General features: G+C 36.4%; 52 protein-coding genes (2 of these 52 cut by a window edge). 12 read left to right on the top strand and 40 right to left on the bottom strand.

What is annotated here, in order from left to right; genetic code table 11:
• Window positions 1-353, top strand: the 3' end of a protein-coding gene (locus HOY35_RS09385) for a sensor histidine kinase KdpD (protein ID WP_172212634.1). 1,864 nt of this gene lie to the left of the window's left edge; 353 of the gene's 2,217 nt are visible here — the last part of the coding sequence; its start codon lies beyond the left edge, outside the window; it ends in the stop codon at window positions 351-353.
• A gap of 773 nt (window positions 354-1,126) precedes the next feature.
• Here HOY35_RS09385 and groL read toward each other — a convergent pair.
• The 3 genes from groL to HOY35_RS09370 all read right to left on the bottom strand — a co-directional run bounded on the left by groL (window position 1,127) and on the right by HOY35_RS09370 (window position 3,991).
• Window positions 1,127-2,764, bottom strand: coding sequence for a chaperonin GroEL (gene groL / locus HOY35_RS09380; protein WP_172212636.1), 1,638 nt, complete (start codon window positions 2,762-2,764; stop codon window positions 1,127-1,129).
• A gap of 51 nt (window positions 2,765-2,815) precedes the next feature.
• The gene (locus HOY35_RS09375) at window positions 2,816-3,097 is read right to left on the bottom strand and encodes a co-chaperone GroES (RefSeq protein ID WP_172212638.1); all 282 of its coding nucleotides are present in this window, start codon (window positions 3,095-3,097) and stop codon (window positions 2,816-2,818) included.
• A 246-nt stretch (window positions 3,098-3,343) separates the two neighbouring features.
• Window positions 3,344-3,991 carry a redox-sensing transcriptional repressor Rex gene (locus HOY35_RS09370; protein ID WP_172212640.1) on the bottom strand — a complete coding sequence of 216 codons (648 nt, stop codon included), beginning with the start codon at window positions 3,989-3,991 and terminating at the stop codon, window positions 3,344-3,346.
• A gap of 377 nt (window positions 3,992-4,368) precedes the next feature.
• Here HOY35_RS09370 and abc-f point away from each other — a divergent pair, with 377 nt between their 5' ends.
• Entirely contained in the window at window positions 4,369-6,276 is a 1,908-nt protein-coding gene (gene abc-f, locus HOY35_RS09365) for a ribosomal protection-like ABC-F family protein (RefSeq protein WP_172212642.1), read from the top strand.
• A 105-nt stretch (window positions 6,277-6,381) separates the two neighbouring features.
• Here the strand turns inward: abc-f and lgt are convergent, their stop codons facing one another.
• The 6 genes from lgt to HOY35_RS09335 are packed head-to-tail and all read right to left on the bottom strand — an operon-like array spanning window position 6,382 to window position 11,688.
• On the bottom strand, window positions 6,382-7,176 hold the full coding sequence (gene lgt, locus HOY35_RS09360; protein WP_172212644.1) for a prolipoprotein diacylglyceryl transferase: 795 nt from the start codon (window positions 7,174-7,176) through the stop codon (window positions 6,382-6,384).
• Complete coding sequence (gene hprK, locus HOY35_RS09355; protein ID WP_172212646.1) at window positions 7,176-8,120, bottom strand: HPr(Ser) kinase/phosphatase; 945 nt, start codon at window positions 8,118-8,120, stop codon at window positions 7,176-7,178. Before hprK ends, lgt begins: the two co-directional genes overlap by 1 nt.
• A 21-nt stretch (window positions 8,121-8,141) precedes the next feature.
• Window positions 8,142-9,254: a ribosome biogenesis GTPase YqeH gene (yqeH, locus tag HOY35_RS09350; protein WP_172212648.1), complete on the bottom strand. Its 1,113-nt coding sequence runs from the start codon at window positions 9,252-9,254 to the stop codon at window positions 8,142-8,144.
• A 49-nt stretch (window positions 9,255-9,303) separates the two neighbouring features.
• Window positions 9,304-9,831 carry a YqeG family HAD IIIA-type phosphatase gene (locus HOY35_RS09345; RefSeq protein WP_172212813.1) on the bottom strand — a complete coding sequence of 176 codons (528 nt, stop codon included), beginning with the start codon at window positions 9,829-9,831 and terminating at the stop codon, window positions 9,304-9,306.
• Window positions 9,821-10,510, bottom strand: a complete 690-nt coding sequence (gene aroD, locus HOY35_RS09340; protein ID WP_172212650.1) for a type I 3-dehydroquinate dehydratase — start codon at window positions 10,508-10,510, stop codon at window positions 9,821-9,823. The genes HOY35_RS09345 and aroD overlap by 11 nt, the downstream gene beginning before the upstream one ends.
• Complete coding sequence (locus HOY35_RS09335; protein WP_172212652.1) at window positions 10,507-11,688, bottom strand: class I SAM-dependent rRNA methyltransferase; 1,182 nt, start codon at window positions 11,686-11,688, stop codon at window positions 10,507-10,509. Before HOY35_RS09335 ends, aroD begins: the two co-directional genes overlap by 4 nt.
• Window positions 11,689-11,895: 207 nt before the next feature.
• Here HOY35_RS09335 and HOY35_RS09330 point away from each other — a divergent pair, with 207 nt between their 5' ends.
• The 4 genes from HOY35_RS09330 to HOY35_RS09315 all read left to right on the top strand — a co-directional run bounded on the left by HOY35_RS09330 (window position 11,896) and on the right by HOY35_RS09315 (window position 16,917).
• Window positions 11,896-14,043 carry an LTA synthase family protein gene (locus tag HOY35_RS09330; protein ID WP_172212654.1) on the top strand — a complete coding sequence of 716 codons (2,148 nt, stop codon included), beginning with the start codon at window positions 11,896-11,898 and terminating at the stop codon, window positions 14,041-14,043.
• Between the two features lie 250 nt (window positions 14,044-14,293).
• Complete coding sequence (locus tag HOY35_RS09325; protein ID WP_172212656.1) at window positions 14,294-15,073, top strand: Cof-type HAD-IIB family hydrolase; 780 nt, start codon at window positions 14,294-14,296, stop codon at window positions 15,071-15,073.
• A gap of 32 nt (window positions 15,074-15,105) precedes the next feature.
• Complete coding sequence (locus tag HOY35_RS09320) at window positions 15,106-15,879, top strand: Cof-type HAD-IIB family hydrolase (protein WP_172212658.1); 774 nt, start codon at window positions 15,106-15,108, stop codon at window positions 15,877-15,879.
• A gap of 93 nt (window positions 15,880-15,972) precedes the next feature.
• Window positions 15,973-16,917: a dihydroorotate oxidase gene (locus HOY35_RS09315; RefSeq protein ID WP_172212660.1), complete on the top strand. Its 945-nt coding sequence runs from the start codon at window positions 15,973-15,975 to the stop codon at window positions 16,915-16,917.
• 87 nt (window positions 16,918-17,004) lie between these two features.
• Here HOY35_RS09315 and dinB read toward each other — a convergent pair whose 3' ends face one another.
• Window positions 17,005-18,105 (bottom strand): DNA polymerase IV, encoded by a 1,101-nt coding sequence (gene dinB / locus HOY35_RS09310; RefSeq protein ID WP_172212670.1) that lies wholly within the window; start codon window positions 18,103-18,105, stop codon window positions 17,005-17,007.
• Between the two features lie 385 nt (window positions 18,106-18,490).
• Between dinB and pflB the strand changes: the two genes are divergently transcribed.
• Window positions 18,491-20,794 (top strand): formate C-acetyltransferase, encoded by a 2,304-nt coding sequence (gene pflB / locus HOY35_RS09305; RefSeq protein ID WP_172212672.1) that lies wholly within the window; start codon window positions 18,491-18,493, stop codon window positions 20,792-20,794.
• A 67-nt stretch (window positions 20,795-20,861) separates the two neighbouring features.
• Here the strand turns inward: pflB and HOY35_RS09300 are convergent, their stop codons facing one another.
• From HOY35_RS09300 to HOY35_RS09255, 10 genes are all read right to left on the bottom strand, one after another.
• Window positions 20,862-21,737 (bottom strand): helix-turn-helix domain-containing protein, encoded by an 876-nt coding sequence (locus HOY35_RS09300; protein WP_172212674.1) that lies wholly within the window; start codon window positions 21,735-21,737, stop codon window positions 20,862-20,864.
• 415 nt (window positions 21,738-22,152) lie between these two features.
• On the bottom strand, window positions 22,153-24,261 hold the full coding sequence (locus HOY35_RS09295) for a glutamine synthetase III (RefSeq protein ID WP_172212676.1): 2,109 nt from the start codon (window positions 24,259-24,261) through the stop codon (window positions 22,153-22,155).
• A gap of 235 nt (window positions 24,262-24,496) precedes the next feature.
• Window positions 24,497-25,840, bottom strand: a complete 1,344-nt coding sequence (gene glnA / locus HOY35_RS09290; protein WP_172212678.1) for a type I glutamate--ammonia ligase — start codon at window positions 25,838-25,840, stop codon at window positions 24,497-24,499.
• A gap of 34 nt (window positions 25,841-25,874) precedes the next feature.
• A complete protein-coding gene (locus tag HOY35_RS09285) occupies window positions 25,875-26,255 on the bottom strand; it encodes a MerR family transcriptional regulator (RefSeq protein WP_172212680.1) in 381 nt (126 codons plus the stop codon).
• A 161-nt stretch (window positions 26,256-26,416) separates the two neighbouring features.
• A complete protein-coding gene (locus tag HOY35_RS09280) occupies window positions 26,417-27,094 on the bottom strand; it encodes a Bax inhibitor-1/YccA family protein (RefSeq protein ID WP_172212682.1) in 678 nt (225 codons plus the stop codon).
• 109 nt (window positions 27,095-27,203) lie between these two features.
• Window positions 27,204-28,448: a chloride channel protein gene (locus HOY35_RS09275; RefSeq protein ID WP_172212684.1), complete on the bottom strand. Its 1,245-nt coding sequence runs from the start codon at window positions 28,446-28,448 to the stop codon at window positions 27,204-27,206.
• A 114-nt stretch (window positions 28,449-28,562) separates the two neighbouring features.
• Window positions 28,563-28,967: a transcriptional regulator Spx gene (spx, locus tag HOY35_RS09270; protein ID WP_172212686.1), complete on the bottom strand. Its 405-nt coding sequence runs from the start codon at window positions 28,965-28,967 to the stop codon at window positions 28,563-28,565.
• 98 nt (window positions 28,968-29,065) lie between these two features.
• Window positions 29,066-30,328, bottom strand: a complete 1,263-nt coding sequence (hflX, locus tag HOY35_RS09265) for a GTPase HflX (protein WP_172212688.1) — start codon at window positions 30,326-30,328, stop codon at window positions 29,066-29,068.
• Complete coding sequence (miaA, locus tag HOY35_RS09260; protein ID WP_172212815.1) at window positions 30,319-31,221, bottom strand: tRNA (adenosine(37)-N6)-dimethylallyltransferase MiaA; 903 nt, start codon at window positions 31,219-31,221, stop codon at window positions 30,319-30,321. Before miaA ends, hflX begins: the two co-directional genes overlap by 10 nt.
• Window positions 31,211-31,957, bottom strand: a complete 747-nt coding sequence (locus HOY35_RS09255) for a glycerophosphodiester phosphodiesterase (RefSeq protein WP_172212690.1) — start codon at window positions 31,955-31,957, stop codon at window positions 31,211-31,213. The genes miaA and HOY35_RS09255 overlap by 11 nt, the downstream gene beginning before the upstream one ends.
• Window positions 31,958-32,189: 232 nt before the next feature.
• Here HOY35_RS09255 and HOY35_RS09250 point away from each other — a divergent pair, with 232 nt between their 5' ends.
• A complete protein-coding gene (locus tag HOY35_RS09250) occupies window positions 32,190-32,357 on the top strand; it encodes a DUF3042 family protein (RefSeq protein WP_172212692.1) in 168 nt (55 codons plus the stop codon).
• Window positions 32,358-33,025: 668 nt separating this feature from the next.
• Here HOY35_RS09250 and HOY35_RS09245 read toward each other — a convergent pair.
• From HOY35_RS09245 to HOY35_RS09195, 11 genes are all read right to left on the bottom strand, one after another.
• The gene (locus HOY35_RS09245; protein ID WP_172212694.1) at window positions 33,026-34,765 is read right to left on the bottom strand and encodes an ABC transporter ATP-binding protein; all 1,740 of its coding nucleotides are present in this window, start codon (window positions 34,763-34,765) and stop codon (window positions 33,026-33,028) included.
• Window positions 34,762-36,501, bottom strand: coding sequence for an ABC transporter ATP-binding protein (locus HOY35_RS09240; protein WP_213173269.1), 1,740 nt, complete (start codon window positions 36,499-36,501; stop codon window positions 34,762-34,764). Before HOY35_RS09240 ends, HOY35_RS09245 begins: the two co-directional genes overlap by 4 nt.
• The gene (locus HOY35_RS09235) at window positions 36,485-37,981 is read right to left on the bottom strand and encodes an ABC transporter ATP-binding protein (RefSeq protein WP_172212698.1); all 1,497 of its coding nucleotides are present in this window, start codon (window positions 37,979-37,981) and stop codon (window positions 36,485-36,487) included. The genes HOY35_RS09240 and HOY35_RS09235 overlap by 17 nt, the downstream gene beginning before the upstream one ends.
• Before the next feature lie 13 nt (window positions 37,982-37,994).
• The gene (locus HOY35_RS09230) at window positions 37,995-38,714 is read right to left on the bottom strand and encodes an energy-coupling factor transporter transmembrane component T (protein WP_172212700.1); all 720 of its coding nucleotides are present in this window, start codon (window positions 38,712-38,714) and stop codon (window positions 37,995-37,997) included.
• The gene (locus HOY35_RS09225) at window positions 38,711-39,298 is read right to left on the bottom strand and encodes an MptD family putative ECF transporter S component (protein ID WP_172212702.1); all 588 of its coding nucleotides are present in this window, start codon (window positions 39,296-39,298) and stop codon (window positions 38,711-38,713) included. Before HOY35_RS09225 ends, HOY35_RS09230 begins: the two co-directional genes overlap by 4 nt.
• Window positions 39,299-39,649: 351 nt before the next feature.
• Window positions 39,650-40,033 carry a hypothetical protein gene (locus tag HOY35_RS09220; RefSeq protein ID WP_172212704.1) on the bottom strand — a complete coding sequence of 128 codons (384 nt, stop codon included), beginning with the start codon at window positions 40,031-40,033 and terminating at the stop codon, window positions 39,650-39,652.
• 40 nt (window positions 40,034-40,073) lie between these two features.
• Window positions 40,074-40,490, bottom strand: coding sequence for a DUF948 domain-containing protein (locus HOY35_RS09215; protein ID WP_172212706.1), 417 nt, complete (start codon window positions 40,488-40,490; stop codon window positions 40,074-40,076).
• Window positions 40,491-40,806: 316 nt separating this feature from the next.
• The gene (locus HOY35_RS09210; protein WP_172212708.1) at window positions 40,807-41,328 is read right to left on the bottom strand and encodes a thioredoxin domain-containing protein; all 522 of its coding nucleotides are present in this window, start codon (window positions 41,326-41,328) and stop codon (window positions 40,807-40,809) included.
• A gap of 23 nt (window positions 41,329-41,351) precedes the next feature.
• The gene (locus HOY35_RS09205) at window positions 41,352-41,507 is read right to left on the bottom strand and encodes a FeoB-associated Cys-rich membrane protein (protein ID WP_172212709.1); all 156 of its coding nucleotides are present in this window, start codon (window positions 41,505-41,507) and stop codon (window positions 41,352-41,354) included.
• Window positions 41,508-41,608: 101 nt separating this feature from the next.
• On the bottom strand, window positions 41,609-43,759 hold the full coding sequence (gene feoB / locus HOY35_RS09200) for a ferrous iron transport protein B (protein WP_172212710.1): 2,151 nt from the start codon (window positions 43,757-43,759) through the stop codon (window positions 41,609-41,611).
• A 72-nt stretch (window positions 43,760-43,831) separates the two neighbouring features.
• A complete protein-coding gene (locus HOY35_RS09195; RefSeq protein ID WP_172212711.1) occupies window positions 43,832-44,308 on the bottom strand; it encodes a ferrous iron transport protein A in 477 nt (158 codons plus the stop codon).
• A 374-nt stretch (window positions 44,309-44,682) separates the two neighbouring features.
• Here HOY35_RS09195 and nrdH point away from each other — a divergent pair, with 374 nt between their 5' ends.
• Genes nrdH through nrdF form a run of 4 tightly spaced genes read left to right on the top strand, consistent with a single transcriptional unit; the run spans window position 44,683 to window position 48,455 of the window.
• Window positions 44,683-44,910: a glutaredoxin-like protein NrdH gene (gene nrdH / locus HOY35_RS09190; RefSeq protein WP_172212712.1), complete on the top strand. Its 228-nt coding sequence runs from the start codon at window positions 44,683-44,685 to the stop codon at window positions 44,908-44,910.
• Window positions 44,910-45,284: a class Ib ribonucleoside-diphosphate reductase assembly flavoprotein NrdI gene (gene nrdI, locus HOY35_RS09185; protein ID WP_172212713.1), complete on the top strand. Its 375-nt coding sequence runs from the start codon at window positions 44,910-44,912 to the stop codon at window positions 45,282-45,284. Before nrdH ends, nrdI begins: the two co-directional genes overlap by 1 nt.
• Entirely contained in the window at window positions 45,281-47,440 is a 2,160-nt protein-coding gene (nrdE, locus tag HOY35_RS09180) for a class 1b ribonucleoside-diphosphate reductase subunit alpha (protein ID WP_172212714.1), read from the top strand. The genes nrdI and nrdE overlap by 4 nt, the downstream gene beginning before the upstream one ends.
• Before the next feature lie 31 nt (window positions 47,441-47,471).
• On the top strand, window positions 47,472-48,455 hold the full coding sequence (nrdF, locus tag HOY35_RS09175; RefSeq protein WP_172212715.1) for a class 1b ribonucleoside-diphosphate reductase subunit beta: 984 nt from the start codon (window positions 47,472-47,474) through the stop codon (window positions 48,453-48,455).
• Between the two features lie 84 nt (window positions 48,456-48,539).
• Here nrdF and ytpR read toward each other — a convergent pair whose 3' ends face one another.
• The 9 genes from ytpR to HOY35_RS09130 form a co-directional block, all read right to left on the bottom strand.
• On the bottom strand, window positions 48,540-49,169 hold the full coding sequence (ytpR, locus tag HOY35_RS09170; protein ID WP_172212716.1) for a YtpR family tRNA-binding protein: 630 nt from the start codon (window positions 49,167-49,169) through the stop codon (window positions 48,540-48,542).
• A gap of 3 nt (window positions 49,170-49,172) precedes the next feature.
• On the bottom strand, window positions 49,173-49,493 hold the full coding sequence (locus tag HOY35_RS09165; protein WP_172212717.1) for a thioredoxin family protein: 321 nt from the start codon (window positions 49,491-49,493) through the stop codon (window positions 49,173-49,175).
• The gene (locus HOY35_RS09160; RefSeq protein ID WP_172212718.1) at window positions 49,486-49,797 is read right to left on the bottom strand and encodes a hypothetical protein; all 312 of its coding nucleotides are present in this window, start codon (window positions 49,795-49,797) and stop codon (window positions 49,486-49,488) included. The genes HOY35_RS09165 and HOY35_RS09160 overlap by 8 nt, the downstream gene beginning before the upstream one ends.
• Window positions 49,798-49,958: 161 nt before the next feature.
• Window positions 49,959-51,092, bottom strand: a complete 1,134-nt coding sequence (locus HOY35_RS09155; protein ID WP_172212719.1) for a sugar MFS transporter — start codon at window positions 51,090-51,092, stop codon at window positions 49,959-49,961.
• Window positions 51,093-51,234: 142 nt separating this feature from the next.
• Window positions 51,235-52,422 carry an elongation factor Tu gene (gene tuf / locus HOY35_RS09150; protein ID WP_172212720.1) on the bottom strand — a complete coding sequence of 396 codons (1,188 nt, stop codon included), beginning with the start codon at window positions 52,420-52,422 and terminating at the stop codon, window positions 51,235-51,237.
• Window positions 52,423-52,633: 211 nt separating this feature from the next.
• Window positions 52,634-53,212, bottom strand: coding sequence for a DUF3267 domain-containing protein (locus HOY35_RS09145; RefSeq protein ID WP_172212721.1), 579 nt, complete (start codon window positions 53,210-53,212; stop codon window positions 52,634-52,636).
• Complete coding sequence (locus HOY35_RS09140; protein WP_172212722.1) at window positions 53,199-53,732, bottom strand: hypothetical protein; 534 nt, start codon at window positions 53,730-53,732, stop codon at window positions 53,199-53,201. The genes HOY35_RS09145 and HOY35_RS09140 overlap by 14 nt, the downstream gene beginning before the upstream one ends.
• 5 nt (window positions 53,733-53,737) lie before the next feature.
• Window positions 53,738-53,938: a helix-turn-helix transcriptional regulator gene (locus HOY35_RS09135; RefSeq protein WP_172212817.1), complete on the bottom strand. Its 201-nt coding sequence runs from the start codon at window positions 53,936-53,938 to the stop codon at window positions 53,738-53,740.
• 435 nt (window positions 53,939-54,373) lie between these two features.
• A protein-coding gene (locus tag HOY35_RS09130) for a pyruvate carboxylase (RefSeq protein ID WP_172212723.1) crosses the window boundary here: on the bottom strand, window positions 54,374-57,671 show its 3' portion. Its footprint extends 128 nt past the window's final position; 3,298 of the gene's 3,426 nt are visible here — the last part of the coding sequence; the start codon falls outside the window, past its right edge; the stop codon is at window positions 54,374-54,376.

The following is a 57,671-nucleotide window of genomic DNA, read 5'->3' as shown; positions in this document are numbered from 1 at the left end:
AACAATCAATACTAATTACGATTGACGGCAATCAAATCTGGCGCGTTATTGAGAATCTATTAATTAATGCAGGAAAATATTCATTAGAGAGTAGCCGAATTCATATTCGCTTAGATGATATGCCGAAAGAAATCAAGCTAACTATAAAAAACACTTCAAAATTCTTGCTTGATGAGGATGCAGAAAAATTAATTGAACGCTTTGGTCGTGGCGATCAAAGTCGAAATTCGGATGGCAACGGACTTGGTTTGGCAATTGTCGATTCTATCATTAAGCTGCATCAAGGAAGCTTCCAAGTCGTTATCGACGGTGATATGTTTAAAACAGTGGTCGTTTTACCAAAAAATACTTAAAAAAAGGGTTAGGACAAAAGTCCTAACCCTTTTCATATTATTCGTAATTTATCTAGCACGTGTGATTTACCGAAACTCTCCCGAAACAATAAAATTTTTTCAACAATTCAACTATAACGCTAAAGCGTTAAGTTTCATTTGTCTTAAATTTATTGTTTACCGTTTGAGTTTGGTAAGCAATCACACTTAGCTTTTATGTTTACAAGGAACAATGCGACAATTTCAATGCCATAGGGAAATAGATAAATTTCCGAATATTGTTTAAAAAGCTGAAATGACCGTTTAGCGTTGTAGAAATTTAGGAAAAAGGCGTAAACAAGCTTCAGCTTGTGCGTACTTTTTCTCTAATTTCCTAAACGCTGGTCATTGAAGCTAGATTATCTAAAAAGCTGAAGCGGCTTGCTTTGAAAGTTGAGCATAAGACTGAAAAATAGTAAAAGGCGCTCTTTGCCATGTCGACTTACTCTCCGAGAATTTCAGAATGAAATTTGAGGCAGTTAGTCGGCAAGGTATGCAATTGAACTTACTTTTATAAGCGACCAAGGAGAGCTTTAAAAGTTTAGTTCAGTTGTTGCCACAAATTATTTTTTCAGCATATGCCGATACTTTCAAGCCGTTGAAGCTAGATTATCTAAAAAGCTGAAGCGGCTTGCTTTGACGGGCTTTCTCTTTCAAAATCATCTGATAAGTGATCAGAGCTTATAGTACTTGGATGTATTTTAAGCCAGCTTATTCTAGATTAATAAACACTACATCTACACACTATCTTTCTATTACATCATGCCCATCATAGATGGATCCATACCACCAGGCATACCTGCCGGTGCTGCTGGAGCTGCTGGTTCAGGCTTATCAGCAACCACTGCTTCAGTTGTTAAGATTAATGAAGCAACAGAAGCGGCGTTTTGTAAGGCCGAACGAGAAACCTTTGCTGGATCAACAATCCCTTCAGCTACCATGTCGCCCCATTCACCAGTTGCAGCGTTGAAACCAATACCTACTTTTTCCTTCTTCAAACGATCAACTATCACTGAGCCTTCGTAACCGGCATTTTCAGCAATTTGACGAATTGGTTCTTCTAAGGCACGTAAAACAATGTTAATACCAGTCGCTTCGTCACCTTCAGCTTCAATTTCAGAAACCTTATGAGCCGCATTGACTAAAGCCGTACCACCACCTGCAACAATACCTTCTTCAACAGCAGCACGGGTTGCATTTAAAGCATCCTCAATTCGCAATTTCAATTGCTTTAATTCTGTTTCAGTTGCAGCACCAACTTTAATCACTGCAACGCCGCCAGAAAGCTTAGCTAAACGCTCTTGTAATTTTTCACGATCGAAATCGGAGGTTGTTTCAGCAATTTGTGCTTTAATCACTGCAACACGATTTGCAATCGCATCCTTGTCACCAGTACCCTCAACAATTGTCGTGTTTTCTTTATCAACAACAATTTTGCCAGCAGTACCAAGCGCTTCGATTGTCGTTTCTTTAAGGTCTAAGCCTAAATCTTCAGTAATCACAGTCGCACCTGTCAAGATTGCGATATCCTCTAACATTGCCTTACGACGATCACCAAAGCCTGGTGCTTTAACCGCTACTACATTAAAGGTACCACGAATTTTGTTTAATACTAAGGTTGGTAATGCATCACCATCCACATCATCAGCAATAATTAATAACGCACGACCTTGCTGTAAAACTTGTTCTAATACTGGCATAATATCTTGGATATTTGAAATTTTCTTATCTGTAACTAAAACATATGGATTTTCAAGCTCGGCAACCATTTTTTCAGAATCAGTTACCATATATTGTGAAAGATAACCACGGTCAAACTGCATACCCTCAACAACATCAAGCTCAGTCGCCATCCCTTTTGACTCTTCAATTGTGATGACACCATCATTACCGACTTTTTCCATAGCTTCTGAAATGTATTGACCAACTTTTTCAGAACGAGAAGAAACAGCTGCAACTTGGGCGATTGCTTCTTTACCAGAAACAGGTGTTGCGATTTCTTTCAATGCGTCAACCGCAGTTTCAGTTGCAATTTCAATACCACGACGAATGCCAATTGGATTAGCACCTGCTGTTACGTTCTTTAAGCCTTCACGAACAATCGCTTGAGTTAAAACAGTTGCCGTTGTTGTACCGTCACCAGCAATATCATTTGTTTTTGAAGCTACTTCTGAAACTAATTTAGCCCCCATATTTTCAAAATGATCTTCAAGCTCAATTTCCTTAGCAATTGTTACACCATCATTAGTGATTAACGGCGAGCCAAAGCTCTTCTCAAGAACAACATTTCGACCTCGTGGTCCTAAAGTTACCTTGACTGTATCTGCTAAAATATCAACACCACGAACCATTTTACTACGTGCATCTTCTGCAAATTTAATTTCTTTTGCCACAATAAATTCCTCCTAATAATAGTTTTTACTAAATTTATCAGCTCAATAAAACTACTCAACTGTTGCGATTAAATCGCCAGCTTTAACTACTAAATAAGTTTCTCCGTTATCTTTTACTTCAACACCAGCATATTTTTCAAAAACAACCCAGTCCCCAACTTTAACATCCGGCTCAAATATTTTACCATGCTGTCTAGCACCAGGTCCAACTGCAATTACTTCGGCTACCTGTGGCTTTTCTTGAGCAGAGGAAGCTAAAACTAAGCCACCAACTGTTTTTTCTTCTTCCTCTTTAACCTTTAAAACTACACGATCTGATAATGGTTTTAACACATTAATCCCTCCGTTTTACTAATTAATTAATTTTAGCACTCTAACATATTGAGTGCTAATCTAATACTTATTTTATGCTATAGTCAGAAAAAGTCAAGATAATTGTTTAAAAAATAAATAATTTATATCTTTTTTTAAACAAATGAAAAACTTCCTGCAACAAAGCTATAAAATAAAAAAAGAATACGGATTAATCCGTATTCGCTCCCTGTTTAGAAATGCTTAACTCAAGAAATATCCAAAAGACTAGTCAAGCTCATTTTTTCTCAAAAAATAAATCAGTGTTTGTAGCTCATTCGTTAAATCAACAGACTGAATAATAATCCCCTCAGGTGCAGTTAAGCGCTCTGTTGTAAAATTTAAAATCCCTTTAACGCCAGCATCAATCAGCTGTGATAAAATCCCTTCAGCAGCCTGGGCGGGTACCGATAAAATGGCAACCTCAATTCGTTGTGCCTGAATATGCTCTTTCAATTCGTCAATGTCATAAACTGGCACACCATCTAAAATTTTACCAACATAAGGATTGTCTTTTAAATCAAAGGCGGCAGAAATTCTCAAGTTATTCTTACGGTGAAACTTATATCTGATTAGGGCCGTGCCTAAATTACCAACGCCAATCAAGGCAACATTAGTTTGCTCATCTTCTTTCAATATTTTCGCAAAATAACGGGTCAAGTCATCAACGTTATAGCCATAACCACGTTTACCTAACTCACCAAAATAAGAAAAATCACGACGGATTGTTGCACTATCAATTGCGAGCGCATCTGCTAATTCTTTGGAATTTGTGCGACAAATATCTTGCTCTTTTAGGCGCTGTAAATGTCTATAATAAAGTGGTAATCTTTTAGCAGTCGCCTTTGGGATTACCTGCTCACTCTTTTCTCTCACTAACTTTTCTCCCTTCGTTTAGTATTTCACAAATTAGTTTATCAATCATTTCACAAATTTTCAAGTTTTCTACTTAATTTATCAAAAATAAATTTATTATCACTAAATTAGTTAGCCATAATTTTTAATATAATCTATCAAATCTGTTAAAACCAACCTGAATCTTTGTTATACTTGTTTTTAAATGAAAGGTGGTAATTTAGCTTATACGTAATCTTCTAGTTGAATTAACCTGTAAGAAAAGGTGGTAATTTGACTTGCTAGAAATGTACGTATAAGCTAGATTGTCATTTATTGACTTGGGCAAAGTCCAAGTGGCAATCTTACTTGTATCGCTACTTTTCTAAACAAATTAACCTGGAAGAAAGGTGGTAGAAATGTTATTACTTCAAGCACAGGATATCAGTAAATTATTCGGTTCAGACACCTTGTTTGAACACCTTGATATGCAAATTGAATCAAATGCCAAGATTGGATTAGTTGGTAAGAACGGGGTCGGTAAAAGTACCTTCCTAAAGATTATTGCTGGCGTTGAAGCAGCTTCCTCTGGTGAAATTATTACAAAAAAAAATCTTACTATGAGCTACCTGGATCAAAATAGTGGCTTAAAATCTTCCTTGACCGTTTTTGAAGAATTATTATCTGTTTTTCAAGACTTAATTGCAGAAGCGGCTATTCTAAAAAAGCTAGAAAAAAAAATGGGAGAGGCAGCTGATTCGACACTAGATGAAATTATGATTGAATACGACAATCGAAGTGCCGCTTTTGCCAGCAATGGCGGCTATAGCTATGAAACAGAGGTTAAGGCTGTTTTAAATGGCTTTAATTTTCCAGAATCAAGCTACAACAAAAAAATAAGTGAATTATCTGGCGGTCAAAGAACCCGTCTTGCACTAGCAAAAACGTTATTATCAAAGCCTGAATTGTTAATTCTTGATGAACCAACTAACCATTTGGATATTCAAACACTCAGCTGGCTCGAAAATTATTTAAAAAACTACAAGCAGGCGCTACTAATTGTCAGCCACGATCGCTATTTTTTAGATAAAACTACTAATCTAACCTATGAAATTGCTAAGCGAACAATGAAGCGTTATGTTGGCAATTACTCTAGCTTTTTAACACAGAAGGCACAAAATTATCAAAGCGAAATCAAAAGCTTTAATAAACAGCAAAAGGAAATTGCTAAGCTAGAACAATTTGTTGAGAAAAATATCACTCGTGCTTCGACCACTAAACGAGCGCAGAGCAAGCGCAAGCAGCTCGAAAAAATAACTGTCTTAGACACGCCAATGCTAGACAATAAAAGCATTCATTTTTCATTTCAAATTGACAAGCCATCTGGCAATGTCGTGCTGACAACAGAGCAGCTAGCAATTGGCTATGACCATCAAAATATTGCACAAAATATCACTTTTGAAGAGCGTCGAAAAGAACGATTTGTGATTGTCGGGCCAAACGGGATTGGCAAATCAACTCTGCTCAAAACAATTATTGGTGCAATTCCAGCTAAAGCTGGCAGCTATAAGCTCGGTGCAAATGTCTCAATTGGGTATTATGATCAAATCCAAGAACGCTTGACTAAAAACAAAACAGTCCTCAATGAGCTTTGGGATGATTTTTCAACAACGCCAGAAAAGGAGATTAGATCACGTTTGGGCGCATTTCTTTTTAGTGGTGACGATGTTAAAAAAACGGTAGGTGATTTAAGTGGTGGTGAACGAGCAAGATTATTATTAGCAAAGCTATCAATGGAAAATCATAATTTTTTAGTACTGGATGAGCCTACCAATCATTTAGATATTGATAGTAAGGAAGTATTAGAGCAAAGTTTGACTAACTTTGAAGGCACAATTTTATTTGTTTCACATGATCGCTATTTTATCAATCAGATTGCCACACAAGTCATTGAGCTAAATCCAAATGGTGCGAAACAGTATTTAGGAAACTATGATTATTACCTTGAAAAAAAAGCTGAAGCAGATAATACTGCCACAGCTGCTAAATCAACCAGCAAGCAAGCAGACGCTCCTCCAAATTCAATTAATAAAGAAAAACAGCGTGAGCAACGTCGGCTTAAGCGTTTAATCGAAGCCTTAGAGCTTGAAATGGAGGAGCTGGACTTACAAATATCAGCCATTCACCAAGAGCTTCTCAAGCCTGAATTTGCACAAAATTTTGAAAAACTGCATCAGCTTAATATGACACTAGAAGAAAAGGAAAACGCACAGACAAAAGTAATGTCTGACTGGGAAAAGCTTTCATTAGAGCTTGAAGCATTTTAAGCATAGACTCTATATTTACCGAAAAACAGCTCTGATAAATAAAAAAAGAATTCTTGTCATCTCAGACGAGAACTCTTTTTTATTTATAATCATGCTGCTTCAATTCTACTTAACGATTGGTTTCTTTTTTATCAGATAAGCAAAAATACCAATACCGACAGATACGAGCACAAGCGATAATACTTGTGATACTCGAATAGTATCACCAATCATTAGGCTGTCTGTTCGCAGGCCCTCGATAAAAAATCGACCAACGCCGTACCAAATCAGATAAAAGGCAAATAGCTGACCAGACTTCACCCATTTTTGATGGCGAAGCAAAATCAAAATAACAAAGCCAATCAGATTCCAAATTGATTCATATAAAAAGGTGGGCTGATGGTACACACCGTCCACCCTCATTTGATTCACAATAAAATCGGGCAGGTGCAATGTTTCCTTCAAAAAATGATAGGTTGTTGGTTCACCGTAAGCCTCCTGATTAACAAAGTTCCCCCATCTGCCAACTGCTTGACCTAAAATCACACTTGGCGTCGCAATATCCAAAAACTTCATTCTTGGTATCACACGGTAATAAGTAAAAACAAGCAGACAAATAAAGCCAGCAATTAAGCCACCATAAATGGCAAGCCCTCCTTGCCAAATTGCAAAAACGGCCAAGGGATTTTCTCGATACGCCTGTAAATCAAATATCACATAATAAATTCGTGCCCCAATAATAGCAATTGGAAAAGTAATAAGTACGAAATCTAAAATATCATCTGACTTTAAGCCTTGTCTAACTGCTTCCTTTTGGGCAAGATAAACCCCTGCGATTGCTCCAGCTAAAATAATTATCGCATACCAGTGAATTTCTAATCCAAAAAAACGAAGCGCAATAGGATCAATACTAAATAACATTAAGCCTCACCTTCCGATGAATTTTGATTAATCAATCGATCTAAGCGCTTGCCAAATTCCGCAGTTGCATCAAAGCCCATTGTTTTTGCTCTAAAATTCATCGCTGCAGCCTCAATAATAATTGAAAGATTTCGCCCAGTTTTAACAGGAATTTTTAGCTGTGGGATGTCAACACCCGCAATCGAAATGTTTTGCGTGCCATTACCCAAGCGGTCATACGCCTTATCCGTTGAAAAGTTTTCAAGATAGATAGCAAGCTGAACCTGCATTGAATTACGAACGGCAGAGGCACCAAAGAGATTCATGACATCGATAATCCCAACACCTCTAATTTCAAGCATATGCTCTAAAATTTTAGGCGGTTCACCGACAGCAGTCAGCTCGTCCTTTTGATAAACATCAACGCGGTCATCAGCCACTAGGCGATGCCCACGCTTTAATAATTCCAAGCCGGTTTCACTCTTACCGATGCCACTGTCACCTTGGATCAAAACTCCCAAGCCATAAATATCCATTAGCACGCCATGAATGCTTGTTCGACTTGCTAGACGGTCATCTAAAAAGCTCGAAACCTCTCCAACCAAGCGACTGGTTGCAACGGTTGAACGTAAAATAGGTACATTTTTCTCTTCGGCGGCAATCTTCATCTCTTCTGCAACCTCTAGGCCTCTCGCCACAATGATTGCTGGTGTATCTTGACAAGTCAGTTTCCGCATAATCATTAAACGCTCACTCGGTACCATTTGCTCAGAAAATGAAACTTCCTTTTTACCAAACATCTGAATACGCTCGTGTGTATAGTAGCTAAAATAGCCGGTTAATTCCAAACCAGGACGTGAAATATCTGCCGTTGTAATTTTTCGTTCCAATGACTGTTGATTACCAGAGACGACCTCTAGATTAATTTTGTTAACCAATTGATTAACCTTTACAAACTCGCTCATCTATCTACTCTCCCCTTATCACTAAATAATTGACTTTCTGATGATAACACTGACACCCTGTGGCACCCATGCAGCAACTACTGCTTTTTCACGTACTTTTAGCCAGCCTAAGCCTGAAAAAACGATATCTGTCGGTTCTTTAATACTAAATTCATGACGAACGAGCTTAGGAAATCCAGATACTTCCTCTGGACGAGGCGGTTGAATTAGCTCTCCAAGGTGTTTTTGATAAAAATCAGCTGCTTTTTCTAATTTTGTGCGATGAATCGCCAAGTCATTTGAAAAATAACCAGTAAAGCTTTGTCGTTCTCCCTGAATGAAATCAAATCTAGCTAATCCTGCCAAAAATAAGGTTTGTTCTTGATTTAATTGATACGTTTTTGGCTTGATTTCTTTTTGAGGCGAAACAATTTTTAAATCTTGAGCACCAATGTAATGTGCCATCTGATGTCGATGAATAATTCCGGGTGTATCAAACAATACCTGACCGTCAGAAAGTGGTATTTCAATTTTATCTAATGTTGTTCCCGGAAACCGGCTAGTCGTGATAATGTTGTTTGTCCCAGTTGAAAAATTAATAATTTGATTAATTAAGGTTGATTTTCCGACATTTGTCACACCAACTACATAGACATCCTTGCCAGCACGATATTTTTCAATTGCTGACACAACGGGCTCAATCGCTTGCTTTTTATGCGCCGAGGTTAAAATAACATCAACAGGCTTTATACCTGCTTGGTGTGCTTGTTCAAGCAGCCATTGTCTGATTCGACTATCCTTAATTGATTTTGGCAATATATCTCGTTTATTAGCGACCATTAATATCGGATTTTTGCCTACAAAACGCGTTAAACTAGGAATTAATGAGCCATTAAAATCAAAAATATCAATTACATTAACAATTAAACTATCCGATTGACCAACCTCATTCAATAATTTCAGAAATTCATCATCCGCTATATTAACATCTTGAATTTCATTGTAGTTCCGCAATCTAAAGCATCGTTTACAATAAAGTTGACCTGTTTCAAGCCCTTTTTTTAAGACCGAATTGGGTGTATAGCCAGATTTGCTTTCTTCCTCTGTTTGAATCTGAGCACCACAACCGATACAAAATAAAATTTCCTCTACCATCTACCATTCCTATTCTCTCATTATTAAGCCCAAATTATTTCTAGTCTTATCATATCAATTTATCCTGAAAGCGCATATCATAACTACTTGCTAATTTTCGCCAAACTCGCTTTTCACGAGCTCGATTAATCTTAGTGCTCCAAGCATCACTTTCAACTAAGGGGCGCACTAAAATACTCTTAATGCCAACACGGTTAGCAGCTCGAATATCAGTCATTAATTGATCCCCAATAAAAACGACTTCATTTTTATTAAGGCATAATTGCTTTAATGCACGCTTTATTCCTAAGCTAAAGGGCTTCATCGCACGACTAATAAATAAAATACCAAAAGGCTCGACTGCCTTTTTTACCCTTTTAGCATTATTATTTGAAACGACAAGAACAGGCATTTCAGCCTCTGCCATCTCCTTTAACCAATCACGTAATTCCTTAGTGCCATTTGGATTATCCCAAGCGATTAATGTATTATCCAAATCCACTAAAACAGCCTTAAAGCCTCTGCTCTGAAAATCAGCAGGTTTAATATGGTAGATTCGCTCAATCAACCACGTCGGTTTATAATCTTCAATCATTATATTTTCCTTTAAATGTATTCAATAATTGTTTCGTTTCGGCAATCGATAGCTGACCTGGCGCAGAACTTGCTGCCACACTTGCAAAGGTCCATGCAGAACCAGTTAAATGACCAGAAACGCGAGTAAACTTACCTAGCTCCCCCATCGACATGGTTACTAGCTTAGTCTTGTTAATTGCAGCGTAGCGCGCTGTCAACGATAAAACTAAGGTCACATCTAAAAAATTAATGGGCATCACAGCAATTTTCACAATTGCTGGCTTTAAAACTAACATCTTTGATAATCTATATTCCAAATCTGTTGGCGTTTCATCAAAATTATGATAGCTAGCTACCACCTTAACACCATTTTCTTGGCAGCATTGATTAAATTCCGCATAGACCTCCGAATATGAAAAAAATTCAAAATCTAAATATGCAGGCTGAATGGCAATCAACTGCTTTTGCAATTCAAGATAGGCATCAATTGTTAAGTCTAAATTACCCCCCTCTGATTTGGTTCTAATAGTGAACAGTAAGGGTTGACGGAATTGAGCCTTTAAAGCCTTTGCAACCTCAACAATTGCCTCGAAATCCGTATAATCAACACGCCATTCGATAATATCAGCATCTTGATATTGCTCAGTATTGATTGATTGCTCAAGATTTTTTATTAGAATTGGTGCTACAATTTTAGTCATTTTTTCACCTCAATTACAAAAACTTTTAAATAATTTGAATCATTTTGCTTAGGATTACTCCGATAATCACTTGGTAATCTGAACACTTCTTTAAATTCATAGTGATACCTTTTCAAACTATTTTGCAGCATTTTTTTGAAATCAGCAATCGGATAATTCTGAGCATTAGTAGAAGCAACAATTAAACCATTCGGATTAAGCAGTGAAAGCGCCCCATCAATTAGCTCCTGATAATTCTTTTGAACCGAGAAAACCTTGCGCTTATTTCGGGCGAAGCTTGGCGGATCAATAATAATCAAATCATATTTTAATGCCTTACGCTTGGCATATTTAAAATATTCAAAGGTATCCATCACTACAAGACGATGTGCGCTTAAATCAATCTGATTTAATTCAAAATGAGCCTTGCTCAGCTCAATACTTCGTTTGGCTAAATCAACACTAGTCGTTTCAAGTGCACCACCCATTGCAGCAGCTACACTAAATGCCGCGGTGTAGCTAAAAAGATTGAGAACACTCCTACCCTGCGCATAATGATCTAATAATCGTCCTCTAACCTCACGCTGATCCAAAAAGATACCTGTCATTAAGCCATCATCGAGATGTGTCGCGTATTGAATGCCATTTTCAAAAATAATATTCACTTCTGAATGTGATTCACCAAAAAGATGGCTTGATTCCTGCTTTGCTCCCTTAAACCTATTTTTAGCATAACCACCCCTTACCTCTGGAAAAACAGTCTGAAATGCTGAAATAATTAGAGCCTGATTTTGGGCAATGAAAGCGTTATACCAAGAAAAAACAGCAAAATCATGATATAATTCTACTCTAAGACCACCCAAATAATCGCCTTCATCATTAAAAAGACAAAATGCATTTGTTAATGAATTCCCAAAATACTGAGAACGAAGCCTTTTGGCATTTTGAAAACGTTCAACTAATAATTGGTGAGTAAACGCTTCATTTTTAAGACTATAAACCCAGCCGATACCTTTGTTTTGAGTTGATAAATAAGCACTCGCGACGCATTCATTATGAGCATCAACCAGCTCTACCACTTGATTATTTGGTAAAGGCTTTAATTGCTGCGGTGCATTTGAAAAATCTTGCATTAAAAGCAATTGCTTGCCTGCTATAATTTGTTTTTTTAGTTTTTCTGTAATTCTAATTTTAGTCATAATCACAGTATATCAAAATTATTTAGAGATGTTTAAATTTTCCCTAAGATTTTTAATTCTAATTGACTTGTATTTTATTTGAGAGTAAAATTTTGAGAGATTGATTTTCATATCTGTATATTGACAATTACTTACTAATTATAATTTAGACATTTTTATTATCTAATCTAACTAATAATTAATTGTCTTTCGGAAAGGACATAACTCGTGCTGATTACTAAACTTAAAAATTTTTTCAAGACACGTCTCGGTCTAATTATTATTTTACTAATAATCTATTGGTTTAAGACGATATTTGCCTATTTCGTTGATTTCCATCTTGAAATTGACAGTATCTTCCAATATATTATTTTATTTCTTAATCCGTTGGCTACTGGGCTATTTTTCTTAAGTATAGCGCTTTATTTCAAGAATACTAAGGTCTTTTATAGTGTACTATTTATACTATATTTCCTATTAAATATCGTTTTATTTGCCAATTCGGTTTATTATCGTGAATTCTCAGACTTTATTACAATCAACACAGTATTAGGCTCTAGTAAGGTGGCCTCTGGTTTAGGTGAAAGCGCCATCCAGCTATTTAGATTCTGGGATTTAATCTATATTATAGATTTCTTTGTTTTAATCGGGCTAAAAATAACTAAACGTTTTAAAGTAGACCACAAGCCATTCAATAAAAGAGCTGCCTTTGCTGTATCATGGATTGCAATTCTGACCTTCTCAGCCAATTTATTTTTAGCTGAAACTGATCGTTCAGAATTACTAACCAGAACCTTTTCAAGAGACTATCTCGTTAAATATCTGGGCTTAAATGCCTTCACAATTTATGATGGCATTCAGACCTATAATACGAATCAAATCCGTGCCAAGGCAACACCTCAGGATTTATCAAGTGTTACTGAGTATGTGAGCGAGCATTATGCCGCACCTAATCCACAGTATTATGGCAAAGCAAAGGGTAAAAATGTTATCTATATCCATTTGGAAAGCTTTCAGCAGTTTTTGATTGACTATAAGCTAACTGATGAGAACGGTGTTCAACATGAAGTTACACCATTTTTAAATTCACTATTTCATAGCCAAGAAACCTATGCCTTTGATAACTTTTTCAACCAAGTTAAGGCGGGTAAAACAAGTGATGCTGAAACAATGTTTGAAAACAGCTTATTTGGTCTTAATCAAGGCTCCCTCTTTACTCAGCTTGGTGGTAAAAATACGTTTGAAGCAGCGCCAAATATTCTAGCTCAAAATGGCGGCTACACTTCTGCGGTTTTTCACGGTAACGCCGGGACCTTTTGGAATCGCAATGAAACCTATAAGCAATTTGGCTACAATTATTTCTTTGACTCAAGCTATTACGATGTTACAGCAGACAATTCATTCCAATATGGTTTGCATGATAAGCCATTTTTTGAACAGTCAATTCGTTATCTGGAGCATTTGCAGCAACCATTTTATACCAAATTTATCACTGTAAGTAATCACTATCCATATGAGCAGTTTACCAATGCTGAGTCTGGCTTCCCATTAGCCACTACTGATGACGATACAATCAATGGCTACTTTGCTACTGCAAATTATCTTGATACAGCAGTTAAGGAATTTTTTGATTATTTGAAAGCTTCTGGCTTATACGATAATTCAATTATTGTTCTATATGGTGACCATTACGGTATTTCCAATTCGAGAAATACATCATTAGCACCACTACTTGGTATGGATGCTGAAACTTGGAATGACTATAATAATGCTATGATGCAGCGTGTGCCATATATGATTGTAAACCCTGGCGATACAGAGGGACATATTAATCACACCTACGGTGGCGAGATTGATGCTCTGCCAACACTCCTTCATTTCTTAGGCGTGGATACATCAAAATATTTACAATTAGGTCAGGATTTATTATCAGCAGACCACGATCAAATTGTCGCATTTAGAAATAACAACTTCGTCTCAAAAGAAATTACAGTGGTCGGTGATCGTGTTTACAATACCGAAACTGGAGTTGAAATTACAAATCCAGATGAAAATACAACCACATTAATTAAAAATGATAAAGAAGCAGTCCAAAAGCAATTGGCAATTTCTGATCAAATCAATAATGGTGATTTACTGCGCTTTTATAAGGACAGTGGGTTAGAAAATGTTGATCCGAGTAAAATCAACTATAAAGATCAGCTTGGACAGCTTAAGACAATTGAAAAGGAAAAGGGTGATGACTCAACTAGCATCTATTCAGAAAACGGTGATAAGACGACTCAATCCCTATTCAAGACTGAATCCTATCAAGAGCTAAATCCAACTCAAGCATCAAGTGCGGAAAATAGCTCAAGTACAAGTGAAGCAAAATAATTTTAAGAGGTTGGGACAAAATGTCCTAACCTCTTTATTTAATATTCGAAACTTACTGGCTTCACATACTAGCAGATGAAGCCTGAGCGAAAAGCAGTTAAGACAGCTTGTCACCATGCTATACGTTGCTATAGCGTTCTTTGTGCGACCTTCTTTTAAATTTTAAACCCAAATCGTTTTTTATTTTTTGTTTTATGCCTAAAACAGCTTATGCTATAATTAATTTAATCTGATATCTAAAGGAGTTCAAATGAATAACTACCAAGGCGTTGTCTTCTTTGATTTAGACGGTACATTACTCAATCAAAATGCTGAGATAACACCCGACATTCAAAAAACAATTGGGCAATTAAAAAAGAATCATATCCTACCTGTTATCGCAACCGGAAGAACGAAGCGTGAAGTCAAAGGGATTATGGCGGATTCTAACATAACTACCCTAATTGCAATGAACGGTATGTATATTGAAATTGACGATAAGGAAGTCTATAGAGAAGCAATACCAGCTAAAACCATCTACTCATTAATTCATTTTTCAAGAAAAATGAACGATGAAATTGCTTACTATACACCTGAACAAATTTTTTGCTCAGGCAAAAATCAAAATCTCATCAAACACTATCAGCATTTTAAGGTGCCATCACCTGAGATTAATACTGAAATAATTAGTCAAAAAAAATTTTCAATGCTCTTAGTCGGCAACCAGCAACCACAGGCAAGTACAATTTACCAAAAGGCCTATCCAAGCCTAGCATTCTTTCGTAACTCACCTTATTCAATTGATGTTACTAATCAAGGCACCAATAAGGGAACCGGCGTTAAAAAATTACAAGAGCTACTAAAAATTCAGGATAAACCGAGTTTTGCCTTTGGAGATGGCAATAATGATTTTGCCTTATTAGAAGCCTGCAATCATAAAATTGCAATGGGTAATGCAGTCAAGCCACTAAAAAATATTGCCAATTATATTACTGCTAGCAATAACGAACGGGGTATTGAAAAGGCATTACGTCATTTTAAACTGATTTAAATAAAGAGATAATAAAAAATAAGGAGATTATAATGAAACCCAAGGCAATTTGTTTTTTTGACTTAGATGGTACTTTACTTAACGAGCATTCTAAAGTTGACCAAAATGTTGCTCAAACTATTCTTCAGCTAAAAAAAAATAATGTTTTACCAGTGATTGCGTCTGGTCGTTCAACTTTTGAGGTACGTGATATCATGGCAGAATCAGGCATTAATTCTATGATTGCCATGAACGGTCAATTAATTGAAATTGAAGGCCAGGTTTTATTTGATGCGGTCATTCCAGCCTCGATTGCTAAAGGCTTCATTTCAATTGCTGAAAAAAAACAGCAGGAAATTGTATTTTACAATGAAGCTGAATTTTGGACCAAGCAGCACAGTGAAACAATGGCTAAGGCATATCAATCCATCAACCAGCATTTACCAGCCATTGAAGATCAGATTGATAAACTTAATCATATTAATTTATTATTAATCATTCTAAAAGATGATGATTCATACCTTGCTTATCAAGAAGCTTTCCCAGAATTAACTTTTTTCAGAAATAATCCAAATATTGTAGATGTTGTATTAGGCGAAAATAATAAAGGAACTGGTGTTAAACAAACCCTGAAACTAATGAAGCTACAGGTGCCAACCTTTGCTTTTGGAGATGGACCAAATGATTTTGACCTATTTGAAGCTTGCGACCATAAAATTGCTATGGGTAATGCTGTTGAGGGTCTAAAAAATATTGCAGATTTTGTTACCAAAACCAACCTCGATGGTGGTATTCAATATGCTTTAAAGCATTATCAGCTGTTATAAATAAAGTGTAACAACTCAATCAGAAAATTTTCTTTCGCTTAAACAATTCTTTCTATTACTCAAGACTTCAGCTTTTACTAATAAGGAGAAAAAATGCCAACATTAACAACTAAATTTCACAGCCATACCTTTGAAAATCCATTTATGAATGCTTCAGGTGTGCATTGTATGTCAATTCAAGATATTGATGGTCTTGCACACTCTGCTGCTGGCAGTTTTGTCACTAAGTCCGCAACAAAAGCAGCACGTGCAGGTAATCCTGAGCCTCGCTACCTCAATCTTGATTTTGGCTCTATTAATTCGATGGGGCTACCAAATAATGGACTTGATTATTATCTGGATGATGCCATTCGTCGTCAACAAGCAGCACCCGATAAAGCCTTTGTTTTATCTGTTGCGAGCTATGAAGGCTTTCATGAATATGTCGAAAATATGCGTACCATTCAAAATTCTGACTACAATGGACTTGTTGAGCTAAATCTTTCCTGTCCAAATGTACCCGGTAAACCACAAATGGCCTATGATTTCGAAGATACACACCGCTTATTAAGCGAAATTACAGCCTTTTATACCAAGCCGTTTGGCGTTAAACTGCCGCCCTATTTTGATTTACTACATTTTGATCAAATGGCAAAAATTCTAAATCAATTTCCGATTAAATTTATCAACTCAATTAATTCAATTGGTAATGGTCTCTATATTGATGCCAAAACGGATACAGTCGTCATTAAACCTAAGGCTGGCTTTGGCGGTATTGGTGGTGAATATGTCAAACCAACTGCGTTAGCCAATGTTCGCGCCTTTTATACACGCTTAAGAGATGATATTCAAATCATTGGTACTGGCGGTATTTTGAATGGTCAAGATGCTTATGAACACCTGCTCTGTGGTGCAACAATGCTTCAAATCGGCACTCAGCTTGAAAAAGAGGGGCTAGCTGTTTTTGACCGTATCCAAAAAGAATTACTTGAAATCATGACTGAAAAAGGCTACCAATCAATTGATGAATTTAGAGGTAAATTAAAAGCCATCGACTAAGCATTACTGCTCAGTTGAGCATAATCACTAAGCGACAGCTGCATGTTCAATGCAGCTGTCGCTTTTAAAATTCACGCTAAGCAAAAATTACCATAAATCCAGCTCTAATTGTTCAATTTCCAGAGAAAACAAACCGGTCACCGTTACTCCAAGTAAACGAATCCCTTCATCTAAACCGCCAACCTCTTGGAAAAGACTTTCAGCAAAATATAAAATATCTCTTGCCTGAAAAATTTTTAAATCCGTACTTATTCGCTTCGTTTTTGTTGCAAAACTCTTTGTTCTAACTTTGATGACAACCGTTTGACCATATTGTCTTTTCTCTGATAAAATATTTGAAATTTTATCAGAAAACTTCTGTAATTCTGAATTCACCTGTTCTTCAGTGACTAGGGGCGTACCATAGGTATTTTCCTTACCAATTGACTTACGCACCCTAACAACCTCAACCGGCGCATTATGTACACCTCTAACCTTACGGTATAGAGAATAGCCCATCTTGCCAAAATCATTAATTAAGTCCATTTCAGAGACTTTAAGCAGTTCCTCTCCCCTATAGATACCCAAACGATGAAAATGCTCAACACTCTTTTTACCAATCCCATAAAACTTCTCAATAGGCAGTTGGCACAAAAAGGCTTGGGCTGTTTCTGGTGTAATAACTGTCAAGCCACGCGGCTTTTCGTAATCTGAGCCAAGCTTCGCCAAAAACTTATTATAAGAAACACCTGCTGAGCAGGTCAGATGTACCTCATTCCAAATATCATGCTGAATCATTTTAGCAATTTTAATCGCAGAATTAGAATCAATTTTATTTTTCGTTACATCTAAATACGCCTCATCAATTGATAAGGGCTCAATAATGTCAGTATATCGTTGGAAAATTTGACGAACCTGCTGAGAAACGTGCCTATATTTTTGGTAATCGCCAGCAATAAAAACGGCATTCGGACAGAGCTCATATGCCTCAGAAGCACTCATAGCCGAATGGATGCCATACTCTCTCGCTTTATAATTAGCTGTTGAAACAACCCCACGACCACCAGTTTCTTTAGGGTGACGTGCAATCACAACCGCTTTATGCTTTAAATCTGGATTATCTCTCATTTCAACTGAAGCAAAAAAGGCATCCATATCAATATGAAGTATTTTTCTTGAAACATCATTATTTAAAGGAAAAATTAGCATAAACTACTCCTTAATCACATATTAGCTATTTATATTATAATCCTATTTCAATTTTTTTGAAATAAGATTATCGCTAGTTTTATTAATTTAATGTTTAAGAAATAATAAGCTTTATTTTTCGAATGACTGTTTCAATATTCTATTAAATAATTCTTTGTGATTGCTCAATAATTTTCGCATAATGTAAACCTTTTCTAACATTTTTCACATCACAAAGATTGTTATCGTCCCATTAATGTAACAGTTTTTGATTTTAAACGTTCTGTTATATAAGAGAAAAGCTGATGAAACGCTGTTATAGCTTGTGGAAGCGATTTCTATATGGTATAGTTATCTTGTAAATGAAACAGTAAACCTTTTTTTAAAACGTGAAGGAGACTAATCAATGAAAACTGAAGTATTAAAAGATGTTTATGAAAAAGCTTGGCATGGTTTTAAAGGTGAAGATTGGAAAGCATCTGCATCAATTAGTAATTTTGTGCAAGATAATTACAATCCATATGATGGTGATGAAAGCTTCCTTGCTGGACCAACAGAACGTTCATTAAAAATTAAAAAAATTATCGAAGAAACGAAAGCACATTATGAAGACACTCGTTTTCCAATGGATAACGATCGTGCAGCTTCTATTGATAAAATTCCAGCGGGCTACATCGATCAAGACAACGAATTAATCTTCGGAATTCAAAACTCTGAGCTATTCCGTTTAAGCTTCATGCCAAAGGGTGGCGTTCGTGTTGCCGAAACAATTCTTAAAGAAAATGGCTATGAAGTTGATCCTTTGATGCACGATATTTACACAAATCATGTAACAACAGTAAATGATGGTATTTTCCGTGCTTATACTAGTAATATTCGTCGCGCTCGTCATGCACATACAGTTACCGGCTTACCTGACGCCTATTCTCGTGGCCGTATCATTGGTGTTTATGCACGTTTAGCATTATATGGTGCAGATTACCTAATCAAAGAAAAAATTGCTGATGGCGAAAAATATCTTTCTTCATCAATTGACGAAGAAACAATTCGCTTGCGTGAAGAAGTTTCAATGCAAATCCAAGCCCTACAACAAGTTATTAATTTAGGAGACGCTTACGGTGTTGATGTACGTCGTCCAGCCTTCGATACTAAAGAAGCAGTTCAATGGACAAACATCGCTTTTATGGCAGTCTGCCGTGTTATCAACGGTGCTGCAACTTCTCTTGGTCGTGTACCTATCGTGTTGGACATCTTTGCTGAACGCGACTTAGCTGAAGGGGTTTATACTGAATCAGAAATTCAAGAATTTATTGATGATTTCGTTTTGAAATTACGTACCGTAAAATTTGCACGCGCTAAAGCTTATGATGCATTATACTCAGGTGATCCAACCTTTATCACAACCTCTATGGGTGGTTTAGGTAACGACGGTCGCCACCGTGTTACTAAGATGGACTACCGTTTCTTAAATACATTAGATAATATTGGTAATGCGCCAGAACCAAACCTAACTGTTTTATGGGATGAAAAATTACCATATTCATTCAAACGCTACTGTATGGATATGAGTCATAAGCATTCATCTATCCAATACGAAGGTGTAGAAACAATGGCAAAAGATGGTTATGGCGAAATGAGCTGTATCTCTTGTTGCGTATCACCACTTGATCCTGAAAACAAAAACCAACGTCATAACATTCAATACTTCGGCGCTCGTGTTAACGTATTGAAAGCATTATTAACAGGTCTTAACGGCGGATTTGATGATGTTCATCGTGATTATAAGGTTTTCGACATCGAAGCAGTTAAAGATGACGTTTTATCTTATGAAAATGTTTTAGCAAACTTCGATAAATCATTGACTTGGTTAACTGATACTTATGTAGATGCCTTGAATATCATTCACTACATGACTGATAAATATAACTACGAAGCAGTTCAAATGGCCTTCCTACCAACATTACAACGTGCTAATATGGGCTTTGGTATCTGTGGCTTTGCCAATACGGTTGATTCATTATCAGCTATCAAATATGCAAAAGTGACACCAATTCGTGATGAAAATGGCTATATCTACGATTATAAGACTGAAGGCGAATATCCTCGCTTTGGTGAAGATGATGACCGTGTAGATGCAATCGCTCAAATGGTTATGGAAATGTTCCACAATAAACTTTCTAGCCATAAGCTTTATAAGAATGCAGAAGCAACCGTTTCATTATTAACAATCACTTCAAACGTTGCTTACTCTAAACAAACTGGTAACTCACCAGTTCACCGTGGCGTATTCTTAAATGAAGATGGCTCAACGAACACTTCTGAATTAGAATACTTCGCACCGGGTGCAAATCCATCTAACAAGGCTAAGGGTGGCTGGTTACAAAACCTACGTTCATTATCTAAGCTAGAATTCAAGCACGCCAATGATGGTATTTCATTGACAACTCAAGTATCACCACGTGCACTAGGTAAAACGCGTGATGAACAGGTTGCTAACTTGGTTGATATTTTAGATGGCTACTTCAGAGACGGTGGACAACACGTTAACCTTAACGTAATGGACCTTAAAGATGTGTATGAAAAAATCATGGCCGGTGAAGACGTCATTGTTCGTATCTCTGGCTACTGTGTCAATACTAAATATCTTACTAAGGAACAAAAAACTGAATTAACACAACGTGTCTTCCACGAAGTGTTATCTCAAGACTAGTTTATTAATACTAAAAAAGCGTATCTCAATTGCTGAGATACGCTTTTTTAGACCGTAACAATTAAAGCTAATTACTATTTTTATCGAAAATCGTGCCTACAATGCCACATAAAATACCACCTATCGGAAAAACTACCCATGCCGTTCCCCATTTATTAAATAAAAAGCCAGCAATTAAAAATAATGCGGTTGCTGAAAGCATAATCACACCTGATATTTTTCCAATTAATTCATCATTCTTTGTACGAATTGCTTCTTTGTTATAAGCCTCAATATCATACTTAGCCTTTTGAATCCCTGCATAGACAATCATCGGAGTCCCAATCGTCACAAACACTAATAACAAGCCTACAGGGATTGTGCTATTTTCATCAACGAGTTCTAGTCCATAAAGTGCAACCAATATTGTCACACCAATTAAAATCAGAGCAATACCTGTGCATAGTAAAATCACAAAAACTTTGTTATAATTCCTAACCTCATCCTCTGAATATACATTTGCAATTTGCTTATTTGCTTTTTTAAAGCTTTCCATTTCTAAGCCAAAATAAATAAATAATGGCACCGCTAAAAGTACACTGACAAGTAGAACAATCACGCCAAAAATCGCAAAGCGCTCACCATAATTTGAAAGAAAAATTAAACCAGTTGTCCCTGCTAAGATCATAGCAATCGCACCAGAAATCGCTATACTAAAACGATTATATAATTGATTATAGTTCTGCTTTTCTTCTATTGTGTCCACTACAATCTTATCATTAATCAAACGATCAAGACTACAACCAAAAATTTCAGCCAGCAATACCAGCTTATTCATTTCCGGATAACCATTACCTGACTCCCATTTTGAAACCGCCTGACGAGAAACATCTAATTTTTCTGCCAGCTCTTCTTGGGTAATACTCTTCATCTTACGTAGATTTTGCAAATTTTCACTAAACATTTTAATCTACCTCCTTTATTTATATTATACAGAGCGATTAAAAAAATACTGCCAACTTTCGTTTGCAACTTAAATTTTCTTGTCAACTTTAAGTTGCAAGCTTGATATCACAAGCATTTAACCCTAAACTTCCGAACATCATCTTATATTAATAACTACCATTCTTTGTGCCTTTGACTCAAGTTTTTAAAGCACCCTTTAGTCGCTTTAATGAACCACTTCACAAAAATGAAAGATTTTGCGATTTTAACAAAATACCATTTTTGTGAGAAAAGTCGGAAGAACGTAGTGAACCAATTTTTTAATAATCTAGCTCAAGAACTACAAAGTTTCAACATAAGCAAATAAAATTCATGGCAAAAAACGCCATTCAGCAAAATAAATCGCTAAATGGCATCATTCTTAAATTTTAAAATTAAACTTCAAATAATAAATCGCCATAAGAAGGCATTGGCCAAGCTTCCTTATCAACAATCACTTCTAGGGCATCAACCGGTGCTCTAAGCTCATTCATTGCATTGAAAACAACTTCGTGGAAGTAAAGCGCTTGTTCTTTTCCTTCTTCCTTCTCTGCCGCCTTCGCTACAATTGTTTCAAGATTGGCTAAAGCATCCTTAGCAGTGCGCAAATGTGAAGTCACTTCTGCTAAAAGCTCTGTTTGAACACTAGCATCTGCTCCTGCAGCCTTAACTGCCACAATCGTATCAGCTAATGTTTTAGTATACTTAACAATCGCTGGTAGGATTTGTTTTGAGGCCATGTCAATCATCGTCAAGGCTTCGATATTAATTACCTTAGAATAGTTTTCGTAGCGAACTTCTTCACGTGCCTGTAGCTCTGTTGGTGACAAGACACCGTACTTGCTATATAGATTAACAACCTCTGGTGAAGACATTACCTCTGTCGCCTCAACCATATTTTTAAGATTTGGCAAGCCACGTTTTGCAGCCTCAGCAACCCATTCATCCGAATAACCGTCACCATTAAAGATGATTCTTTGATGCGCCTTAGCAAGCTCTGCTATCAAAGCATCAACTTCTTTATTAAAGTCCTTAGCATTTTCAAGACGTTCCGCTGCTTCATCAAAGGCCTCAGCAACAATTGTATTTAAAACGATATTTGGTCCAGCGATTGAATCACGCGAACCTACCATACGAAATTCAAATTTATTACCTGTAAAGGCAAATGGTGATGTACGGTTACGGTCTGTCGCATCCTTTGAAATATCACTTAAGGCTGTCGATCCTGTTGTCAAGACACCACCTTCAATAGAAGTTGAAGCAACACCCTTTTCAATATACTGATTGATAACATCATCTAACTGAGAGCCTAAGAAAACAGAAATAATTGCTGGTGGGGCTTCGTTAGCTCCTAAGCGATGGTCGTTACCTGGATCAGCTGCTGAGGCACGTAGCAAGCCTGCATATTTATCAACAGCTTTAAGAATTGATACCAAGACAACCAAAAATTGCTTGTTAGCGTGCGGTGTATCACCAGGTTCAAGTAAGTTTTCACCTGTATTAGTCACTAATGACCAGTTGTTATGCTTACCTGAGCCATTAACGCCTGCAAAGGGCTTTTCATGTAATAAGGCCTTCATACCATGCTGACAAGCAACACGCTTTAAAGTTTGCATTACAATTTGATTATGATCAACAGCAACATTAGCATCAGCATAGATAGGGGCAATTTCATGCTGGGCAGGGGCAACCTCATTATGTTGAGTTTTAGCGGTTACTCCAACCTTCCAAAGCTCTTCATTAACATTTTTCATATAACCAGCAACACGTTGGCGAATCGTCCCGAAGTAATGGTCATCTAACTCTTGACCCTTTGGTGCAGGGGCACCAAATAAGGTACGACCAGCATAGATTAAATCTTTACGCTGTGCAAACTTGTCAGTGTCAACTAAGAAATATTCCTGCTCTGGTCCAACAGATGGCGTTACCCGTTTTGCATCCTTACCAAACGCTTTTAGTAAACGAACTGAAGAATCACTAATAACTTGCATTGAACGTAGCAACGGTGCTTTTTGGTCTAATGCTTCGCCTGTATAAGAATAAAATGCAGTAGGAATCAATAAAGTTGTACCAGCTGCATCATGACGTACAAAGACTGGTGAGGTAATATCCCAAACTGTATAACCACGTGCTTCAAAAGTTGCACGCAAGCCTCCAGAAGGGAAGGAAGAACCGTCTGGTTCACCTTTAACCAGCTCTTTACCGGAAAATGCGGTTAAAACACGACCGTCAGGCGTTGGTGCAGTAATAAAGGCATCCTGCTTTTCAGCAGTTACCCCTGTTAAGGGTTGGAATAGATGCGCAAAGTGCGTTGCACCCTTTTCAACTGCCCATTCTTTAATCTCATTTGCAATGATATCAGCGGTTGCTAAATCTAAATCACTACCCTCTTGAATTGTTTTTTTGTACTGCTTATAAGCACTTTTTGGTAGTCGCTGTTGCATTACTGCATCTGTAAATACATCCTCCGCAAAGATTGACGGTACATCAATTTTTTCTGTCATAATACTCTCCCATTATCTAAAAATTAGGTTTTAACGCTACAAATAATACTATTCCCTTTCATCAAATACAATTCAAATATGACCGAATTTTCTGATTATTTGGGCAATGTTCGTGTTTTAAAAAACACAGGTTTTACTACAAAATTTTCAATTATTATTAATTGAAATATCAAATTATTGTCTTGCTAAAACTGTTTGAATGACAGCTTTAGCAATCCAATAACTTTAAACATAGTTAATATAAATTTAAATAATTCTCGATTTCCCAAACTGAAACAGATTGTGCATATGAAGCCCATTCTAATGTTTTAGCCTCTAGGAAACTTGGATAAATATGCGTACCTAGCGCATCTTTAATTACATCATCCCGACGTAATTCCTTGACAGCGTTATGTAAGGTTGACGGTAAATCATCAATCCCGACTGCATGGCGCTCCTCTTCTGACATTGCATAAATATTGCGCTCAACTGCTGCTGGTGCTTCTAAATTATTAAGCACACCATCTAAGCCAGCCGCTAATAATGCAGATAGGGCTAGATATGGATTCGCCGCAGGATCTACCGAACGCAGCTCTAAACGAGTAGACAGACCACGTGATTCTGGAACTCTAATCAACGGTGAACGATTCCGACCTGCCCAAGCAACATAGACCGGGGCTTCGTAACCAGGAACTAATCGTTTGTATGAATTAATCGTTGGATTGGTTATTGCAGTATAGCCACGAGCGTGCCTAATCAAGCCTGCCAAGAACTGATAAGCAGTCTCAGAAAGCTGCATTGGTCCTTCTTCATCAAAGAAAACATTCTTGCCATCTTTAAATAATGACATATTGCAATGCATACCGTTGCCGTTGATACCTTGTAACGGCTTCGGCATAAAGGTTGCATGCAAGCCGTACTTTCTAGCAATCGTCTTAACAACCAGCTTAAAGGTTTGAATATTATCACAGGCATGGATTACATCTGTATACTTAAAGTCAATCTCATGCTGGCCAATTGCTACTTCATGGTGAGAGGCCTCAATTTCAAAGCCAAGATTTTCTAATTCAAGTACAATTTCCCGTCGACAATTTTCACCTGAATCGGTAGGAGCTAAATCAAAATATCCACCATTATCATTAACCTCTAACGTTGGATTACCATCATCATCTAGCTTAAATAAGAAAAATTCTGGCTCTGGTCCTAGATTAAAGGCATCAAAACCAGCCTCTTTCATCTGCTCTAACTGACGCTTTAAATTACCACGTGGATCACCAGCAAATGGGGTACCATCAGGATTATAAATATCACAAATTAAACGGGCTACTTTTCCATGCTCCGCTTCCCATGGAAAAATCATCCAAGTCGATAAATCTGGGTAAAGATACATATCGGATTCTTCAATTCTGACAAATCCCTCAATTGATGAGCCGTCAAACATCATCTGATTATCCAATACCTTACCCAGTTGTGAAATTGGTACTTCAACATTTTTTACAATGCCTAAAATATCAGTGAACATTAACCGCAAATAACGAACATTTTCATCGTCAACAATCTGTTTAATGTCCTCTGATGTATAGCTATGTTTCGTCGCCATTGACTTATTACCACCTTTATCTCTATTTTTAAAATTAACGACGCCTCATTGAAGAGAATCTGTCTTTTGGTGCCAGACCACCCTGACTAAGTAATTCTTCCCGTAAAATACGGCGAACCTCCTCATCGGTCATTGGATGATTAGCATTTGAATTTTCCTTAGCTTCAATCTCACGCATTTCATACAATCGTTTAATGCCAGCCATATTTAAGCCATCTGCTACGTAATCCTTTATCTCAAGCAGGACATCAATATCTCTAAGTGAATAAAGACGGCGATTCCCTTCACTTCTCTCAGGATGAATTAAATCCTGTTCTTCATAATAGCGAATTTGTCTTGCAGATAAATCAGTCAGCTTCATTACTGTTCCAATTGGAAACACAGACATTGAGCGTCGAAGTTCTTTCTCTTTCATCCAACCTCCTCCTTGCTTGTTATATATTTTATCTGAAATTTTTGAGAGGGTCAAGGGCAAATGTTACTTTTTATGACATATTTCTGCACATGTGTCAGTTTTTCTCACACAAATACAAAAAAAAGCTGGAACACTATAAAAGCTGTTCCAGTCTATAAAAATTAGTCACGCGAGGTTATACGTAAAATTGAGATAAATAGGTTGATAAAATCTAAGTATAGGCTTAATGCCATTGCAATTGCCCAGCCCTCACGCACATCGCCGTTATTTTGTTGATAAACTTTGACAATTAATTGATTTTCATAAGCAATTAGACCAGAAAAAATCAGAACTGAGATAATGCTCAAGCCAAAATCAATCGTTGAGCTTCTAAAGAAAATATTAACAACGATTGCGACGATTAGACCAATCAACGCAGCTCTGAGTGCTTTACCCATTGCTGAAAGATCTCGTTTTGTTTTAACACCAAAGGCAGCCATTGCAAAGAACATTATTGCTGAAACAAGGAAGGCCTGCGCAATTGAACCAACGTTATAGTAAGCAAGCGTGAAGCTTAAGGTAAACCCGTTCAAGGCCGAGTAGGCAAAGAATCCCGGTAGCGCAAGGCCGCTTTCACGAATTGATGAACGAGATAGCCAAACGACTAGCGCAATTTGTACTATCCAAGCAATGAATAACGGTATGGTGGAGCCAGCAGCCATGCTACGTAAATTTTCTTGAAAAACAGTCAACATTAAAAAAGAAACAACGGCTGAAACACCAATCCCCATTCCAACTAATGCATATATTCGACCAAAAAATTCTGTTAATGTGAAATTTTTAACTGTTGTGCCATTCATTATAATACTTCCTCCTTAGATTGTAACAACAAATATTAAATTTAAGCTTAGTAGTAAATATATCATAATATTCAAAAAAATGCTTCATTCTAAAGTCTGAAATGAAAAATTAATTTCTAAAAAAACGCTGAAGAAAGGGCGTTGACTCTTCTTCAAGCAATTCTGAGCTAAGCTGTGCACTATAAATGCCACTTTTACCTGAAAAAATAAAACTAATCACAATTACAAAAAAGAGAGGCACTGCTAAATCACCACCAAATAATTCAATACCCATTAATAAACAAGCAATTGGGGTATTCGTTGCTGCAGCAAAAACGCTGATATAGCCTAGGGCAACAATAAAGGTCAAAGGAAGGTGCAACAATGGTGAAAGGCTTGCACCTAAGCTAGCACCAATTTCAAATAGAGGTGTCACTTCTCCACCTTGAAAACCAATACCCAAGCTGAAAACAGTTAATAAAAACTTGCCAATAAAATCATACCAATGACTATTACCCGAAAAAGCATCTTCAAGAATTGGCAGGCTTAGACCTAAATATCTTGTTGTCATAAAATAAGCAAAGGCAATAATGATAATGCTACCTAAAAAAATTACTAAATAGGGTTGATTTACCTTTTCTTTAAGTCTACTTTTTAATAATGCAATCAGCCTCGCAAAAAGTCCACCGACAAGACCAAAGCACAGGCCAGCAATGAATAGTTTAATTAGGAGCAAAAGAGAAAGCTCTGGTATTTGATTGACAGTAAAGCTTGAGTGATGAATCGGGAACAATCTAGCAACTTGGTCGGCAATAATGCCTGATAAAAAAACAGGGTACAAGCTCTTTGTTTCCAGCTTGCCAGCCACCAGCACCTCCAAGGCAAAGATACTACCTGCAATTGGTGTCCCAAAAATAGCGCTAAAGCCTGCACCCATTCCTGCAGTAATCAATATTTTACGGTTATTTTTTTCTAATTTAAGCAACCGCTGCAAGCAATCTGCAAGAGCGCCACCCATTTGAACAGCAGTACCCTCTCGACCAACAGATGCTCCCGTAAGATGAGCCATCACAGTCGCGATAAAAACAAGGGGAATCAAACGAATTGGAATATTTTCGCTTCCTCCCTGACCTTGGGCAATGACTAAATTATTCCCCTTGCTCGCATTTTGACCAAAATGCTGATAGGCAAAGATTGAGGAGAGACCAACAATTGGCAATAAAAATATAACCCAATTATGCGCTAATCTAAAATTTGTCACTAGGACTAGAGCCATTAAAAAAAGTGCTGACAATACACCCACTAGGATACCAATTAAAGAACCAATCAAAGTCCATTTGATAAAATAATCGATAAAATAGGCAATCTTCTTCATTTCATTCTCCTAAAATTACAAAAAAGCAGATGCTTAAATCTTCAGACTCAAGCATCTTAATTTAATATATGAATAAACATTTTGCAGTCTAGCGATCATTTATCTAACTGATAATTATAAGCCTGTTTCTGCTTTTAGCTGAGCATCTTTCATTTCCATTTTGCGAATATTTCTAGGTAAAAAGGTGCGTATTTCATCCTCGTTAAAGCCAATCTGCAGACGTTTGTCATCCATAATCAAGGGACGACGCAATATACTGGGATTTTTTTCAACAATTTCAAGTAATTGTGTAATTGTCAAATCATCAAAATCAACATCAATATTTTGAAATACTTTGGAACGCGTTGAAATCAAGTCCTCTGTTCCATTTTCAGTCATCGCCAATAATTGCTTTAATTCATCAATTGTTAATGGATTAGAAAACATATTCCGCTCTTTATAAGGAATGCCAAACTGTTCAAACCAACGCTTTGCTTTCCGACAGGAAGTACAGCTCGGAGAAATAAATAATGTAATCATAATTTCCCTCAATTCTTGAAAGTTACTTATATCATAACAAAACAAATGCTAACATAAAAGATAAATTTCAATTTTCAATAATAAATATTAGCCACAAGCTAGCCTGAATACGTTTGGAATTCTGCAATCAGCCACGCTTTAGATTGATTCACAAAACCATTCAAAACAATTTGCTGGTGAGCTTCATCATAGGTTTCAGACACCACAATCAGCTCTTTCTTCAACTCAAAAACTCGATAATTTTCTGAGATTGGTAGTTTAATTGAAAATGATGAAAAATCCTGCGCAATCAGTTCTAAAATTTTCTGCTGAATTTTAGAGATATCAGAGGGCAATTTACTCGAAATAACCAATGAATTAAATGTACTCTCATTAAACGACGGATTTAAATCCTTTTTATTATAAATTGTAATTAACGGTATATCAGACATCTTCAGCTCTTTCAAAATCGTCAAAACGATTGCCTCATGCAGCTGATAATCTGGATCACTGATATCAACAATATGTAATAGTAAATCGGAATACTTGCTTTCCTCTAAGGTTGACTTGAAAGCATCAATCAGCTCCGTTGGTAAATCCTGAATGAAGCCGACAGTATCTGTAAGAATTGCCTCAAAGCCATTTTCAAATTTCATTTTTTTAGATAAAGGATCAAGTGTAGCAAATAATTGATTTTGGACCAAAGTAGTCGTATTGGTTAATTGCTCAAAGATAGTTGATTTACCAGCATTAGTATAGCCAACCAGACCAATTTTATAGATAGCGCTGTCCAAACGCTCTGCTCGATTTAATGCCCGTTTTCTTTCAACAATTTTTAATTCATTATTAATCTGTAGCATCCGAGATTGTAAATTACGACGATCAGTTTCTAATTTCTTCTCACCAGGGCCACGACTACCAATCCCGCCTGCTTGACGAGACAGGCCACTGTTGCTCCCAATTAATCGAGGCATCAAATACTTTAATTGTGCTAATTCTACTTGCAATTGACCCTCACGACTTTTTGCGCGTAAGGAAAATATATCTAAAATCAATTGCATTCTATCCAAAACCTTGGTTTCAAGAGTTTTTTCTAGAATAATCAGCTGGCGAGGGGTGAGGCGTTCATTAAAAATAACTGTTGTTGCATCATTTAGCTCAATCAGCTGCTGTAATTCCTCTATTTTACCTTTCCCTAAAATTGTTTTAGAATCAATTTTTTCACGGCTTTGCGTAATAGCTTCAACGACCATGCCGCCTGCAACCTCTGCTAAATGGCTAAGCTCTTTAAACGATGCGTTAAAGGTCCGATAATTTTGCGGTGTTTCAACACCAGCTATGATAACCCTTTCTTGCTTTTCTTGATTACTAATTAAAGCCATTTCATAACTTCACTTTCTAATTTTTTTTGAAGCTCTGGTGCTTGCACTAAGTCCCAAAATTGAACGTTCATACGATTTCGAAACCAGGTCAGTTGCCTTTTAGCATACCGTCTAGAATTTCTTTTTATTAGTTCAATCGAATCGTCTAAATTTGCCTGACCTTCAAAATACGGAAAGAATTCTTTATAGCCAATTGCTTGACAAGCCTGACTTTTTGGATACTTATTTTTAAGCCACTGTGCTTCTTCTACCAAGCCTGCAGTCAGCATCAAATCAACTCTTTGATTGATTCTTTGGTATAATAATTCACGATTCGTATTTAAACCAATAACTTTAAAATCATAAGCGAACGCCTGATTTGAGGAATTTGTTTGAAATTTTGCCAGCGTTAGCTTTCTAACCAGCCGCCTACGATTTTCTACTGGAATCGCTTCGGCTTTTGCTGGAGCAATCAAAGACAATTTTTGCCAAAGCGTCTCGTTCGACATTGTACTAATTTCTAAATTATGTTGATATTGCTTCATCTCCTGCTGGTTACCACTGCCACCAAGATGATAACCCTCAATTAAAGATTGAATGTATAATCCAGTACCGCCTACGATAATCGGCAGTTTACCAATTTCAATAATTTCAGCGATTTTTTTATTTGCTAGGGTCACAAAGTCAAAGGCAGAAAAAGCTTCATCAGGTGATTTAATATCAATTAAATGGTGCTTTGCCTGAAGCTGTTCGGCAGGTGTTGCCTTGGCAGTACCAATATCTAAATGACGATAAACCTGCATCGAATCGCCACTGATGATTTCACCATTAAGCTTACAAGCCATATCAATACCTAAGCTTGTTTTGCCAACAGCAGTTGGTCCAACGATAACTAAAACTTTATTATTCAATATTTAAATCCATTTCTTCTCTAATTTTCAATGCTTCCTTTGGATAATCAGTAATGATAGCTTCTAATTGATGCGCAAAGGCAATTTTCATTTGTTTAGGATCATTTATAGTCCAAGGTCGAATTTTTAGCGGAAAGGCCTGATTAATCAATGGTAGATTTGCTAAAACCCAATCTATTTTGGGATGAATCGCTTCAAGACTTGGATTAGCCAACGCTGTTTTGACTTTCCTTTCACTCGTACTAAAGATATAGGCTTTTTTTGCCATTGCATCAAATTTTTCAAGTCTTTCAAGGGTTTTGAAATTAAAACTAGAATACATGTATTGAAACGACATTTTAGTGGTTTGCAAAAGTTCTGCAATAATTGGTTCAATTGCAAAGTATTCAATATGATCAGTTTTAACTTCGATATTGAGCATACCTTTATAATTATAGTCATTCAATAATTGAATAACCTCTTTTAAAGTCGGAACCTCGGTTTTTTTGAAGCGCGAATCATACCACATACCTGCATCCAATCGTTTTAGCTCTTCTAAATTATAATTTTGAATTAAGCCTTTGCCATTTGTCGTTCGATCGATTTTCTCATCATGCATGACAATTAGTTGATCATCCTTTGATAAATGCACGTCCAGTTCAATACCATCTGCACCTAATTTCACAGCACTCTCAAATGCTGGTATGGTATTCTCAGGAAAATAGCCTCGATTACCGCGATGTGCAAATACTTTTGTCATAGTAAGCCTCCGACTTTGGTTTGATTTTTTAATTTTTCGACCTTTTCGGTGGAAAAAATATTAGAAAAAGTCCATAATTAAGTTATATGAGAGATGTATCAATTGATGATTTTCTTTTGAATATCTTAAAGGTACATCATTTTATTAATGAGAACAAGTCTATCAGTTAATTTTTACTAACTGTTTATCTTATACTTGTCTGATTAATCTTTAATTAAGGAGGAATTTTAATATGGGTAAATTTGCTAAGGGTGTATTTACAGGTGTCGCAGTTACGGTTGGTGCAGTAGCCGCTGTTGCAACAGCAATTAAGAAGACAGTAGTCGATCCAATTGATGAAAAGGAAAAATTCGTTGAAGAAAATCGTAAAAAAGCTGCTCGCAAACGTGTTTCTCGCTAACAGTGGAAAATAGCTTAAAATGTAGGCAAAGTATACTTTTAGAGTATGCTTTGTTTTTTTTACTCCACAATAAATTGGAATCATAAATATTTCAGTTCATTCTTTATTGGTCAAATTTGGAATTGCTTCTCGAAAACAATACCGATTTCGCAAAAAATCGGCATTTAAAATGTGAAGCCACCCCCTTCTAAGCCGTCTTGCGCAACACAAAAACAGCGCTTGGGACATAAGTCCTTAGCGCTTTCTTAATGTTCGTATTTTACGGGCTAAATTGCCTAAAAAGCGTAAACGGCTTGTTTTGACAGGCTTTCTCTCTCAAAACTGTTCAAATAGATATGTCATCCGGTCAGACAGAAAGCATCTGACTGAATAAGCAAACGACTTGTCTATTTTTCACAGTTTTAATCGGAGAGAGAAGGCACCTTGTTTGACGGGCTTTCTCTCTCAATGCTACTCAAATAGATACGTCATCCGGTCAGACAGAAAGCGTCTGACTGAATAAGCAAACGACTTGTCTATTTTTCACAGTTTTAATCAAGGAGAGAGGGCATCTTGTTTTACGGGGCAATTTAGCACCTTTCTCTACGTCGTTAAACCTCTTTTGTTCCACCTTCTGTATATAATTATTCTATGAAGCTACTTTAAAGCGATACTTTTCTTTAAGCCAATTAAGCCTTTACAGTCCAATTACGTGCCTTTTCCTGTTCACGATACATTTGAGCATACCAGTCATCATTCTCTAATAAGGTTCTATGATTACCTTTTTCTCTAAGCTGCCCTTGATCTAAAACAACAATCTGATCTGCATTAATAATTGTATTAAGACGATGCGCAATTACGATAACTGTCTTATCACGCATTAAATAATCCATCGCTTCGTTGATTTCCTTTTCATTATCAACATCAAGACTGGAGGTTGTTTCATCCAATAGAACAATTGGCGCATCTTTAAGTAACGCCCTAGCGATTGAGATACGCTGTTTTTCGCCACCTGAAAGTGTTGAGCCACCCTCTCCGACAATTGTCTCATAACCATTTTCCAATTGAGAAATAAAATCGTGACAACGGGCAATTCGGCACACAGCCTCTACTTCCTCAATCGTTGCCTCTGGTTTAGCCAAACGGATATTATTAATAATTGTATCATTAAATAAATAAACATCTTGGAAAACACAGCTGATTTGTTCAGTTATAGCATCAGGCTTTAAATGATTGATTGCTTGATTACCAATCGTAATTTGACCTTCAGTAACGTCCCAAAAACGAGAAACCAGAGCAATTAAAGTTGATTTCCCTGAACCAGAGGGACCAATCAATGCACATGTTTCTCCTTCAGCAATAGTCAGATTCAAATCTTTAATTACTGGTACATCAGCCTCATAAGCAAAGGAAACTTGATTAAATTGAATTTGATGATTTTCTCCTATGAATTGCTGCGTTTCATACGACAAAGGCTTTTCACCCAGTACGTTTTTAATGTTATTCACTGATTTCGCAAAAAATTTCATTTCAGCATAGATACCGCCAACGGCAACAAGCTGCGAGCTGATTGAGATACTCAGCATCAGAACAGCAATAAAGCGTTCTGTTGTCACCTGACCTTCGATTAATAAATAAGTACCCCAAACAAGTGCCAGTGGTAAAATCATAGAAACAATTGTTTGAAAGATAACTACATAAGGACCAATTGATAACTCGACTTTAATAGAGGACTTTCGTAAATCATTAAACGATTGATTAAGCCGAATAAACTTCGTTCCCGTCAATTTATATAAGCGAAAAGTTCTAATACCGTTGATATACTCAACCACCCTTGAGACAACCTCGTTAATTTTAACTTGATGCTGTTTAGAAATATTTGAGCTAGTGTGACCGCCTTTAGTTAAAACTGGTATTGCTAAAGCAATCATGACTAGGATTAAAATTGAAAAACGGAAATCAATGATAACTGCAGAAATGACACCCAAAGTAATCATAAAAAGTCCTTTAATGAAATCATTAAAATAATGTGTTAGCAGCTGCTCAAAATCGGAAATATCAGTTGTGAAATGACTAGCTAGTTTACCAATACTGTTTTTATTGAAATAGCCTAAATTCAATTCACGGACATGCTCAGCCAATTGAATTCTTAATTTAGTTATAATTTCAGAGCCACGGAGCTGCATTGAATTATAGGTAATCCCCGATATTAAAATTCTTAAGAAAAAAACAATTACTAGGATTAAGCTTGCGCTAATAAAAAATCGTGAGGTGAATTGCCCCTTCACAAGCTGAACAATGGCAACGATCATTACAGCATAATAAAACATTGTTAGAATACCATCCAATATTGATAGAACTAAAGGCTGAATCAGACGCTTTTTTTGATTCAATAGGACGATATTAATATTACCAATTAATTCCTTCATGATACCTCCTCAATACTAGAGCTGACGTATGTTTGCCAAAGTTTTGCATAAAAGCCATTCTGCTGAAGTAAATTTTGATGCGTGTCCGCTTCAACGATTTTACCCTTGTCAAAAACACAAATTTGATCGGCATTAACAATTGTATGTAGCCGATGTGCAATCATAATTGTTGTCTTATTTCTTAGCAATTCATTTAATGCTAATTGAATCTTACGTTCGTTTTCAATGTCTGTATAGCTTGTTGCCTCATCAAAAATAATAATTGGCGAATTCTTTAAGATAGCTCTAGCAATACAAATTCTTTGCCTTTCTCCGCCAGACATTTTAATACCAGCTTCTCCAAGGTGTGTATCATAGCCTTTTGGCAAGCTCATGATAAAATCATGAATTTGAGCGGCTTGACAGGCCGCAATAATGGCCGTGTCATCTGCATCTGGCTTACCAACCGCCACATTCATTCTAATCGTATCATGCAGCATGAAGGCTTCTTGAAATACAAAGCTTACTGCATCCATAAGTGCTGATTCCAAAAAGTCATTAATTGGCTGACCATTAATGGCAATCTGACCCTTTATAACGTCCCAAAAGCGTGGTACTAATTGTGCTGCTGTTGATTTCCCTGAGCCCGAGCTACCTACAAAAGCGATTAAGCTGCCTTTTTTCACCTCTAAATTAATGCCATGTAAAACCGCTTTAGTCTCATAAGCAAATGATACATCTTCAAAGCGTAGGTTTAAATCGGTCGAATCCATTGGTAAATCCCCAAATTTTTGCTCTGGTACAGTCATAATCTCTTTCACACGACCAACACCACTTACAATTTGAGTAATGGACATTGAAAAACCAATTAAAGCCTTTAATGAGCTTAAAAAAATCATTCCCATAACTAAAAAGAACAAAAATGTAACAACTGATAAATTATTATTCAAATACAAGTAGCCACCAAGTGGAAAGGTAAAAAGAATTGCCGAATCAATTAGGACTAAAAAAATAGCATAAGGTGGACCTTGAGACTTAGTGCAATCGACCCACATCGTATGGTACTCCTCAACCGTGTCAGAGTATTGGCGAAAGCCCTTGGCAGTCACATTAAAGGTTTTCATAACATTCATGCCATTGACGTACTGCATAATAGCTGCATTCAATTTTTCAATTAATTGATGATATAGTGCCATATAGTTACCGCTTAATTTCATCCCAATAGCCATCACAATAATGCCTAGCGCAATTGGCACTAGGAGATTTAATGCTAGCAGATGATTTAACGAAAATAAATAAATGAAAACAATCAATGGAGCCGCAATGGCTTTGGTTAAATCGGGAATTTGGTGTGCCAATAAAAGCTCCATTCGCTCGGTATCCTCGATAATGGTCTTTTTTATTTTCCCAGAGGCAGTTGAGTTAAAAAAGCCAAGATGGACTTTGGCAATATGGGCACTTAATAAACACCTGACATTGTATAAAGTATTAAAAGCGCCAATGTGAGAAAAGGTTAAGCTCAGAATCATCATAAAAAATTTTAAAATAATGGCAATCGCTGCATAAATACCAAATTTTTTAGCCTGCTCTAAATCCGGCGTTGTACCAAATAAATATAACATCACACGATATAACATTATAAACGGAAAAAAATCTAGTAATCCTGAAAGTACACTAAAAAATGCTGATAACGCAAGTAACCATTTGGATTTACCCGCAATTTTTAACAAATAAGAAACATTATTCTCCTGACTCATTAATCCCTCCATCATGCTTTGCTATAAAAAAGCTTTTTGTTTTTTCAAAATTTTCTTTCGTTAATGAATAAAAATCAACATTTTTACCCTCTTCAAGTTTTAAAACATGAGTTGAACAATTGCTAATTAGTTCCAAATCATGAGTTATTAAAAAAATCGTCTTCCCTAAATTTGAAAGTTGCTTAATGCAAGCAGCAACTTCCTGCATATGCTTTAAATCTAAACCGCTAGTCGGCTCATCAAAAAATAAGTAATCACAGTCACTTGCTAGTGCACTAGCGATTGCTACTCTTTGCTTTTGCCCACCAGATAACACAAGCGGATGTAAATCAGCCAACTCTGCAATGTTCAGACTTTCAAGCAGCTTCACAGCATATGCTTCATCAGGATGAGTCATGCTTAGTAAAACCTCATCCAAAACAGATTCAGTAAATAATTGATGATTGACATCCTGCATTACCAAATAGCTTTTCTTAAGACGTTGCTTAGCCTTAATCTGTTTTTTTCCATCAATAATTTCAGAGCTACTTCGTTTTTCCAAGCCACAAAAGCATCTGGCAAAGGTTGTTTTTCCTGCACCATTATGCCCAATAATTGCCGTCACTGATGCTTTTGGAATCTCTAATTCTCGAATATTCAACGCCATTTCTTTTGACTTAGGATAGGCAAAATTAAGCATTTTAATCTCGATAACAGCGTTTCTTGGGCTCTTACTATGGTCTGCCATTCTAATAGTATTTAATGAAAGCGGACGTAAACCAAGGCTTTGCATGGCTTCTGCGGATAAGCTTTTAAATGCCTCTGCTGAATAAATTTGCTTAATTTGTCCATGCTCAAGATAAACCACTCGATCAACTAGATCTCTTAAATAATACAAACGATGCTCTGCAACAGCGATTGTTCGGCCTTGCGCCTTCCAAAATTTCAACTGCAGTCGCAAATCATTGATTGCTTGCATATCTAAATTTGATGAGGGCTCGTCTAAGACGTAGATTGGATTTTCCGTAACTGAAACAGTGGCACAGGCGATTTTTTGCTTCTCGCCGCCAGATAATTTAAAAATATCACGGTTCATTAAATGTGACAGCTTTAAATCAAGTATTGCTTGTTGCACTCTAGCTTCTATTTCAAGAGGGGCTATTCCTTGATTTTCACAACCAAAAACCAATTCGCTTGTTGTATTAGTACTAAAAAATTGAGAACGTGGATTTTGAAAAACAGTCCCAACAATTTTGGAGGTCTCCTGTAAGCTTCGATCAAAATGGAAGGCTTGATTAATTAATAATTCCCCCGAAAGCTCGCCTTGATAAAAGTTAGGAACTAGACCGTTAATTAGGCGAACAAGCGTTGTTTTACCACAACCAGACGGACCACAAAACAAAACAAGCTCGCCTTGATTTATTGATAAATCAACGGATTGCAGATTTTGCTTTAAGGCATTACCCTGATAAGTAAAATTAACCTTATTAAATTGAATCATTTTATCTCCTTTTCTAGCTAGCTAATTGATATAAACCGACCAAAGTCAAAACAAGTAAAAGCCAGAGAAGGTCAGTAAGCCCTAATTTAACTTGATAATAATTTGTACGCTTACCATGGATATCCAAGCCTCTCGTTAACGATGCGGCCGATAATTCATCTCCAATTTTGACAATTGAAGACATCAACGGGACAAAACGAAACTCCAAAAAACGAATTGGATTTTTTAAAGCAATACCTGCACTAATCCCTCTTAATCGCATTGCATCTTTAATTGAAGAGGACTCTTGGGCAATAGTTGGAAAAAAGCGAAACATTACGGCAATTGGAATTGTAAAAATATTAGGTACATGTGCCTTTTGCATTGCCGCAATTAATTCCTCAACACCTGTTGTTTTTAAAAAATAGTAACCCATAATTAGCGCTGGTAAAAACCTAGAGATCAGTCCAGAAAATACTGTAAATAATAAATTCAAATTTCCATGAATATTTTGATTCAAATAGCCTTCCATAAAGCCACTTAATATTAATAGCGCTGTGAAAATACTTGCTAATTTAAAGCGCCGACTTAAAAAAAGTAAGACTACAGGTAACAGACTAATGGCTAATCTTGGAAAAAATTTTAAGCCATCATAAGCGCCAGAAATAGAAATAATACCAACAAAAATCAGTGTGATTATCTTCGTACGTGGATCTAAGACTAAACCTGTTTTCATACTTTGCATGGCAATCATTGTGCCATCCCCGCTCTTTTGAAATGCTTCTTTAACACCGCTTTACCCAGATAAGCGCCGAGAATGGAACCGATAATACCGCCAATCACAATAAAAGGGATTACTGCACCATTAAAGAGACTACCTAATGCACTGGTATATTCCGTGCCATAGCCTGCTTCAAGAGATTTTAAATACGCATCCTTCATAAAAATCAATGGGTACATCGCACCAAGCGGCCATAGTGAAAATATCGTGTAACCAGTTACTAATAGATACCAATTTTTATAATTACCCCGACTAGCAATCCAATCACCAATCACGACAACCGGAATCCCAAAGGCCAAAATCATCCACGGATGCCCCATAAAAAACATTAAAAACAAAACAATAATTCCCATAATACTGAGAGCACCAAGCTTAGGCACCTTCGTCAAAAATAACATGATTGGGATACCACCAACCAAACCGATTAAAAAGGGTAATAAAAGCATCATGATAGGTATAAAGCCTGTCATCCCTGCCGTAAAATAGCAAATAAAATAAAGTGCTGTAAACAATCCAATATTAATTAAATCCTTAACATTTAATTTCTTTTGTGACATCTGTTCCTCCTATTGTTTTTTAATTGATAATGATTATCATTATCAATGATAGCCGATTTAATAACACTTGTAAACTCTTTTTTTGATTTGAAAATTATTGATGAGAAAAAGCAATATTAATTAACGCAACATATTCAAATAGATTTATTAATCTACTCTTCCTTCAATTTTTTCTTATCCGCAAAATACCACTATGTAAAACGTAACGTTTACGCTTTGCATAATGGTAATTCTATAGCTTTTACGCTTTTTTGTCAATAAGAAATAGACTTCCATTTTATTAATTAAAATAAAAAAATAGAATGGAAGTATCCATTCTATTATCGGCTTAATCAATATAATTTATTTGAGCTATTCTTTGTCTGAAATTAATTCGTCAACATCAATTACAATCTCAGGATTATTAGTCTGATTTAAGGCCTCAGAAATAGCAACTGTCTCTTCTTCAAATGCCTCAATTAGTCCAACCTGTTCTTTTTTAAGCTCTTGTTTTTTTATTTTTAAGTCAGTCAAGACATCCTGCGCACTCAATTTTAGCTCTTTACCAATGTCCTTAATATATTTAACAGTAGGACTAACTTTATCCTCTACATCCGTTTCAGCAAAATCATTTAATTTATTTGTTATTTTTCGTTTTGCTTCAGCAGCTCTTGGTGCAAGCAGGTAAGCACCAACACCTCCAACGATACTTCCCACGATTATTCCCGATAATAAACCACTCTTTTTTTTAGTCATTATTTAGCCTCACTTTTTCTTAAAAATAAAATATTACTGATTATTGATATGACTTAGGATTTGTACCCTTTTTCTTAAACAGTTTCATACCTGTTCTACCAAGTGCCATCGCAACGCCAGCTTTTTTAGTCGCACCTTTCGCACTATTTACTTTTGTTACGAAATTTCGACTTGAGTCATTTAGATCTGTCACAGTGATTGAAAGATCCGCAATTGCTTCAAACAATGGATCAATTGTTGCGACTTTACCGTTGACGTCATTTAATAGGACATTCGTTTTTGTCATCAGCTCATCAGCCTGATGCAATAAAACATGAGCATCACTACTTAAAACCTCAACCGTTTGGTTCGCCTTCGCAACAGCTTCCCTCACTTCTCTTAAAACCTGAACAATAAAGAATACTAATACCACAAAAGCAATCGCAAAAATAATTGCTGCAATCTCTACACCATTCATAATTCTTCTCCTTGATTAATTTATTATTCTAGCTTTAGTTGCTTAAAAACAACTAATCATCAAAATTTAATATAATGAATCAATAGCAATTAATACAATTTTAACAGAAATCACTTAATTTCACAAAACAAAGAGAAAATAATCTCACAGAGCATTCAAAATGACTTACCTTAACAATCGGAGTTACTAGCAAAGTAAAAACTAGCTAGCTAAAATTCAACCTTGCTATTAGCGACAACCTTTAAAAAATATCATAAAAACAGATAGCAATTCTGAAATTTAAGCTAGAATTTCAGCAATTACTATCTATATTATCTTATTTATTTTGATTAATCAGTAAATCCAATTCAATTAAATCTAGGTGCTCGTCAAAAATATTGTCCTCGATAATTGCCGTTGGTACAAAGACAATATTCGCAGATTCTGCTTCGCGAAAAATTTTTGTAACGTAACGGTCATTCATTTGCTCTTTTAATCCTAGTTTTTCTTTTGCAAAGCTAGCAACTTCAGAAAGTGAGAGTGACGACCAATCATCTTGAGTATCAAATATTTGCTGAATTTCCTTAACCGCGAGCTCTGGCTCATCTAGCGTTATATGATGATGCATAATATTACCACGCTGTAAGCTTGGTTTGACCTTATCCAAAAGCTTAATCACCAGCTTTAATTGACCACTTTTAATTGCGCCATCTAATAGAGAATAATTTTGATTCCAAAACTGTTTACAATAAGGACAACGTAAATTAATATATTCAATCATAGTTTTAGGTGCCGACTCTGAGCCGAGTACAATACCGAAATCCGTTATATCATCCAATTTAATATTTGTCGTATCCACAAAAATCACTCCCTTCTGTAAGCTTAATTTGATTTACGTTGCTGATGTGTTTGACTTTTCGCCGCACAACCACAGTCACAATCATTACAAGCCTGTCCTCTTTTCTTAAAAAGATGATAGGCTTGATAGCCTGCGAAGCCTAGCACTAATGCTGCAATAATAAATGTTGAAAAGTTCATTTTTCGCCTCCATCTTTAATGACATATCGCTCACTCTAATTCAGTCTAACAGCTTCTGTCGAGCTGTCAAATATAAGTTATTATAAATCATTACAAACAATTTATAGCTTTGAATAAGAAAGATTAACTATAGGTTTCTCTGTTTGTTTTGGCTTTCTAATAACGAAATAGATTGCAAAGCCTAAAAGTATTGTTGCAATAATAGTTGCCAGAGATAAATGATTGGTCGAAATTGCTAGACCATATTGATAAATAATAAAGCTGACCACATAGGCTAAGCCGCATTGATAGCCGACTGCAAGAAATGTCCATTTAAAATCGCCCATTTCGCGATGAATTGCACCAATCGCTGCAAAGCAGGGCGCACATAATAAATTAAAGACAAGTAATGAATAAGCTGCCAACGGGGTAAAGTGAGCCGCCATTTGCTGCCAAATCTCTGTCCCATTATCTGATACCTCGGTATAATTTGAAAATAAAACACCGAAGGTTCCAACAACTGTTTCTTTGGCAAGTAAGCCCGTAATTGATGCGACAGTGCCTTGCCAGCTTCCCCAGCCTAAGGGTGCAAAAATTGGCGCTAAGGTTTTACCAAAGCTAGCTAGCATTGATTTATCGGTATCAACCGATTGAAAAGCAAAATTATAGCTTGAAGTAAACCAAATAAAGACATTCATAACAAAAATAATCGTACCTGCACGTTTAATAAAGGACATACTCTTATCAAAGGAATAACGTAAAACAGTTGACCATTTTGGCATATGATAGCTTGGTAATTCCATAATAAATGGCGAAACTTCCCCAGCAAGCAAACGGAATTTTTTGAGGGCAATACCAGAAAAAATAATGGCAGCAATACCGATAAAATAAGCACTCGGTGCTACCCAGCTACTGTGCGGAAAGAAGGCGCCTGCAATCAAGGCGATAATCGGTAATTTTGCTGAGCAGGGTATAAAAGTAGTGACCATAATTGTAATTCGCCGATCCTTTTCGCTTTCGATCGTTCGGCTTGCCATCACGCCGGGTACACCACAGCCAGTCGCAATCAAAATTGGAATAAAGGACTTACCAGATAGTCCAAAACGTCTAAAGAGGCGATCCATCACAAAAGCAACTCGACTCATGTAACCAGTGTCTTCCAAAATGCCAAGACAGATAAACAAGACAGCAATCTGAGGCACAAAGCCTAAGACAGCACCACAGCCAGCAATAATCCCATTGACAACTAGATCGTTGAGCCAAGGCGCAACCTTTAAGGTCGTCAAAGCACTATTCGCAAAACCGGGTACTAATTCACCAAATAAGACATCATTAACCCAGTCTGTACCAATAGCACCTACAGTCTGGATTGAGACAAAGTAAACCAGCCACATCACCAAAGCAAAAATCGGTAAAGCGAGCACTCTATTTGTTACAATACGGTCAATTTTGTCACTAAAATTAAAGCGCAATTCTTTACTGTCACTACTTGCTAGCTGCACAATTTCATTGATGAAATTATACCGTTCATTAATTACAATGCTCTCTGCATCCTCTTTAAAAATATGTTCCGTAATTGAAATAATATCTTCTATCTCTTTTTTCTGCAGATTTGATAAATCTAAAGCATCATAGGCAGCCTGGTCTCGTTCAAATAATTTGATTGCATACCATCTCGCTGTACGAGTCGGTACTGTATTTCCTAAAATTTCAATAATCTCAGTTAAAGCTGTCTCTAAGCGTGCATCATAACTTACAAGCTCTTCATTCTTTTGATGCTTTGCAGCAATCTGCATCGCTTTATCGACACCTTTATTTTTAATTGCGCTCATCGAAACAACTGGCACACCTGTTGCATAAGAAAGCTTCTCTGTATTAATTATTTTATCTGTCTTTTCAAGAACATCAACCATATTTAGTGCAATTACCACAGGTAAACCAGTTTCCAGCAATTGAATTGTTAAATATAAATTACGCTCCAAATTTGTTGCATCGACAATATTTAAAACAACATTAGGCTGATTATTAATTAGGTAATCTCTTGATACAATTTCCTCAGGCGTATAAGGCGATAAAGAATAAATCCCCGGTAAATCCTGAATCAGTATTTCTCTATTTTTTTTATATTCACCAGTTTTTCGTTCAACAGTGACACCTGGCCAATTACCTACTCGCTGCTTTGAACCAGTTAGCAAGTTAAAGAGTGTTGTCTTACCCGAATTTGGATTACCTGCTAATGCAATATGCTTTACCAAAATATAACTTCCCTTCATTGTTTACAATGATAACTTAATAAGTTTACTTCCGACTATAAAAAAATGAATAATAAATTTATTGAAGAAAGTTCAGGCATCATTTTTTTCGATATTTACGACATGAATTAAAGCCGCTTCTTCACGTCGAAGCGTTAATTCATAGCCTCTTAAATGAATTTCAATAGGATCTCCAAGGGGCGCTACTTTACGAATAAAGAGTTTTGTCCCTCTAGTAATTCCCATATCCATTAAACGCCTTTTAACCGCTCCAGCACCCTCAATTGTCGCAACAATGCCAGACGAGCCCACAGATACTTGATTTAATAATATCTCATCTTGATTTTTCAATGGTTCTTCACTAATCTCAATCATTTCTAATAGCTTTGAATCAACAGCAATCCGAGCATTTCCAATTAAAATAATTGTATTACCCTTGTCATGAGAAATTAAAGTAACACGTCCACCTTTTTTTGCACCTAAATTTCCCAAATGTTTAGCAATTTCTTTTTCACCTTTTAATGTTTTAATAAAATAAGTTTGATTTATTTTTGCTTGCGATAAATTCATAGTTCCACGTCAGCCTTCCGATTATGATAATCATTCTCAAACAGCTACATTTTAGCACAATTGAATACTTTTGCAAGGGTTCTGACAAATTCGCTAGAAAAAATTAAAAAATATAACAAAAATGTCAATTTATATGCTCAATTAAAATAACTATCGTCTTAAAAAAGATAAAATTAAATTTTTAACCCGCTAACTTTTAATTTATAAATGCAGCGGAAAATTTCAAGCAGAGACAAAGTCTTATTAATCGCGGTTTACCACTACATTTAGTCTTTATTTTTAATTTTAACACAATATATAGTGTTTTATTATTGACATCAGCTACTAGAAACATTAGACTAAGTACAGTTAATAAATTTTAGAGGTGATAAAAAATGAACGATATTAAAGTATTCTCAAAGGTAAATTGCATGCAATGTAAAATGGTAAAAAGATTTTTAGATGATAAGCATGTTAACTATACAGAAATTAATGTAGAAGAGCAGCCCGAAATGATTGATTATGTTAAAGGACTCGGCTTCCAAGCTTTACCAGTTATTGAAGCAGGCAATAAAACCTTTTCTGGATTCCGCCCAAATGAATTGAAAGAATTACTTGCTTAATGGAAATTATTTTTTTTTCTTTAACCGGGCAAACAAGAAGATTTGTCAATAAATTAGGATTCGCTAGCTCAGATATTTCTAGCAATCCTTTTTTAAATGTTAATACCAATTACATTCTAATTGTGCCAACCTATGATCCAGATATGACCGAAATTGCGAATCAATTTTTAGAATTTGAAACAAATTTATCCTATTGCAAGGGAATCATTGGTACTGGTAACAAAAATTTTGCAGATTTATTCATTTATACTGCAAAAGATTTAGCAGCCGAATACAATCTCCCTGTTCTATACGGACTTGAATTCAGTGGTACACCTACTGATGTCGCAAATGTTCAAAAAATTATTAATAATATGGAAAGTGAACGCTTATGAGTTTAAAAAATCTAGAAAATGTAACCTATTTCAGACTAAACAATGAAATCAATCGGCCAATCAACGGTCAAATTCCATTACATAAGGATAAGGAAGCCTTGGAGGCTTTCTTAAACGAAAACGTCAAACCAAATTTACTGGTTTTTGATACTTTAGCAGAAAAATTGGACTATTTAGTTGAACAGGATTATATTGAAACTGAATTTTTAAAGCAATATAAATCGGAGTTTATTAAAACAATTTTCCAAACCGTTTATCAAAGTCAATTCCAATTCAAGTCTTTTATGGCTGCTTATAAATTCTATTCGCAGTACGCTTTAAAAACCAACGATAATGAGCAATATTTGGAAACACTTGAAGATCGGGTCATTTTCAATGCGCTCTACTTTGCAGATGGTGATGAAGCATTAGCTTTAGACTTGGCTAACGAGATGATTCACCAGCGTTACCAGCCTGCAACGCCTTCATTTCTAAATGCCGGTCGTAAACGTCGTGGCGAACTGGTTTCTTGCTTCTTAATTCAAGTAACAGATGACATGAATTCAATTGGCAGAAGCATTAATTCAGCATTACAGCTTTCACGCATTGGTGGTGGTGTTGGTATCTCATTATCTAATTTACGCGAAGCTGGCAGTCCGATCAAGGGGATTGAGGAAGCAGCTAGTGGCGTTGTACCAGTGATGAAATTATTTGAGGACAGCTTTTCCTACTCTAACCAATTAGGGCAGCGTCAAGGTGCCGGTGTGGTTTATTTAAGCGTTTTTCATCCAGATATTCTAGCCTTTCTTTCAACAAAAAAAGAAAATGCTGATGAAAAAGTCCGGGTAAAAACCTTGTCACTTGGTGTGACCATTCCAGATAAATTTTATGAGTTAGTTCGTGAAAATAAAGAAATGTACTTATTTTCACCATACTCTGTCGAACGTGTCTATGGCATACCATTTAACTATATTGATATTACCAAAGAATATGACAACTTAGTTGCAAACCCAGCTATCCGTAAAAAGAAGATTTCTGCTCGTGAGCTTGAACAAGAAATTTCTAAGCTGCAACAAGAATCTGGTTATCCTTATGTTATTAATATTGATACTGCAAATAAAGCCAATGCGATTGATGGTAAAATTGTGATGAGTAATCTCTGTTCAGAAATCATGCAGGTTCAAAAAACAAGCATTATTTCTGATAGCCAAGAATATTTAACAATGGGAACAGATATTTCATGCAATTTAGGTTCAACAAATATTGTTAATTTAATGGACTCTCCTAATTTTGGTAAATCAATCGATACAATGGTTCGTGCTTTAACTTATGTTACTGATCACTCTAATATTGATGCGGTACCTAGTATCCAAAAGGGGAATCATGAAGCACATACCATTGGCTTAGGCGCAATGGGGCTTCATACCTTCCTTGCTAAAAATCAGCTTGAATACGGCTCTGCTGAATCCGTTGAATTTACAAGCATTTACTTTATGCTTTTAAATTACTGGAGTCTAGTAGCATCCAATCAAATTGCCAGTGAGCGTGGCGAAAGCTTTGTCGGCTTTGAAAAATCAAAATATGCAGATGGTAGCTATTTCGATAAATATCTTGATGGCGCTTATGTGCCAAAATCAGAAACGGTGAAGCATTTATTTGAGGCACATCACATACCAACTGTGGAGGACTGGGAAGCGCTGAGAGACGCAATTCAAAAAGACGGCTTATATCATCAGAACCGACTTGCAGTAGCACCAAACGGCTCTATTTCCTATATCAATGACACTTCTGCTTCGATTCATCCAATTACGCAACGGATTGAAGAGCGCCAAGAAAAGAAAATTGGAAAAATTTACTATCCTGCACCATTTTTAAATAATGATACGATGAGCTATTACACTTCTGCCTATGATATGGATATGCGAAAAGTAATTGATGTTTACGCAGCAGCTACTGAGCATGTAGATCAAGGCTTATCATTAACCCTATTTATCCGTAGTGAAATTCCTAAGGGCATTTATGAATGGAAAACAGGTACAAAACAAACAACTCGTGATCTCAATATCTTGAGAAATTATGCTTATTATAAAGGCATCAAATCAATTTACTATATCCGTACCTTCACAGATGATGGTGGCGAGATTGGTGCAAATCAGTGTGAAAGCTGTACCATTTAGCAATTAACAATCAGTAGTTTTAGGAGACATTATGAGCGAAGTTAATTTAAAAGAAACCTACTATACAGCAATTAACTGGAATGAAATCGAGGATAATATCGATAAGTCAACTTGGGAAAAGCTGACTGAGCAATTTTGGTTAGACACTCGAATTCCACTATCTAATGATTTAGATGATTGGCGCAAATTATCACAGCAAGAAAAAGATTTAGTTGCTCATGTTTTTGGTGGCCTAACCTTATTAGATACGGTTCAATCTGAGTCTGGGATTGAAGCCTTAAGACGTGATATCCGCACGCCTCATGAAGAAGCCGTTTTTAATAATATTCAATTTATGGAAAGTGTACATGCTAAAAGCTATTCATCAATCTTTTCAACCTTGAATACCAAAAAGGAAATTGATGAAATTTTTGAGTGGACACACACCAATCCTTATTTGCAAAAAAAGGCTAAGATTGTCAATGAAATTTATAAAACTGGTTCTGCCTTAGAGAAAAAGGTAGCGAGCGTTTTCTTAGAAACCTTTCTCTTTTATTCAGGCTTCTACACACCACTTTATTATCTAGGCAATAATAAGCTAGCAAATGTTGCTGAAATTATTAAACTGATTATTCGTGATGAATCAGTACATGGTACTTATATCGGCTATAAATTTCAGCTTGGCTTCTTCGACTTACCTGAGGCGGAACAAGAAAAGCTAAAGGATTGGATGTATAACTTACTTTATGAGCTTTATGAAAATGAAGAAGCTTATACTGAAGAGCTTTATGGAGAAATTGGTTGGGCCGAGGAGGTAAAAACCTTCTTACGTTATAATGCTAATAAAGCCTTGATGAATCTCGGTCAAGATCCATTGTTCCCAGACACTGACCAAGACGTTAATCCAATCGTTATGAACGGCATCTCGACAGGAACTAGTAACCATGACTTCTTCTCGCAGGTTGGTAATGGCTACCTACTTGGTGAGGTTGAAGCAATGAGCGATGATGACTATCTGATTGGCTTCTCGTCATAGTTCAAAGCTGAAGAGTGACTAATTAAAAACTGTAAAAAGCACATGAATTAAACGATTATTCGTTAGTCCATGTGCTTTTTAAAACTATATTGTGTGCCAATGCGCTTTAGCATCAAATGGAATACCAACCTCAAGCTCAGCTGGTAAAACTAAAATACCACGCTTTTGCGGTGCATTTGGCAGAGATAACTCACGCGCTGCTGCAAGCATACCTTCACTCTTTATCCCTCGTAATTCACCAGCAAAGATTAAAGTACCATTTGGCAGCATCGCACCATCACGGCAGACCACTACCTTTTGACCCTGCTCAATATTTGGCGCACCTGCAACAATTTGTAAAACCGCCTCACCAATGGCAACCTGAGCAATATTTAAATGATCACTATCAGGATGTGGTTCAAGTGACTCGACATAGCCGATTACTATCTTAGGCTGATTATCCGCAGTCAATTGCTCTGAAAAGCCACTGTCTGCCAAAAGCTGATTCATTTTGGCAAGCTGCGCTTCAGTCAAAAGGATTTGCCCGTTACCAGCTAAATCAGCTAAATGTTCACTGGCATTAAATAAATTCCAGCCAACCGTTTGATTCGAAGATTGAAGAAAAATTCGTGCTAAATCGCCTTTTCTTTCAAAATCAACCGCCTCTTTTTGATCATTTGCCACAATTACCATTAAAACATCTCCAACATGCTCAGGATTATAAGTTACAATCACGATTTATTCGACTCCTAATTCTTCAATAAATTTTGTTATTTCTGCCTTCGTCTTACGTGCCTTATTGACTAAGCGACCGATTTCCTTGCCATCTTTAATCACCACAAAGCTTGGAATACCGAAAATATCCCATTTAACCGCTAAATCCATAAATTGATCACGATCAATCTCAATAAACTTAAACTCAGGATGCTCAGCCTCAATTTCTGGCATTAATGGCTTGATAAAACGACAATCACCACACCAGGCAGCCGTAAAAAATAAGATATTCTGTCCATTTTCAATAGACTGCGCAATTTCTTCATAAGACTTTGGTTTAATCATCCTTAACTGCCTCAATTCCAATAATTTCTAAAGTATTTGCGTTAATTGTAAATTCGAAGGTCTGCGGCTCATGGTCAACCTCAACAATAATCCCACCTTTAAAAATTGGGGTTGCTTCATCTAAAGCAACTTCTTCGTATATCCATGAAGTGATGATAACGCCTTGATCATCAAAGTAACGATTCATTTTTTCAAGTGCTCTCGCTCGTTGTCGCTTTGCCCGCTGCCTAACCTGATAAATTGCAATACCTGTTACCAATGCCGACGTACCAACAACTAAACCAAATTTCGTTCTTTTTTTCATCTATTCACTCCAATCTAATCTACGGATTGTCTCACAATAAGATACCTAGCAATCATTTTTACTTATAATATTATTCTAGCATGAATGAGCCAATTCGCAAACCAATCTAAATGATAAGAAAACGTTATAAATTAATAATTAAATTAATCAATTCGAGTCAATTAGCCTTTTGCTCTAACAACACCGATCACAATCATAATTAATATTATGATATTGATACTCAATAATAACGGAAAATACTGAAAACCAATTGCCTGAATCAGGAAGCCAAATAGTACAGGTAAGACTAGAATACCAATATTTGCGAAGGTCATCTGTAAATTAACAATCCGATTTGCAATTACTTCTTCGTAATGCTGATGTGGCATACTCATCAGCATCGGAAATAGCACTGAAAAACCGTAACCAATTAAGAATGAAGCAATCGTTGGTTGTGCGGGCAAGAGTACGATACCAAAAATACTGCAAATAAATTGCATTTGCAAAATACGCGTTTCTGTTAAACGATGCGTCACCAAGCCATTTGTAAAACGTCCCAATGTCAATGCGAAAAGAAATATCGCTGTCATGCCTGCTGATTGTGAGCCTGACAAATGATGTACTTCTTTCATATAAGTAGATAAAAAGCTGCCGACAACTAATTCAATGCCATAAAATAAATAGAATAATGGCCCTAAATAATGGCGAAAATTTAATACGACTCTCGCCATTTTTTGCGTCACATCAATCTCTTCTTTTTTCTCAATAAAAAGCTTACCATTCAACACAACTGACAATAAAATAACTAATTGGCAAACTAAAATGATTACTGTAGCCCCACGCCAGCCGAAAGCTGTTTTTAAAAAAATCGCCACGAACAGACTAGATAAGCTTGCACCCACACCGTAGAAGCCGTGTAAGAAGCTCATTGTCCGCTTTGAAAAATTTTTAGCGGCAAAAATATTAACCGCAACATCAATTGCCCCTTGTCCCATGCCTAAAAAGGGAAATGCTAAAAATAATAACAAGGCATTAGGCACAATGCTGATTAGCCCAAGTCCAATAACGACTGCACTAATGCTTAATATGATAATTTGCTTTAAGCTTAAATATTTGGTCAAAAATGGATAAAAATAACTGGTAATAATTGAAAAAATCAAGCCAACAGAGGTATAAATGCTAATATCTCGCGCTTGTAAATCAAAATCGGAACGGATACTCGGCCAACCACTCCCCATAATTGAATCAGGTAAGCCAAGTGAAATAAATATTAAAAAAATCAATAATGTTAACTGTAATTTATGCTGTTTTACCATTGTCTGATACTCCTAATCTATCAAGTAACCCTTTTCATCACTAACTTCCACTATAGCCAACGATTCAGTGAACTGTCAAGCAGCCAACAAAAAAACCGCCTAGACAATTACGTCTAAACGGTTTGAAAAGCGAAATTTAAAATTAAGCTTCGATTTCAGTAACAATACCAGAACCAACAGTACGTCCACCTTCACGGATAGAGAATGTAGTTCCTTTTTCAACGGCGATTGGGTGAATTAATTCAACGTCGATTGTAACGTTATCACCAGGCATTACCATTTCAACGTCAGCTGGCAATTGGATATTACCAGTTACGTCAGTTGTACGGAAGTAGAACTGAGGACGGTAGTTTGTGAAGAATGGTGTATGACGTCCACCTTCTTCTTTTGATAATACGTAGATTTCACCTTTAAATTTAGTATGAGGTGTAATTGAACCTGGTTTCGCAATAACTTGACCACGTTGGATTTCATCACGTTGGATACCACGTAAAAGAATCCCTACGTTATCCCCTGCTTCACCGTAATCCAAAGTTTTACGGAACATTTCAATTCCTGTAACGACAGCTTTACGTGTTTCAGGTGCAATACCAACGATTTCAATTTCATCATTCGTTTTAACTTGACCACGGTCAATACGTCCTGAAGCAACAGTACCACGACCAGTGATTGAGAATACATCTTCGACTGGCATTAATAATGGTTTGTCAGTATCACGTTCTGGAGTTGGGATATACTCATCAACAGTATCCATTAATTCCATAACCTTATCAACCCATTGTTGTTCACCATTAAGTGCACCAAGAGCTGAACCAGCAATAACTGGTGTATCGTCGCCTGGGAAATCGTATTCAGATAATAAATCACGAACTTCCATTTCAACTAATTCTAATAATTCTTCGTCGTCTACTAAGTCAACCTTGTTTAAGAAAACAATAAGGTATTTAACACCTACTTGACGAGATAAAAGGATATGTTCACGTGTTTGTGGCATAGGACCATCTGTAGCAGATACTACTAAGATTGCACCGTCCATTTGAGCCGCACCAGTGATCATGTTTTTAACGTAGTCCGCGTGACCTGGGGCATCGATATGCGCATAGTGACGTTTAGCTGTTTCATATTCAACGTGAGCTGTATTGATTGTAATACCGCGTTCGCGTTCTTCTGGTGCAGCATCGATAGAAGCAAAGTCAGTTGCTTGTTTACCTTGTGCATCAGCTAATACTTTAGAGATTGCAGCTGTTAACGTAGTTTTACCATGGTCAACGTGTCCGATAGTACCAATATTAACGTGTGGTTTACTGCGATCATATTTTTCTTTTGCCATTTTGTAAAAAACCTCCTGTGGTTAAAAAAATAGTAGTTGAGATTAGTTTTACCGCATAAAAGGTCATTATCTCTAATCTTCACTTTTTCTATTATAACTTAATTTTCCAAATGTTCAACCTTAAACCCTTAAAAACTTTGATAATTTTAGCTATTTTCTGTATTTTCATATGAATAACTCAAAACATTAGACTTTTTTCTAAGCCTCGTTATTAATTACTAGCTTCTTTTACCAAATAAATATCAATACCAACTTTAGTATCACACATTACAATATTTTTAGGGGATTTCAAAAGCAGGTAAGTAAACCAAAAATCGCCAATACAACCACTACCATGAAGTGCAGCAATTGAGATATAAAAAAGTGGTGTCATAATCTGTAAAAAAAACAAAAGACTATATAAAACCGTCAAAATTGTAAAGGGTGCCATTAAAATTAGGATTGCTTGGATTTTGGAATAATAAGAATCAACACTTGAAGCATAAAGCATACCACTTTTGAAACCAAATTTCAGCTTGCCTTGTGGATTAAATATTTTAAAAAATAAACCATGGATTAATTCGTGAATAATTAAGCTAATAATCAAGAACATCGCAAACGCGAAAAAATTCATGAATGAAATATTACTATTCTCTACAAATAGCATTCGTGTTAAATCTACAATTAATTTAAAGATAAATACAAATATGATTAATAAAGGAATTGTCAGTAAGTTGAGATAAATGACCGTCCTCCGATTTTCCAAAATATCAACACGTTTGATAAGCTGTAAATGTTTAGTATTCTTCATCGTCTGCATCACCTTTTAAATCGATTATCACAATTCGTTTATTCCAATCAAGATATTGAACAAAGTAACAAATAATACCTAAAATAATTGTTTGAATCACCATGAATATAATCGGAATTGAGATGGTCATCACTGCAATCATACCAAGAATAAAAGCAGCTATCATGCCAGAAAATCCAGTCACCAAACTTAACCCTAATAATGATTTTTTGACGCGAAGATATTCGTTTTTATCAGTAACTTCAATTACTTTTATTTCCTTTTTAATTTTCACTTCAACATAAAAACCAATTAATAAGACAGAGATACCTAAAAAAATAGAGGAGAATGGAAATATGAGACCGTCAGACTGTCCAATATTCGCAATAATTGTATTTAGTATTGCAACGATAGACATTACCATCATTGATAAACAATATCCGATTGTCGCTCTAAAATAAATTTCATACGCTTGTCTTTCATCCAAATCAGTGATGATACCCAGACTCATTTTTACAAAATTATTTTCCCATTTTTTCATAATCATCATTCCTTTTTATCAATTTGCCAAAATAGAGTATTTAAATCTGTCTCTAACGCGTGCGCAATATTGAGACAAAGTTGCAATGTCGGATTATACTTGTCATTTTCAATCATATTAATTGTTTGACGAGTAACGCCAACCAGCTTGGCCAAGGCTTGTTGAGAGAGGCCCAGCTGCATCCGGTAAAGCTTGACACGATTTATTTCGGTCATCTATTCAACACTCCCATTTTTTATTTTTGTCTTATATAATAGATAAATGTCATTTATATTTGACATAAATATTATATATTTTACTTTTTAACTTGTCAATCATAAAAATATAGGCTTCAGTATATAATAATGAGATAAAAAGGTATGGATTTCCAGAAGTTAGAACAAAATCAAACTTTTGGAAATCCATACCAAATTATCTCAGTTACTATTTTTTATAATATAGTTAATAATTTTTATAGCTCGTTGAGCTCTATCAATAAGTCACCGGCGGTAATCGCTTCGCCTTCTTCGACGTGAATAGCGACGATTTCAGCATCTCGTCGAAAGAAACTACATTTGCGTCAGACTTCGGCTGACTATCATTTCGTTTTTTCTCCTCTCCCAAAAAATGTAAACATTTTTCGGGGCCCTACATTTCGATGCTTATAGCTCGTTGAGCTCTATCAATAAGTCACCGGCGGTAATCGCTTCGCCTTCTTCGACGTGAATAGCGACGATTTCAGCATCGAAATGGGCTTCAATCGTTGTTTCCATCTTCATCGCTTCTGTCACCATTAAGGCTTGTCCCTTACGGACCTTATCACCTTTTTTAACATTGATTTGAAGCACTGAACCGGGCATTGTTGCACCGATTTGTTCTCGATTAGTTGGCTCTGCCTTGCGTTTAGCCACCACGCTTGATTTAACATTATTGTCTTTGACCACAATTTCTCGACGCTGACCATTTAAGTTAAAGAATAATACACGATTACCTTCTAAGTCTGGTTCACCAATTTCATCAAGTCGAATAATTAAGTTTTTACCTGATTCAATCTCGACTTCAACTGTTTCACCAAGGCGAATACCTTTAAAGAAGGTTGGGGTATCCAATAGAGTTACTGTGCCGTATTGCTCTTGCATTTTCGTATAGTCTAAGAAGACTTGTGGATACATTAAATAGCTTAAGACTTCGGCCTGACTTGGCGCATAACCAATTTTTTCTTTTAAGGCTTCAGCAACCTCATCAAAATTAACAGGTGTCGCAAATTTACCAGGACGATCATCTAATGGTGCCTTACCCTTAAGAATAATCTCTTGTAATTTTTTAGGGAAGCCACCAACAGGCTGCCCTAAATCACCTCTAAAGAAGCTAATAACTGACTCTGGGAAACTTAAGCTTGCTCCCTTATCATAAATATCCTGCTCAGTCAGATTATTCTGTACCATGAAGAGCGCCATATCACCAACCACTTTAGAAGAAGGTGTTACCTTAATAATGTCACCAAACATCATATTTACAGTATGGTACATTTCTTTGATTTCGTCGAATTGATGACCTAAGCCAACGGCTTTAGCCTGCTGCTGTAGATTAGAATACTGCCCACCTGGCATTTCATGTAGATAAACCTCAGTTGAGGGACTTGTCAAGCCGTTATCGAATGGACGGTAATATTGACGGACATCTTCCCAGTAATGATTGATTTTTTGCACATTCTTCATGTCAATCTCTGGTGCACGACCACCATTTAATAAGGCATAATAAAGGCTACCCAAGCTTGGTTGACTTGTGCCACTACTCATCGCACCCATTGCCACATCAACAATGTCAACACCAGCCTTGACTGCTGCAGAATAAGTGATAATACCGTTACCCGCAGTATCATGCGTATGTAAGTGAATTGGCACATCAACCGCTTCTTTTAATTCACTGATTAGGCGATAGGCTGCTTGAGGTTTCAATAAACCAGCCATATCCTTAATTGCAATCATATGTGCGCCTGTTTTTTCTAATTCCTTAGCCAATTCTTTATAGTAAGAAATTGAATATTTTGGACGGCTTGGGTCTAAAATATCACCAGTGTAACAAATAGTCGCTTCAGCGATTTTACCTGTATCCCGAACCGCTTGAATCGATTTCTCCATTTGTGGCACCCAGTTCAAGCTATCAAAAATACGGAAAACATCAATTCCCTGCTTTGCAGACTCCTTAATGAAGGCTTCAAGCACATTATCAGGATAATTCTGATAGCCAACTGCATTTGACCCTCTAAATAGCATTTGGAAAAGCGTATTCGGCATCAATTTTCTTAATACACGTAATCTTTCCCAAGGATCTTCACTTAAGAAACGGTAGGCAACGTCAAAGGTAGCACCACCCCACATTTCAGATGAGAATAATTCTGGGATACCTTCGCCAGTCACCTTAGCAATTTTCTTAAATTCGTTAGTACGAACACGCGTTGCAAGTAAGCTTTGATGTGCATCACGGAAAGTCGTGTCCGTTAAAAGCACATTTTTCTGATCCTTTACAAAATCAACAACTGCCTCAGCGCCAGCCTCATCTAAAACATTCTTAGCTGTTTCAATTTTTTTAATATTTAAATCATTGGGAATTCTAGGCTCTGCATAATGCTTCTTGGTTCTATTTTCAATCCCCGGGAAGCCGTTGACTGTGATATTTCCAATGTATTTCATTGTCTTATTACCACGATCACGTACTCTAGAAAATTTAAATAGACTTGGTGTTTGATCGATAAAGGTCGTCTTAGCATCACCAGAAACAAATTCTGGCGATTGAATCACATTTTGTAAAAATGGAATATTCGTTTTAACACCACGAATTCTGAATTCACGTAAACAGCGCTCCATAATTTTGATTGCTTCTTTAAATGTTTTGGCATGTGTAATAACCTTTACAAGTAATGAATCAAAGAATGGTGTTACCTCATAGCCTGAATAGGCATTACCAACATCCAAGCGAACGCCAAAGCCTCCTGGAGAGCGGTAAGTATCAATTTTACCAGTATCCGGTAAGAAATTATTTTGTGGATCCTCCGTCGTAATTCGACACTGGATAGCCGCACCAAGTAATGGAATCTTACTCTGTTCAGGAATTTCAATATCCTGATGCAAATCCTTGCCTTCGGCAATTAGGATTTGTGCGGTTACAATATCTACTCCTGTAATCATTTCAGTAATGGTATGCTCAACCTGAACGCGTGGATTCACTTCAATAAAATAAAAATTATCCCCTTCAACTAAAAATTCAACAGTTCCAGCATTGACATAACCAACGTGTTTCATTAGCTGAACAGCTGCATCACAAATTTGATGGCGTAGCTTTTCACCTAAAGAGATACTAGGGGCAACCTCGACCACCTTTTGGTGACGACGTTGTACCGAGCAATCACGCTCATATAAATGAACAACATTACCATGCTTATCACCTAATATTTGGACTTCAATATGCTTTGGATTACTGATATATTTTTCAGCGTAGACCTCATCATTACCAAATGCCGACTTTGCTTCACTTTTGGCACGAGCGTAGCCATCACGTGCTTCGTCTTCATTGTGCGCCACACGCATACCACGACCGCCACCACCTAAGGCTGCTTTAATCATAATCGGGTAGCCATAGGTACTACCAAATGCTAAAACCTCTTCAACACTTTCAACTGGTCCATCTGTCCCTGGGATCGATTGCACACCTGCGTCAACCGATGCCTCCTTAGCCTTAATTTTATCACCAAAGATATCTAAATGATGCAGACTTGGTCCAATAAAAATAAGACCTTCCTCGTCAACTCTTCTTGCAAAATCAATATTTTCTGAAAGGAGCCCGTAACCTGGATGGATTGCTTCGGCACCCGAATCCTTAGCAACTTGGATAATAGACTCAATATCCAAATAAGCATCAATCGGTTTTTTGCCTTCACCAATCAAATAAGCTTCATCCGCT

It is taken from the genome of Enterococcus sp. MMGLQ5-1, assembly GCF_013155265.1.
Classification (GTDB): domain Bacteria; phylum Bacillota; class Bacilli; order Lactobacillales; family Streptococcaceae; genus MMGLQ5-1.
Note: the sequence above shows the minus strand (reverse complement) of the source record. Positions and strands in the feature narration are given on the sequence as shown.

Bases quoted from the DNA above. Each gene is read 5' to 3' on its own strand.
- abc-f (WP_172212642.1), top strand. From the start codon at position 4,369: ATGTTATTACTTCAAGCACAGGATATCAGTAAATTATTCGGTTCAGAC.
- lgt (WP_172212644.1), bottom strand. From the start codon at position 7,176: ATGTTATTTAGTATTGATCCTATTGCGCTTCGTTTTTTTGGATTAGAA.
- hprK (WP_172212646.1), bottom strand. From the start codon at position 8,120: ATGAGCGAGTTTGTAAAGGTTAATCAATTGGTTAACAAAATTAATCTA.
- yqeH (WP_172212648.1), bottom strand. From the start codon at position 9,254: ATGGTAGAGGAAATTTTATTTTGTATCGGTTGTGGTGCTCAGATTCAA.
- aroD (WP_172212650.1), bottom strand. From the start codon at position 10,510: ATGACTAAAATTGTAGCACCAATTCTAATAAAAAATCTTGAGCAATCA.
- HOY35_RS09335 (WP_172212652.1), bottom strand. From the start codon at position 11,688: ATGACTAAAATTAGAATTACAGAAAAACTAAAAAAACAAATTATAGCA.
- HOY35_RS09325 (WP_172212656.1), top strand. From the start codon at position 14,294: ATGAATAACTACCAAGGCGTTGTCTTCTTTGATTTAGACGGTACATTA.
- HOY35_RS09320 (WP_172212658.1), top strand. From the start codon at position 15,106: ATGAAACCCAAGGCAATTTGTTTTTTTGACTTAGATGGTACTTTACTT.
- HOY35_RS09315 (WP_172212660.1), top strand. From the start codon at position 15,973: ATGCCAACATTAACAACTAAATTTCACAGCCATACCTTTGAAAATCCA.
- dinB (WP_172212670.1), bottom strand. From the start codon at position 18,105: ATGCTAATTTTTCCTTTAAATAATGATGTTTCAAGAAAAATACTTCAT.
- pflB (WP_172212672.1), top strand. From the start codon at position 18,491: ATGAAAACTGAAGTATTAAAAGATGTTTATGAAAAAGCTTGGCATGGT.
- HOY35_RS09300 (WP_172212674.1), bottom strand. From the start codon at position 21,737: ATGTTTAGTGAAAATTTGCAAAATCTACGTAAGATGAAGAGTATTACC.
- HOY35_RS09295 (WP_172212676.1), bottom strand. From the start codon at position 24,261: ATGACAGAAAAAATTGATGTACCGTCAATCTTTGCGGAGGATGTATTT.
- glnA (WP_172212678.1), bottom strand. From the start codon at position 25,840: ATGGCGACGAAACATAGCTATACATCAGAGGACATTAAACAGATTGTT.
- HOY35_RS09285 (WP_172212680.1), bottom strand. From the start codon at position 26,255: ATGAAAGAGAAAGAACTTCGACGCTCAATGTCTGTGTTTCCAATTGGA.
- HOY35_RS09280 (WP_172212682.1), bottom strand. From the start codon at position 27,094: ATGAATGGCACAACAGTTAAAAATTTCACATTAACAGAATTTTTTGGT.
- HOY35_RS09275 (WP_172212684.1), bottom strand. From the start codon at position 28,448: ATGAAGAAGATTGCCTATTTTATCGATTATTTTATCAAATGGACTTTG.
- spx (WP_172212686.1), bottom strand. From the start codon at position 28,967: ATGATTACATTATTTATTTCTCCGAGCTGTACTTCCTGTCGGAAAGCA.
- hflX (WP_172212688.1), bottom strand. From the start codon at position 30,328: ATGGCTTTAATTAGTAATCAAGAAAAGCAAGAAAGGGTTATCATAGCT.
- HOY35_RS09255 (WP_172212690.1), bottom strand. From the start codon at position 31,957: ATGACAAAAGTATTTGCACATCGCGGTAATCGAGGCTATTTTCCTGAG.
- HOY35_RS09250 (WP_172212692.1), top strand. From the start codon at position 32,190: ATGGGTAAATTTGCTAAGGGTGTATTTACAGGTGTCGCAGTTACGGTT.
- HOY35_RS09245 (WP_172212694.1), bottom strand. From the start codon at position 34,765: ATGAAGGAATTAATTGGTAATATTAATATCGTCCTATTGAATCAAAAA.
- HOY35_RS09240 (WP_213173269.1), bottom strand. From the start codon at position 36,501: ATGAGTCAGGAGAATAATGTTTCTTATTTGTTAAAAATTGCGGGTAAA.
- HOY35_RS09235 (WP_172212698.1), bottom strand. From the start codon at position 37,981: ATGATTCAATTTAATAAGGTTAATTTTACTTATCAGGGTAATGCCTTA.
- HOY35_RS09230 (WP_172212700.1), bottom strand. From the start codon at position 38,714: ATGATTGCCATGCAAAGTATGAAAACAGGTTTAGTCTTAGATCCACGT.
- HOY35_RS09225 (WP_172212702.1), bottom strand. From the start codon at position 39,298: ATGTCACAAAAGAAATTAAATGTTAAGGATTTAATTAATATTGGATTG.
- HOY35_RS09220 (WP_172212704.1), bottom strand. From the start codon at position 40,033: ATGACTAAAAAAAAGAGTGGTTTATTATCGGGAATAATCGTGGGAAGT.
- HOY35_RS09215 (WP_172212706.1), bottom strand. From the start codon at position 40,490: ATGAATGGTGTAGAGATTGCAGCAATTATTTTTGCGATTGCTTTTGTG.
- HOY35_RS09205 (WP_172212709.1), bottom strand. From the start codon at position 41,507: ATGAACTTTTCAACATTTATTATTGCAGCATTAGTGCTAGGCTTCGCA.
- feoB (WP_172212710.1), bottom strand. From the start codon at position 43,759: ATGAAGGGAAGTTATATTTTGGTAAAGCATATTGCATTAGCAGGTAAT.
- HOY35_RS09195 (WP_172212711.1), bottom strand. From the start codon at position 44,308: ATGAATTTATCGCAAGCAAAAATAAATCAAACTTATTTTATTAAAACA.
- nrdH (WP_172212712.1), top strand. From the start codon at position 44,683: ATGAACGATATTAAAGTATTCTCAAAGGTAAATTGCATGCAATGTAAA.
- nrdI (WP_172212713.1), top strand. From the start codon at position 44,910: ATGGAAATTATTTTTTTTTCTTTAACCGGGCAAACAAGAAGATTTGTC.
- nrdE (WP_172212714.1), top strand. From the start codon at position 45,281: ATGAGTTTAAAAAATCTAGAAAATGTAACCTATTTCAGACTAAACAAT.
- nrdF (WP_172212715.1), top strand. From the start codon at position 47,472: ATGAGCGAAGTTAATTTAAAAGAAACCTACTATACAGCAATTAACTGG.
- HOY35_RS09165 (WP_172212717.1), bottom strand. From the start codon at position 49,493: ATGATTAAACCAAAGTCTTATGAAGAAATTGCGCAGTCTATTGAAAAT.
- HOY35_RS09160 (WP_172212718.1), bottom strand. From the start codon at position 49,797: ATGAAAAAAAGAACGAAATTTGGTTTAGTTGTTGGTACGTCGGCATTG.
- HOY35_RS09155 (WP_172212719.1), bottom strand. From the start codon at position 51,092: ATGGTAAAACAGCATAAATTACAGTTAACATTATTGATTTTTTTAATA.
- tuf (WP_172212720.1), bottom strand. From the start codon at position 52,422: ATGGCAAAAGAAAAATATGATCGCAGTAAACCACACGTTAATATTGGT.
- HOY35_RS09145 (WP_172212721.1), bottom strand. From the start codon at position 53,212: ATGAAGAATACTAAACATTTACAGCTTATCAAACGTGTTGATATTTTG.
- HOY35_RS09140 (WP_172212722.1), bottom strand. From the start codon at position 53,732: ATGAAAAAATGGGAAAATAATTTTGTAAAAATGAGTCTGGGTATCATC.